Here is a 57,671-nt window from a genome sequence, read left to right as displayed (position 1 = left end):
ATGTCAGCCAGGAGGAGGTGCTGTTCAAGTCGCGCCGCGTCATCACGGCCGACGGCATCACGCCCGGGTTGGGCTTTCAGGTCGCGACGCCGGATGCGATCAACGGCAAGCGCGCCGAGCTAGAAGATTTCGTGCGCCGCCTCGCCGCCGCACGCGCATGGTCGCAGAACAATGTCGAGGGTTATGCTGCGACCTGGGGCAGACTGATGAATATCCCGCCGGCTGTGCCGCTGAACTGGCTGACCCGGGCCAGGATCCGCATCGCGCCGATCGACGACGGCGTGGTTGCCGACGAGCAGAAGACCATCGATCTCTACGACCGCTGGGGCCTGATCCGCCAGAAGATCAATGCCGCCGACATCGTCGACCGCTCGTTTGCCGCGGCGGTGGAGAAGGGCGCGGGGCTGTAAAGCGAATGCGTGATCTCTGGTGCTTGCGCCGCGCATGTTGAGAGAGCGTGCCGTGTGGCACCCCTCTCCCTATCCCTCCCCCGCAAGGGGGGAGGGAACCCGTCCGTCCGTGCCTCCCTCACATCGGTGCAGCTCGCGTAGGATCTTTGCCTTCGTGAGGTGAGCACGTTGGTCGGGCTCCCTCCCCCCTTGCGGGGGAGGGTGGGGAGAGGGTAGCCGCGAGCGCGCCTGTTCGAATGACCGCGCGAAATAACCATCCACTTCGCGATGATGACACCGGAAGGAATTTTCCCGTTCCGTACCGGAGAGAACAGCAGCGTTGCTATTTTCGCCGCGCCCTTGTCACCCCGGCCGCCGCCGCCAAGATCAAACAGACCAACAATCGAGTCCGGGAGATCACCATGGGCCTTCAACAAACTCGTATCGAGTCGCTGCCGTTTGTGACTGCTGAGCTGAACTACCTCGCGCCGACGCCGGGCAAGCCCCGGACCTACGCCTTCGACCCGCCGCCGGGCGAGCCCAAATCCACCGCGCTGCCCGAACCCCACAACGTTCCGATCTTCGACGGGCGCTTGATATCAGACAGCTTCTCGCTCGACCGCGAGGGCTTTGCGCTGGTCAAGCATCCGACCGTCGTGAAGGACTATTACGACGACAACGAAGTCCGCAACGTCTACTACCCGGCCGTCGAAGCTTTCCTCAAGGCGACGCTGAAGGCCGATCGCGTCTTCATCTTCGACCACACCGTGCGCAAGCGCGTCGAGGGTGCCGCCGATATCCGCGGCGGCGGTCCGCGCCAGCCCGCGACGCGCGTCCATGTCGACCAGACCGCTGTCTCCGGCCATAACCGTGTGTTCGAGCATCTGCCTGACGAGGCCGAGCAGCTCGTCAAGGGCCGTGTCCAGGTGATCAATCTGTGGCGCCCGATCCGCGGTCCGCTGCGCGATTCGCCGCTGGCGATGGCCGACGGCACCACGATCGCGCCGGAGGACCTGATCGCTTCGGATCTGATCTATCCGAACCGCAGCGGCGAGACCTATTCGGTGAAGTACAATCCGAACCATCGCTGGTTCTACATTCCCGAGATGACGCCGGACGAGGCGATCCTGCTGAAATGCTACGACTCGGCGACCGACGGCCGGACGCGGTTTGGCCCGCATACGGCGTTCGTCGACCCGACCACGCCGGCCGACGCTGCGCCGCGCGAGAGCATCGAGCTGCGGACCCTGGTGTTCCATAAGCAGTAGTTGCCGAAGCTAACCGCGAAATCGGTGGACTCCCTCTCCCGCTTGCGGGGGAGGCATAGGCGGCCTTCGGCCGCCGTTCCTGAGAACACGCCGATGCGAAGCATCGGCTACGGGTGGGGGCTCTCTCCACGAGTCGTATCGTGGAGAGAGCCCCCACCCGGACCGCATCTGACGATGCGATCCGGCCTCCCCCGCAAGCGGGAGAGGCAAGGCGAATCCGCGGATAGGCTGAGCCCATCGGCGCTGCCGCGAAAGTTGGCACCATCAGCCTAATAATGTTACGCCCGTCCCCGCGATGCTTGGGGAATAGGCGATTCATGGACGGCGTGGTGACGAAGGGAGAGGCGGGGATCGGGTTCCGCGCCCTGGTTCTTGCACTTCTGGCATTGGCCTCTGGCCACATGCTGTCGACGTTGCTGCGGACGATCCCGGCGATCAGCCTCGATCTGATGGCACGCGACTTCGGCACCTCGCCGCAGGCGCTGGCGAGCCTCACCTCGATCTATCATTTCTCCTTTGCCGCCTCGCAGATCCCGGTCGGCGCCGCGATGGACCGCTTTGGCGTGCGGCCGGTGTCGCTGAGCCTGCTCGCCGGTACCGTGGTCGGGACGTTGGTCTCGGCGATCGCGACGGGGCCCGCGAGCTTCGTGCTCGGACAATTGATGCTCGGCGTCGCCACCTCGGGCATGCTGATGTGCCCGATGACGCTCGCCGCCAAGCAGATGTCGGCGGCGAAGTTCGGCCTGTGGTCGGGCCTGATCCTCTCGATCGGCAATATCGGCATGCTGTTGTCGGCGAGCCCGCTGGCCTTCGTGGTCGATCAGTTCGGCTGGCGCGCCGGCTTCTGGGTCTCGGCCGGCTTCGGTATTGCGGTGCTGATCGCGGTGTTCGCGCTGGTACCGCGGCAGCCGGCGGCGCATGCGGATGATTCCTCGCCGCTGCATCAGATGGCCGAGGTGCTGCGGCTCGGCCTGTCGCGCGGCCTGCGCGGGCTGATCGCGCTGTCGCTGGTGTCGCTCGGCGCGTCGCTGACCTTGCGCGGCTTGTGGGGCGGGCCGTGGCTGATGGATGTGAAGGGGTTGAGCCGCATCGAGGCCGGCAATTTGCTCGGCCTGTTCACGCTGGCGATGATCATTGGCCCGGCCTGTATCGGCGCCTTCGATCGCAAGTTCGGGCACCGTCGCACCATGGTGGCGGCAACCCATGCTATCGCCGCACTGCTGCTGGTAGCGATGGCGGCCGGCGCGCCGCATTTCCCGATCTCGAACCTGTTCGGCGTTGCCGTGATGCCGACGCAATATGACCTGGTGCTGCTGGTCCTGATCGGGCTCGCGACATCTGCGCAGCCGCTGATCTACGGCATGACGCGGCAACTGGTCGACGCGCAGAATACCGGCAAGGCGCTGTCGTCGGTCAATCTCGCGTTCTTCCTCGGCGCGGCGCTGCTGCAATCGAGCACCGCCGGCGTCGCGGCGCTGTTCGGGCTGCCCGCGGTGCTGCTGTTCATCGCCGCCGCGCTGGCGATCGGGATCGTGCTGTTTTGGCTCTATACCTCGACGGCGGCGGCGATAAGATAGCGGCCTGTTCCACCGCTCCCGGAAGTCACGTGTCCACGCCCGCCAAGATCGATCCGATCACCCGCTCCGTCGTCCAGCACCGCCTGTCGTCGATCGTCAAGGAGATGGGCGAAGCCATGCTTCGCACCTCCTATTCCCAGATCCTCAATTCCAGCCGCGATTTCTCGCTGGCGATCTGTGATACCGGCGGGCGGCTGATCGCGCAGGCCGATCACATCCCGGTGCATGTCGGCGCCCTGCCCTGGGCGACGCTCGCGGTAGAGGAACGCTTCAAGGATGTCGCGCCCGGCGACGTCATCCTGCTCAACGATCCCTATCAGGGCGGCAGTCACCTGCCTGACCTGACCGCGTTCGTGCCGGTGTTCGACGGCGGCAAGCGATTGCTCTGGACCATCGTGCGCGCGCACCAGAGCGACATCGGCGGCGCCACCCACGGCGCCTACAATCCCGGCGCTACCGAGATCTACCAGGAAGGCATCCGCATTCCGCCGATCAAGCTCTACGAGGCCGGCAAGCCGCGCGAGGATCTGCTCGACCTGCTGGCCTTGAACATCCGCAACCCCCGTGAATTCCGCGGCGACCTCGCGGCGATGCTGGGCGCCGCGCATCTCGGCGAGCGACGGGTTGCAAAACTGTTCAGCGAGTTCGGCGCGGAGACGGTGGAAGCCGCGATCGAAGCGATCCTTGACGCGACCGAGCAGCAGACCCGCGCGGTGGTGTCCTCCTGGAAGGACGGCGTGTTCTATGGCGAGGCTTTGCTGGACGACGACGGCCATGGCCGCACCGACATCAAGATCGCCGCCAAGGTGACCAAGAAGGGCAGTGACATCGAGGTCGACCTCACTGGCTCCGATCCGCAGTCGACCAGCTTCGTCAACTCGTCGCATGCCAATATGCAGGCTGCGGTCGCGATGGCGTTTGCCTATCTGATCGACGCCGATATCCCCAAGAACACCGGCGCGCTGCGACCGCTCAAGGTGGTGGCGAAGCAGGGCACCATCGTGTGGGCCGATCCCGGCCGCCCCGTCACCTTGTGCACCAGCCATCCCTCCAACGAGATCGTCGAAGCGATCATCAAGGCGATGTCGGCGTCGTGCCCGGATCGCGTGATGGGCGGCTGGGGCAGGCGCTTCCGCATCGCGATCCAGGGCGAGGATCCGCGCAACGGGCGCAATTTCATCTGGCACATGTTCCAGGCGCGGCCGGGTGGCGGTGCCTCGATCGGTGGCGACGGCTATTCCTCGATCGGCGAATGGCACACAGTCGGCGGTCTCAAATTCGGCAGCATCGAGGTCGCCGAGGTGCGCTTCCCCCTGCATTTCCGCCAGCACGAGTTCCGGCCGGATTCCGGCGGCGACGGCCAGCATCGCGGCGGCCTCGGCGTGGCGCTCGACATGGTACTGGAGACGCAGAAGCCCGCCAAAGGCAACACCGCCGGCGACGGCGCGCGCCATGGCCCCTGCGGCATGCTCGGCGGCAGCGACGGCGAGCCGCATCATTACCGGTTGCTCTCGGAAGGCCGCGAGCCGCGCGTGCTCAAGACAAAAGAGGTCGGCATCGAGCTGCGCCCTGGCGACTGCCTCGAGGTCCGCTCGTCCGGCGGCGGCGGCTGGGGGCCGCCTGAGAAGCGGTCGGCGGAGGCGCGGGCGCGCGACGCTGAGCAGGGTCTGGTTTCGAAGGCGGTGTAGGTAAGCATGTACACGATTGGAGTCGACGTCGGCGGAACCTACACCGACCTGGTTGCAACTGACAAAACCGGGCGCACCGTTTTCGCGAAATCACCGTCCACGCCGGCCGATCAGTCGCTCGGGGTGATGGCGGGACTGGACGAGCTGGCGCGCCGCCTCGGAGTCACGCGCGCGGCGATGCTGGCCGAGACCGATCGGCTGGTGCACGGCACGACGGTTGCGACCAATGCGTTGCTGGAACGCAAGGGCGCCAGGGTCGCGCTGCTGACCACCGAGGGCCATCGCGACGTCGTCGAGATGCGCGAGGGGCTGAAGCCGGATCGCTACGATCTGCGCACGCCGCCGCCCGAGCCGCTGGTGCCGCGCGAGCGCCGCCTCGGCGTGCGCGAGCGGCTGAAGGCGGACGGCAGCGCGGCGATCGCACTCGATGCCACAGCGCTCGGCGAGGTCATCGCCGAGGTGAAACGGTCGGGCGCGAACTCCGTCGCGGTCTGCTTCCTGCACGCCTATCTCAATCCGGCGCATGAGCTCGCCGCGGTCGAGCGGCTGGCGAAGGAGCTGCCCGATGTCAGCGTGTCGCGCTCCAGCGACGTGCTTCCGCAGATCAAGGAATATGAGCGCGTCTCGACCACGATCGTGAACGCCTATGTCGAGCCGACGGTGCGGCGCTACCTCACCAATCTGGAGCGCAGCCTGCATGAGGCCGGCTTCAAGGGATCGCTGTTCGTCGTGCTGTCGCATGGCGGCATGGCGCCGGTGGAGGAGGCCTCGCGGCTCGCCGCGGGCACTGTGCTGTCCGGCCCGGCCGGCGGCATCTCCGGCAGCCGCCGTTGCGCCGAGATGCTCGGGATTCCCGATCTCGTGCCGTTCGACATGGGCGGCACCTCGACCGATATCTCGCTGATCGCAGACGGCGAGGCGTCGTTGTCGGCCGACGGCATGCTCGCGGGCCAGCGCATCGCGCTGCGCAGCCTCGACATCGCCAGCATCGCCGCCGGCGGCGGCTCGATCGCCAGCGTCGACGGGAGCCGCACCTTGCGGGTCGGGCCGGAGAGCGCGGGCTCGGTGCCGGGCCCGGCCTGCTACGGCAATGGCGGCACGGCGGCTGCCGTCACCGACGCCAATGTCGTGCTCGGTTATCTCGATGCCGCCGCCTTCATGGGCGGCGCGCGGCCGCTCGATCGTGCGGCATCGGAAGCCGCCGTCGACCGCATCGCGAAAGCGCTCGAACTGTCGCGGATCGAGGCCGCCGCCGGCATCTACAAGATGATCAATCTGAAGATGGCCGACGGCATCCGCCTGATGACCTTGCGCCGCGGCGTCGACCCGCGCAAATTCGCGCTGCTCAGCTTCGGCGGCGCCGCCGGCATGCACGCGGCCGAAGTCGCGCGCGAGCTCGAGATCAAGCGCATCATCGTGCCGACGGTGGCTTCCGTGCTGTCGGCCTGGGGCATGCTGACCAGCGATCTGCGCTACGAGGTCAGCCGCACCCATTACGGTACGGGCCGGATTTCCGCCGATGAGGTGCGGGCGCTGTTCGCCGCGCTGGAGGAGCAGGCCGCCGGCCGGCTGCGCGACTGGTTCAAGGGTGACATCGCGATCGAGCGCTCGGCCGAGATGCGCTACGGCGAACAGGTGTTCGAGATCGACGTGCCGCTCGGCGACCTCGATCTCGGCGCTGCCGACCTCGTCGCGCAGATCGAGGAGCGCTTCCATCGCCGCCACGAAGAGCTCTACACCTATGCCTCGCCCGGGCAGGAGGTGGTGTTCGTCAATGCCCGCGTCGCCGCGGTCGGTAAGGTTGCGCGCGGCAGCATTGATGCCGGAAAGGCCAGCTCGGCTGCGCCCTGTGCGCCGCGCGGCAAGCGGCAGGCCTGGCTCGGGGCCTGGCGCGAGGTGCCGGTCTATGCGCTCGACGATCTCAAGCCGGGCCATTCGCTGGCCGGACCCGCGATCATTGAGGCCGAAACCACGACGGTGCTGGTCGATGACGGTGATTGCGTCACGGTCAATCCGCTGGGCTGGCTCGACATAACATTGCGCTGAACATTGCGCTGATCGCCGTGCGGGGACTGCGCTCCCTCTCCCGCTTGCGGGGGAGGGTTGGGGTGGGGTCTCTCCACGAGTCAAATTGCGGAGAAAGCCCCCACCCGGATCGCATCTTCGATGCAATCCGACCTCCCCGCAAGCGGGAGAGGTGAAGACAGGTCCGCCTCCGCCATCAACATTTCATTTTTCCGTCCTTGGCTTGGGCGATAAAGTCCGCTCGCTGGGAGGGAGCGCCGGCCTGCGCCGGCGTTGTGGCGATGTTGATGCAAACAAAAAGACAAACTGCGCTTTCGATATTGCTTATCCTTGCAGCTGTTCTCGCGGCGGCGCCGTTGCGCGCGCAGCAGGCGCAGGATGCAGCCGGCAGCGAGATCCGCGTCGGCAATGTTATGCCCTACACCGGGCCGCTCGCCGCGTTCGCGACCATCGGGCGCGCCGAAGCCGCCTATTTCGACATGATCAACGAGCATGGCGGCATCAACGGCCGCAAGGTCAAGTTCGTCTCGGTCGATGACAGCTCCAATCCGAAGACCGCGATGGAGCAGACCCGCGATCTCGTCGAGAAGCAGGACGTGTTGCTGATGTTCGGCTCGTTCGGCACGCCGAGCAACCTCGCGGTCCGAAAATACCTCAACGAGAGGAAGATCCCGCAGCTGTTCGTTGCCTCCGGCGACGAGGAGTGGGCGCATCCGAGGGCCTTCCCCTGGACCATGGGTTGGCAGCCGACCTTCCGCGCCGAAGGGCAGATCTACGCCAACTACATCCAGGCCGCCTATCCCTCCCGCAAGATCGCGGTGCTCTGGCAGAACGACCAGTTCGGCCGCGACCTGTTCAGGGGATTGCAGGAGGGGCTCGGCGACACCGCAGGGATGATCGTCGCCGATCTCGCCTTCGACGCATCGGAGACCGCGATCCAGAACCAGATCGGAATCTTGAAGAACTCTGGCGCCGACATCCTTGTGTTCGACGGCGCCCCGGCGATCGCGGCGCGCGCGATCCGCGTCGCCGCCGACCTCGACTGGCATCCGGTGTTCATCCTCGACAATGCGTCGGCCTCGATCGCGAGCGCATTGCGGCCTGCGGGCCTGCAAAATTCGCTCGGCGTGATCTCGACCTCGTTCCTGAAGGATGCCGGCGATGCCGCCTGGAAGAACGACCCGCAGATCAAGGCGTGGGACGCCTTCATGGACAAGTACTACCCCGACGGCGACAAGGACGACATCTACGCCGTGTTCGGCTATGCCGCCGCCGACACGCTGATGCAGGTGCTGCGCCAGTGCGGCGACGACCTGTCGCGCGACAACATCATGCGGCAGGCGGCCTCGCTGAAGGACTATCAGAGCCCGATCGCGCTGCCCGGGATCGTGATCAACACCGGACCGAAGGATTTCCGCCCGATCAAGCAGATGCGGCTGGTGCAGTTTGACGGCAACGCCTGGCAGCCGATCGGCGACGTGATCGAGAGCGCGTTCACGGCGGTGCGCGAGGACAATTGAGGCGCGGTGGCCACTCCATCACCGTCATCCTGAGGAGGCCGCGCAGCGGCCGTCTCGAAGGGTCGACGGCCCGACTGTGGCCGTGCATCCTTCGAGGCTCGCTCCGCTCGCACCTCAGGATGACGGTGATAGCGTGTACTGTTTCCCATCCATTGCAATGGGTCGTCCCGGCGAAGGCCGGGACCCATTACCCCAGCTGGCGATTGGTTTACTCCGCTGGGGCAAGATCCTTTTTCACACCACGCAGCGGTGGTTATGGGTCCCGGCCTTCGCCGGGACGACGATGGGGTGAGGGCTGGGGCGATAGTCCTTACTTCTTCAGCCCGTAATTTAAGAGCCCGCCCTTGTTCTTCGGCGGATGCGCGCGCAGGCCTTCCTCATTTGGCTCGGTGCCCCAGCCCGGGCGATCCGGGATCACGAGATGGCCGTCGACAAACTCAGGCACGTGGGTGAACAGCTCGTGGTCCCAGGCCAGGCGGTCGATGTCGGTCTCCATGATCCGCAAATTCGGCACCGCGGCGCAGAAATGCGCGTTCATCATGGTGCAGAGGTGGCCGTAGAAATTATGCGGCGCGACGTTGACCTCGAAATGCTCGGCGGCGGCGGCGATCTTCATCGACTGCCAGACGCCGTTCCACGGCGTGTCGATGATCGCGACGTCCATCGCCTGCTCGGTGAAATAGGGCAGGAATTCGCGCAAGCCCAGCAGCGTCTCGCAGGACGAGATCGGGTGCGGGCTCTGGCGGCGGATATAGCCGAGCGCCTGCGGATTGAAGGTGTCGATCTCGACCCAGAACATGTCCATCTTCTCGATGGCGCGCAGGATCTTCAGATAGCCCTCGGTCTTGGCGTTGAAGTTGAGATCGAGCAGCAGATCGACATCCGGCCCGGCGCCGTCGCGGATCGCCTCTAGATGCATGCAGAGATTGCGCAGCACCGTGCGGTCGATATTGATCTCGGGCTGGAACGGCGAGCCGAAGCCGGGACGCCAGCCCTGCGGCTTGCCGTCGGTGTAGACGAAGATGTTGGTCTTCATCGCCGTGAATTTCTTCTCGCGCACCTCGGCGCCGATCGCTTTGACGCCGTCGAGATCAGTGATCGCCGGCTTGTACCAGTCGGGATGGTTGATGCGCCAGGTCGCGCAATGCGACCAGTAGACCCGCACGCGGTCGCGGATCTTGCCGCCGAGCAGATCGTAGCAGGGCACGCCGAGCGCCTTGGCCTTGACGTCGAGCAGCGCGTTCTCGATCGCCCCGAGCGCCAGCGCCACCACGCCGCCGGCGGCGGGACGCGTCGCTGCGAACAGCTCGACATAGATCGGCTCGTGCTCGAACGCGTTCTTGCCGACCACCCGCGCCGACAGCCGCTCGATCGCCGCCGTCACGCCGGGCGCGCCGAAACCCTCGTCATACTCGCTCCAGCCGACCAGGCCGTCGGTGGTCGTCACCTTGACGAAGTGATAATTCCGCCAGCCGGCATCGCAGGCGAGCGTCTCGACGCTTTTGATCGTGGTGGATTTGCTCATGGTTTCCCGCCCGGCTTTTGTTGATGTTGGGCAAGTTCAACAACGGATCGACGAAGGCGTCAATTCGCACCAGGGCAGGGCGACAATGCGCGCAGGTTGGTGCTGCGTCACACAGTCGCTTCGCGCGCTGCCCACTCACCCCGTCATCCTGAGGAGCGCGTAGCGCGTCTCGAAGGATGCACGGCCCCGCTGGTGGCCGTCGACCCTTCGAGACGCGCAAGGGCGCTCCTCAGGGTGACGGGGAGAGTCTGGTGCCAGCCCGGAACAGCGTCGGCCGTTGCCGCTCGAACGTCTTGCGGCCGTTCTTGTAACCCATCAGCACGTCCGGCAATTCGGCGATCGCGTTGGATCCGCTGTCGGTATCGAGCACGACGATGTCGGCGGGATTGCCGACCGCGATGCCGTAGTCGCGCAGGTTCATCAGCCGCGCCGGTAGATCGGTGACGAGATCGAGACAGGTGTCGAATTCACCGATCCCGGCATGTGCGGCATTGGCGTAGAGGTTGGCCATCCGCAGCAGCGATGCGTCGCCGAACGGCGTGAAGGGATTTTGCACGTTGTTGGTCGCGACCGAGCACAGCACGCCATCGGCAATCAGCCGGTGCGCGGCGGTCAACCCGCGCGGCGCATTGTGGGTAGCATCGCGCCCCATCAGATAGAGGTCGGTCGCGGGCAGCACGGTGACCGCAACGCCGGCCCCGGCAAGCCGCGCGCTCGCCGCCTTCAGCCGCTCCGGCGGCAGCGCCGACAGTTTTGTCGCGTGCCCGATCGCGACGCGGCCGTGATAGTTGCGCCGCTCGGTCTGCCGGCAGACTTCCTCCATGTGCCACCAAGAGGGATCGAGGTCGAAATCGAGATGCAGGTCGACATCGAGGTCGAAGTGCTGCGCGAGATCGAAGATGCGCGCGATATGCGCGTTCGGATCGGTGTCGACATAGGGGCAGCCGCCGATCGCCTCGGCGCCGTCGTTGAGCGCGGCGACCAGCAGCTCGTCGGCGCCGGGATCGTTGGTCAGGCCCTCCTGCGGGAAGACACAAAGGGAGAGGTCGAGCGCCCAGGTATAGTCCCGCTTCAGCGCCTTGACCGCCTCGAACCCGCGCAGCCCGATCCGCGGGTCGATCTCGACATGGGTCCGCATCCGTGTGGTGCCCGCGGTGATCGCGCGCTCGATCACCTTGGCGCCGCGCGCATAAACATCCTCGACCGTGAAGTCGCGCTTCATCGCCGACACCGCGCGGATCGCCTCGCCGAGGCTCGCATGGTCGTGGCCGCAGCGGCCGAGCAGGCAGGCTTTGTCGAGATGGATGTGGGTGTCGACGAAGCCCGGCAGCACCAGCCGCCCGCCCAGGTCAACCTCGACGGCCTCGCAGGAAAGGCGCGGCGCGATCGCGGCGATCCTGCCGTCGGCGATGCCGATATCGACCGCCGACGCGGATGAGCGCGTCACGGCATGACGGAGGACCAGGTCGAAGGCAGGTTTCGCAGTCATCGCGGAAGAAACATCGGGGTGGTCCTAGCCTAGCGGAAGGGCAGGGAATCGGCAGCGTCAGATTGTGTGCAGTTTGCACACCGGATTGTCTAAAAAATATGCATACACTTTTGCGGCCGGATTGTAGAGTCCCGATCGTCCCAGGAGGTCCCGCCGTGTCCGTTACCGCTAAAGCCGATGCCCGCCCGCTATCCGATGCCGAGATCGTGGAAGCCTATCTGACCGCGTCGATGATCCCCGATCCCGACGCGGCGGCGGCCTATATGAAGCCGGGCACGGTGATCACCTTCACCGGCGGGCGCGAATTCGACCATCCCCGCGGGCCGACCGGCTTCAACGCCAGGCGCTATCGCTGGGTGAAAAAGCGGATGGATCGCTTCGACGTCTGCCCCGGCACCGGCGAGACCGTCGTCTACAGCGTCGGCACGCTGTACGGCGAATGGATCGATGGCACGCCGTTCGAAGGCAACCGCTATGTCGATCGTTTCGTCGTGAAGGGCGGGCAGATCGTCAAGATGGACGTCTGGAACGACAGCGCCGAGCGGATTTTGCTGCAGCGGGGGATTGAGGCTTAAGATGCGCGCTTCACTCTAAACCCGTCTTCCTGAGGTGGCCGCTTCTTCAGCGGCCCTCGAAGAATCGACGGCCACCGGCCGGGCCGTGCATCCTTCGAGGCTCGCTCCGCTCGCACCTCAGGATGACGGTGATAGATTGATTGTCGCGGTCAGCGCCGCACCGCCTTCGGCAGCTTCACCACCTTTTCGCCGCTCGCCTCGTCTGCGTAGGGTGCCAGAATATCCAGCAGATCCCGCCCGCGCTGAGGGCTGGGTGTGACCAGTGCGCGGGTCGCCACCGAGTCGAGGTGGCTGTGCATCAGCCCCATCACCTTGTCGACATCGCCCTTCGCCAGCGCCGCGATGATCGCGCGGTGCTCGTTGATCGCGCATTCCGATGAATGCGGCCGGCTGTACAGCGACAGCGTCAGGCAGCAGCGATAGGCGACCTCGCTGACATAGCGCACCAGGATCGGGCTGTTCGTCATATGGGCGAGCAGGATGTGGAATTCGGTGGCGAGCCGGATTGACACCGCATCGGTGCCGTCGCGGGCGCGATCCTCGGCATCGACATGGGCATTCAGTTCGGCGATCTGCGGCTTGGTCAGCTTGCCGGCGAGCTGCCGCACCACCAGCCGCTCCAGCTCGATGCGGATGTCGAAGGCATCGCGCGCCTCCTGCCAGCTCGGCGTCGCCACCACCGCGATGCGGTTGCGGCGCAGCTCGACGAGGCCTTCCGCGGCGAGCTGCCCGAGCGCATGCCGCGCGATGGTGCGGCTGACGCCGAAACGTTCGCCGAGCGAATCCTCGGGCAGCTTCGCGCCGGGCTCCAGCGCCTGCTCGATGATCGCGCGCCGCAGCGCACGGCAGATCACGCTGACCTTGTCGGACGATTCAGCCGTCTTGCTGGTGTCGGCGCGCGCCGCCATTGCCGCGAATCCCTCTCGAAACGTGCTTCGAACGCCTCTTTATCATACCGCTAAAACAATCGGGCGCTGCAATTGCATGCAGTTCGGGCTGTGGATTGCCCAAAAGGAATCCGGCGCCGCGCCCGCCGATCCCGCGATCCCATTGATTTTCAAGGGCCGGGCTGCTGGCATCCAGCTTGCATGCACTTTGCTTGTGATGCGCATGCAACCAAACTCCGAATTTGCCGGCGAGCCGATGGCCGCCGAATCCGCGCCGACCGCGATCGAGCTGTCGGAAGCCTCCGTCACCTTCGGCCGCGGCGCCCGCGCCGTGCCGGCCCTGTCGACAACGACGCTGCGGATCGCCGATGGCGAGTTCGTGGCGCTGGTCGGCCCGTCCGGCTGCGGCAAGTCCACCATCCTGCGGCTGGTGTCGGGTCTGGCGCGGCCGACCACCGGCGTCGTCATCGTCGGCGGCCGCGAGGTCGCGGCGCGCGCGATGCGGGTCGGCATGGCGTTCCAGAACCCGACCATGCTGCCGTGGATGACGATCGAAAAGAACATCATGCTGCCGCTGAAGATCGTCGAGCCGTTCCGCTCGCAATTCCGCAAGCTGCGCAAGACCGAGTTCCGCGACAAGGCCAACGCGCTGCTCGAGCAGGTCGGGCTGAAGGGCTTTGGCGGCCGCTATCCCTGGCAGCTCTCGGGCGGCATGCTCCAGCGCGCCAATCTGTGCCGCGCCCTGATCCACGAGCCGCGCATGCTGCTGCTCGACGAGCCGTTCGGCGCGCTCGACCAGTTCACCCGCGAGGAGTTGTGGGGGATCCTTCAGCAGCTGTGGATGACCCACAAGCCGACCGTGCTGCTGGTCACCCACGATTTGCGCGAGGCCGGCTTCCTGGCCAGCCGCGTCTGCGTGATGAGCGCGCGGCCCGGCCGCATCCTCGATGACTCCAGAGTAGATTTCGCCCGCCCGCGCACCGTAGCGATGACCTTCGAGCCTGACTTCGTCGCACTCAACCAGAAACTCCGCGCCTTCATCGTCGATGCGCGCACCGCGGCGCGAGAGGGAGCCTGACCATGTCCGTATCAGACATCAGGCAGAAGGCCTGGTCAGCGGCGCTGATCGTGCTGTTCTTCGTCGCCTGGGAGCTGTTCTGCCTGATGACAGGCATGTCGGATCTCGTGCTGCCGCGGCCGTCGCAGGTCTTCGCCACGCTGTTCGAGAAATTCCCGATCCTCTGGCCGCATATCGTGCAGACGCTGGTGACCACCATGATCGGCTTCGTGCTCGGCGTGGCGCTCGGCGTCGCACTCGGCGCCATCATCGGTGTGTCGAAGACCGCCTACGACACCTGCTATCCGCTGCTGGTCGGCTTCTCCTCGATCCCGAAGGTCGCGGTGGTGCCGATCTTCGTGCTGTGGTTCGGCTCCGGCACCGTGCCGGCGGTGCTGACCTCGCTGTCGATCTGCTTCTTCCCGATCGTTGTCAACATCGCCACCGGCCTTGCCACCACCGAGCCCGAGCTCGAGGACGTGCTGAAGGCGCTCGGCGCCAGCAAGTTCGACATCCTCTGGAACGTCGGGCTGCCGAGGACCATGCCGTTCTTCTTCGCCTCGCTGAAGGTCGCGGTCTCCTACGCCTTTGTCGGCGCGGTGCTGTCGGAGACCGTCGCCTCGAACCGCGGCATCGGCAACGTCATGATGACCGCATCCTCCAACTTCAACGTGCCGCTGGTGTTCGCCGGCCTGTTCGTGCTCGCCGGTCTCGGTGTCGCACTCTACGTCCTGTTCTCGCTGATCGAGGGCCAGGTCACGGGCTGGGCGACGCGCAAGGACAATGTCATCGCGACCTGAGGACTTCGTCAACTGTCAAGCAATGAAGCTTAAGGAGATCTCGATGCTGAGAAGAGTAAGCGCCGCACTGTTGGGATTGGCCCTGGTCGCGGGTCCCGCGTGTGCCGAGGAAACCACCATCAAGTTCACGCTGGGCTGGAAGACGCAGGGCTCGGATGCCGCGTTCTTCTACGCCAAGGACAATGGCTACTTCAAAGACGAGGGCCTCAACGTCGTGATCGACCAGGGCGAGGGCTCCGGCGCGACGGTGACGCGGATCATGTCCGGCGCCTATGACGCAGGGTTCGGCGACGTCAACGCCATCATCCAGAATGCCGCGACCAAGCCGCAGGATGCGCCTGTGATGGTCTACATGATGTGGAACCAACCGCCATTCGCGATCGTCGCCAAGAATTCGAGCGGCATCAAGTCGATCAAGGATTTCGAGGGTCACACCCTGGGCGGCGCGCAGGGCACGCCGACCACCCGGCTGCTGCCAGTGTTCGTGCACAAGAACGGGCTCGACGGCGAGAAGATCAAGATCTCCAACATGGCGCCGAACCTGCAGGAGCCGATGCTGATCAAGGGCGACATCGACGCCGCGCTGGTGTTCAACATCACGAGCTATTTCAACCTGGTGCTGAACCGCCAGGATCCGGATAAGGACTTCAAATGGTTCTCGTTCGGCGATTACGGGCTCGATCTCTACTCCAACGGCGTGATGGTGTCGCGCAAGCTGATCGCGGCGAATCCGAAGGCGGTGGCGGGCCTGGTGCGCGCCATCAACAAGGGCGCGATCGCGGTTGCCAAAGACCAGAACGCCGCCATGAAGGCCGCGCTGAACTATGACAACCTGATCAATGTCGACGTCGAGAAGCGCCGGCTGCAGTATTCCTTCGAGAAGCTGATCGTCTCGCCGGAGATGAAGGAGATCGGCATCGGCGACGTCAAGGACGACCGCATGGCCCGCGCCATCGGTTTCATCGTCGAAGGCTACCAGCTGGCCCGCACGCCGGCGCCTGCTGAAGTGTTTTCGCGCGAGTTCCTGCCGCCGCGCGCGGAGCGGGAGCTGGTGTATACTGCGAACTGACTATTCTCGTCATTGCGCGCGAAGCGAAGCAATCCATGCCTCGCATGGGGATAGATGGATTGCTTCGTCGCTTCGCTCCTCGCAATGACGGCGGAGGACGTTGCGATGGACGTCACGGCAACCCGCCTGTTTTCCAATCCTGATCGCCGTCTCCGCAATGTCGTCGTGCTTCGTCACGACGGCGGCGTCATCACCGATATCTCCGACGCCGCGGAGCCGGAGAGAGGCCCGCGCTCTCTCATCCTTCCCGCTTTCGTCAACGCCCACGACCATGCCCGCCCGAGGGCATCTGCGTTCGGCGCGGTCGGCATGCCCCTGGAGAGCTGGCTCCTACGCACGGTGGTGAGCACGCCGGTCGATCCGTATCTCACCGCAGCCTCGGCGTTTGCTCGTGCAGCGCAGGCCGGCTGCGCGGCGATGATGGTGCACTACACCCGCCCGAGCGGCATCATGCCAATGGTCGAGGAGGCCAAGGCGATTGCACGCGCCGCCCACGATGTCGGCATCCGCATCGCCTTTGCGATCGCGGTGCGCGACCAGAATCCGATCGTCTACGGCGACAGCGAACCGGTGCTCTCAAGTCTCGCCGGCGACGATCGCAGGACGATCGAGCAACTGTTCGTCCGCGCCCCGATGTCGCCGAAAGCCTATATCGAGCTGACCGACGCCATCGCCGCGGCCATCGGCGGGCCGAAGGTCGATGTGCAGCTCGGGCCTGCCGGGGTGCAGTGGTGCTCGAAGCCGCTGCTGGAGGCGGTCGCGGAGAATTCCGCGCAGACCGGCCGCCGGGTTCACATGCATCTGCTCGAGACGATCTATCAGCGCGGCTGGGCGGATACACATTTTCCCGGCGGCATCGTCCGCTATCTCCGCGACATCGGCTTGCTCTCGGAGCGGCTGACGCTCGCCCATTGCATCCACGCCCGGCCCGACGAGATCGAGATGATCGCCGCGTCAGGCGCGCGCATCGTGACCAATTTCTCGTCGAACCTGCACCTGCGCTCGGGGCTGGCGCCGATCGCGGCGGCGCACGCATGCGGTTGCGCGATCGCGGTCGGCGTCGACGGGCTTGCGCTCGATGAAGACGACGACGTGCTGCGCGAGATGCGGCTGGTGCAGATGATGCACGGCGGAACAGGATTCAAGCGCAGCTGGACACCGCAGGAATTCTTCGCGCTCGCGATCCGCAATGGCCGGCGCGCGACCGGTGCGCCGGGAGCGGGCGAGCTTGCCATAGGCGCGCCGGCCGATTTCGTCAGTATCGATCTCGACCGGCTCGAGTGCGATCAGATTCTCGATGCCGATCCGCTCGACCTCTTGTTCGCACGCGGCAATGCGTCGCTGATCTCAGAGCTTGTGGTCGATGGTCGCACCGTCGCAAAGGCCGGCCGGTGCCTCGGTGTTGATCTTCCGGCCATCGAGCAGGAACTGCGCGGCATCCATCGCGCGAGCGCGGCCACATACGCGCATGTCTTGCGCGCATGGCCGCGAATTTCGAGCTCGCTGCAACATTGGTTCGAAGCGCAGCTCACCTGCAATTAGCTGCACAATGGTCGTTTCGCGCGGAGCGTCAGGCGCAGTCAAATTCCGCTAATTCCGTCAAGCGGAAGAAAATTCCACTTGCATCACACAGTCGGCGCGGCTTCAAGTTCACCCCAACAAGAAAACTGAATCAGCCGCTGTCGCCGGCTGGTCATGTTGGTGAGGAAGCCTGATGGGCGCGTTGTCGCATCTGCGGATTGTCGAGATCGGAAGTGCTGCGGCGACGAGCTATTGCGCGCGGCTGTTCGCCGATTTCGGCGCCGATGTGCAGAAGGTCGAGCCGCCCGAGGGCGATCCGCTTCGCCGCACCGCGCCGCTGACGCCGCAAGGGCACAGCGCATGGTTTGCGTTTCTCAATTTCAACAAATCGAGTGTCGTGCTCGATAAGAGCGCCGCGCCGCGCCTGCGCGAGCTGATCGCAAGCTGCGACATCCTGCTTGATGGACGCGGTATCGCCGCGGCGGATTGTCCCGATCTCGATCTCGCCGCGATCCAGCACGACAATCCGGGCCTGATCCATCTCGACCTCGCCTGGTTCGGCGATCGCGGTCCCTACGCCGACTATGCTGCGACCGATTCTACGATCCGCGCGCTGACCGGCCTCGTGAAGCTGGTCGGCCCCGAGCAGGGGCCGCCGATGCACGCGCCGGATTTCCAGACCGGCATCCTGGGCGGGCTGTGGGGCTTCATCGCCGCCGCGTCGTCGGTGCTCGGCCGTATGCAGGATGGGCGTGGTCGCAGCAGCCATCTCAGCCTGTTCGAGGCCAGCATCGCCGTCACCGAATACATCATGTTCGAGGCGTTCCAGCGCGGCGACATCATGCGGCGCATCGGCGTCAACCGGTTCTGGCCGACCTTTCCGGTCGGCATCTACGAGACCAAACAAGGCTGGCTCGGCGTCACCACGGTGACCCCGGCGCAGTGGCGCGCGTTCTGCGAAATGCTCGGGCTGAACGAGTTGCGCGACGATCCGACGCTGGTCATGGGCGTCGACCGGCTGCGCCATGTCGCCGAGATTGAAGCCAAGATTTTGCCGAAGCTGAAACAGCGCACCGCACAGGAATGGTTTGCCGAGGGTCTCAAGCGCAAGATCCCGATCGTGCCGGTGCCGGAGGTATCGGACCTCATCGCCGATGAGGAGAAGCGCGCCCGCGGCGCCATCGTGCCGATCACGGTCGGCGACGAGACCGGCTTTTCCGCCGGCACGATGCAGCGGCTGGTGGCAACGCCGCCGCTGCGCGGTGGCCGCGTGCCTGATATCGGCGAGCAGCAGGCGAGGCCTGAGGCCGCGCCGCGCGTGCCGGTGTCGAAGCCGGCTCCGACCAACCGCTTGCCGCTCGAAGGCATCCGCGTCGTCGACTTCTCGATGGGCTGGGCCGGGCCGATCTGCACCCGCACGCTCGCCGATCTCGGCGCCGACGTCATCAAGATCGAGGCGACGCAGTATCCGGACTGGTGGCGCGGCGTCGATCGCCGCCCGGCCTATGTATTGGAGCAGATGTACGAGAAGTCGGTGCGCTACTGCATCATGAACCGCAACAAGCGCGGCATCACGCTCGACCTGACCCGGGCCAAGGGGCTTGCACTTGCAAAACGCCTGCTCGCCGATGCCGACCTCGTGGTCGACAATTATTCGGTCGAGGTGCTGCCCAAGCTCGGCCTCGGCTACGACGTGCTGAGCAAGCTGAACCCGAAGCTGGTGATGATGTCGATGTCGGCGTTCGGCGCCGGCAGCGTGCATCGTGACTGCCGCGCCTACGGATCGACCCTGGAGCAGGGCTCCGGCCTGCCGAGCGTAGTCGGCGACGCGGGTGGTCCGCCGGTCATGAGCCATACCGCGTTCGGCGATGCTGTCGGCGGCCTCAACGGTGCTGCCGCGGTGCTGACCGCGCTGATTCACGCTGGGCTCACGGGGCAGGGCCAGTTCATCGATCTCGCGCAGATCGAATGCATGATGCCGTTCGCCGCACCCTGGATCGTCGCGCATTCGATCGACGGCAAGCCGCCGGCGAAATACGGCAACCGCCATCCGGATTTCGTGCCGCATGGCTGCTTTCGCTGCGATGGCGACGACAACTGGATCGTCGTCGCGGTGTCCAATGACGCGATGTGGCCAAAGCTGGCACGGCTGCTCGGCCGCGACGATTGGGCATCGGACGAAAGGCTCAAGGCGGTCGCAGGCCGCCGCGCCATCGAGGGCGAGATCGAGGCTGCGATCACGGCTTGGACTTCGGCGCGCGACGCCGATGCGGCGATGGCCGCGCTGCAATCTGCCGGCGTTGCATCCGGCGTGGCACGGCTGCCGATCGAGCTTCTGAAGGATCCGCAGCTGCACGCCCGCGGCTTCATCCAGCAGGTCGACCGCGCCTTCATCGGCAAACATCCGCAGCCGTCGATGCCATTCCGCGAAGGCGACGCGCCGTTCGTGATCCGCTCGGTGCCGCCGACGCTCGGCGAGCACAATCGCGAGATCCTCGGAGGCATGCTCGGGCTTTCCGACGCCGAGCTCGAGGAGCTCACCACTGACGGTATTATCGGCACTGAGATGCTGATGGAGGAGCAGCTGGTGAAAGAGAAGAAGCGGGCGGCGGGCTGATGGGAGCAGGGCCACCGGCACAGCGCAGGGCGGAGGGTGCGCGCGACGGCGCGCGGCCGCTGCTCTCGGTGCGCGGGCTAGGCATCCGTTTCAAGACCACGCAGGGCATCTGGCAGGCGACGCGGCGGATCGACTTCGACATCGCGCCCGGCGAGCGGGTCGGCATCGTCGGCGAGAGTGGCTGCGGCAAGACCATCACCGGCCTCTCGATCCTGCGCCTGTTGCCGGGAAACTTTGCCGGCCTCGATGGCAAGATCCTGTTCGACGGCGTCGATCTCGCCTCCTGCAGTGCGCGGCAGATGCGCGCGATCCGGGGCAAGCGGATCGCGATGATCTTCCAGGAGCCGATGAGCGCGCTCGATCCGGTCTTCACCGTCGGCCACCAGATCGCCGAGACGCTGCGCGTCCACAGCAACATCGGCCAGGAGGAAGCGCGCGCCAAGACGCTGGAGATGCTCCGCCGCGTCGGCATCGCCTCGCCGGAACGTCGGATCGACGACTATCCGCACCAATTGTCCGGCGGCATGCGCCAGCGCGTGATGATCGCGGCGAGCCTGATCTGCGGCCCGCAGCTCCTGATCGCGGACGAGCCGACCACCGCGCTCGACGTCACCGTGCAGGCGCAGATCCTCGAGTTGCTGCGCGACATCAGCGAGACCTCGAAGACCGCGCTGATGCTGATCACCCACGATCTCGGCGTCGTTGCCGAGACCTGCACGCGGATGATTACGATGTATGCCGGCGAGGTGATCGAGGACGCCGCCGTCGACGAGGCGTTGGTGCGGCCGCTGCATCCCTATACGTCGGGACTTTTACGCTCGTTGCCGCATTTGAGCCCGCGCCACGGCCGGCTGCCGTCGATCCCGGGCCGGGTACCGTCGATCGCCGAGATGCCGGCCGGCTGCCGCTTCCGCGCCCGCTGCGCGCATGCTGCAAAGGGCTGCGAGGCCGAGCAGAAACTGCAGGACGCCGGCGGCGGCCGCAGGGTGCGCTGTCATCGCTTCGCCGAGCTCAATCTGCCGGGTGCGCTGCATCCGCCCGACGCGCCGGCTGCTGCGAAGGTTGCGACGCAATGACCGCAGCATCCGTTGAACAGCGCCGCGAGCCCATCGTCTCGGTGCGCGATCTCCAGGTCCGCTTCCAGACTTCGGACCGCCGCGCCACCGTCAAGGCGGTCGACGGCGTCAATTTCGACGTCCGCCGCGGCGAAACGTTTGGCATCATCGGCGAGTCCGGCTCGGGCAAGACCACGATCGGCCGTGCGCTGGTGTTCCTGCTCAATCCCAGCGCCGGCGCCATCCTCCATGACGGCATCGACCCGCTGGCGCTACCGCGCCGGGAATTCCAAAACCATCGCCGCGACTACCAGATCATCTTCCAGGATCCGAACGCCGCGCTGAACCCGCGTATGACAATCCTGGCTTCCGTGCTGGAACCGCTGGAGCTCGCGCGCATCGGCAGCCACACCGAGCGCGAGCGGCAGGCGCGGGAGGCGCTGGAGCGCGTCGGCCTGCCGCAGGAATTCGGCGAGCGCTATCCGCACCAGCTCTCCGGCGGCCAGAAGCAGCGCGTCGTGATCGCTCGCGCGCTGACACTCAAGCCAAAGCTGATCGTGTGCGACGAGGTGGTGGCCGCGCTCGACATGTCGATCCGCGGCGACGTGCTCAATCTGTTTGCCGATCTGCAGCGCGATCTCGGCCTGACCTATGTCTTCATCACTCACGATCTCGCCGTGGTTTCGCATATCAGCGAGCGCGTCGCGGTGATGTATCTCGGCCAGTTCGTCGAGCTCGGCCCGACCGAGGAGGTCGCCGAGCGGCCGCTGCATCCCTACACCATCGCGCTGCTGTCGGCCGAGCCGCGGCCGCTGCCGTCGGCGATGCGGCAGGAGAGCCGGATCGTGCTGCAGGGCGAGGTGCCGAGCCCGATCGATCCGCCCTCAGGCTGCCGCTTCCGCACCCGCTGCCCGCACGCGCAGCCGCTCTGCACCGAGTGTGCGCCGGAATGGCGCGAGCTGAAGCCCGATCACTGGGTGGCCTGCCATTTCGCCGACCGCCCGAATTTTCGCACAACTAGAAACACTGGAGAAGCGCCATGACGATGACGACACGACGTGAGGCCATGGCGCTGATCTCTGCAGCGCTCGCCGGCACGACGCTTGGTGGCGGCGCCTTCGCGCAAGGCGCGCCGAAGAAGGGCGGCACCTTGCGGATCTCGGCGCCGGCCAACCCGTCGAGCCTCGATCCCGCCACCGGCGGCGCCGGCTCCGACCACGCCTTCCTGTTCACGATGTACGACACGCTGGTTGAATGGGAATTCGAGACGCTGAAGCCGAAGCCGGGGCTTGCCGAGAGCTGGAAGTTCACCGATCCCAATACGCTGGTGCTCAACATCCGCTCGGGCGTCACCTTCCATGACGGCACGCCGCTCGATGCGGAAGCCGTCAAGTTCAACCTCGATCGTAACCGGAGCGATGCGAAGTCGAACATCAAGGCCGATCTGCTCTCGGTCGACGCGGTCGAGGTCACCGGCCCGCAGCAGGTCACGCTGAAGCTGAAGACGCCGGATACCGCGCTGCCCGGCATCCTCTCGGACCGCGCCGGCATGATGGTGTCGCCGACGGCGCTGAAGGCGGCCGAGGGCGGCGTCGTGACGCGCAAGCCGGTCGGCGCCGGCGCCTATGCATTCGTGAGCTGGGCCGACGGCGAGAAGATCGTGGTCAAGCGCAACGCGAAATACTGGAAGCCGGAGCGGCCCTATCCCGACGGCATCGAATTCTCGATCATTCCCGAGCTCACCACCGGCGCGCGTTCGGTTTCGGCGGGCCAGAACGATCTGATCTACCAGCTGCCGCCACGGCAGAAGGCGATCATCGAGCGCGCCTCGAGCGTCAAGGTGGTGCACGGCCCGACGCTCTACGTGTTCCAGATCTTCCTGAACTGGGCCAAGCCACCGTTTGACAACGTCAAGGTCCGCCAGGCGCTCAACTTCGCGATCGATCGCGAGTCCTTCGTCAAGGCCGCGCTCGCCGGCCTCGCCGAACCGGCCTACATGAACCTGCCGAAGTCGCACTGGGCCTATGATGCCGAGGTCGCAAAACTCTATCCCTACGATCCCGGCAAGGCGCGCAAGCTGCTCGCCGAAGCCGGCTTCAAGGAAGGCACCCCGATCGAGATCGGCGGCTATTCCGATCAGGATTCGGTGCAGCGCGAGGAGATCCTGATCGAGCAGTTCCGCAAGGCCGGGATGAATGTGCGCTTCGTCAACGCGCCGATCGCGGAAGCTTCCGCCGCATTCTTCGGTCCGGAGAAGAAGGGCTCAGGCCTGCTTGCGGCCTGGACCGGCCGGCCCGATCCGAGCCTGACCTATTCGCTGATGTTCACCAAGGACGCCTATTACAATGGCGGCCGCGCGCCGGTGCCGCCGGAGCTCGAGGCCGCGATCAAGGACTCGCGCGCCTCTGAAGATATCGAGGTCAGGCGCAAGGCCTTCGCCGCCGTGCAACGGCTGGTGATGGAGAATGCCTTCGTCGTGCCGCTGGCGTTCCAGTTCGAACTGGTCGCCATGAACAAGAAGGTGCAGGGCTATCGCCCCAACCTGCTGGGCAAGCCGAAATACGACGACGTCTGGCTGGAAGGCTGAACCCATGGCGCGACGGTCACCGGTCAAGGTCATCGGCAGCCGCCTGCTGCAGGCGCTGCCCGTGATCCTGCTCGCGACCTTCATGGTGTTCGCGCTGCTCAAGCTGGTGCCCGGCGACATTGCCGTGACGCTCGCCGGCGACAACGCCACCGACGCGCGGATCACCGAGATCAGGCAGCTCTACGGCCTCGACCGGCCGTTCCTGGTGCAATATGGCGCGTGGCTCGGCCATGTCGTGCAGGGCGATCTGTCGCAATCGCTTTTGACCGGCGAGAAGGTCGCCGATTCCATCGGACGCGCCTTCCCGAACACGCTGCTGATCGTCGTGATCGCACTGGTGCTGGCGCTGGTCACCGGCATTCCGATGGGCGTGATGGCCGCGATCAAGCCGAACGGCTGGGTCGACAAGCTGATCAGTATGATCGCCTCCCTCGGCGTCGCGGTGCCCGGCTTCTGGCTGGCGATGATCCTGGTCGCAGAGTTCTCGCTGAAGCTGAACTGGCTGCCGGCGACCGGCGCAAAATCCTTCAGCGTCTCGCCGGTTGATGCGATCCGGCACGCGCTGCTGCCGGGGATCGCCATCGCGGCCTACGGGATGGCGGAGGTGGCGCGCCAGCTGCGCGGCGCGCTGCTGGAGGTGCTGTCGTCGCAATATGTCCGCACCTTGCATGCCAAGGGCCTGTCGATGTCCCGCATCCTCTGGCAGCACGGCCTGAAGAATGTCAGCGTCAATCTGCTCACGATCATCAGCCTGCTGGTCAACCGCATGCTGGCGGCGACCGTGGTGATCGAGGCGGTGTTCGCGATTCCCGGTCTCGGCAGCCTGATCGTGCGCGGCGCGATCCAGCGCGATTTCCCGATCGTGCAGGGCGTCGTCTTCACCATGGTGGTGGTCGTGATCGCGGTGAACCTGATCACCGATCTCTTGTGCGCCGCGGTCGATCCGAGGATCGAGCAATGACCGACACCGCGCTCGCATCCCTCAAAGCACCGGCCAGGCCGACCCGGCTGAGGCGATTTGCGCGCTGGCTCGTTGGCGATCTCCGTGCCGCGCTGTCGATCCTGGTGCTCGTCGTGCTGGTTGTCGTCGCGATCGGTGCGCCCTGGATCGCGCCCTATGCGCCGACCGCACAGGACGTCAACAACATGCTGGCGCCGCCGGGGCCGCTGCACCTGCTCGGCACCGACGATCTCGGCCGCGATGTCTTCTCCCGCCTTATCTATGGCGCGCCGGCGACTGTTTACGCCAGCCTTCTTGCGGTCGGCGTCGCGGTCCTGATCGGGCTGCCGGTCGGCCTCATCGCCGGCTATTTCGGCGGCTGGATCGACGACGTCATCAGCCGCATCATCGACACCTTCCTGTCGTTTCCGGCGATCGTGCTGGCGATCGCGGTGACCGGCGCGCTCGGCATCGGGCTCACCAACGGCATGATCGCGATCGGCATCACGATGTTTCCGGCGCTGGCGCGCATCGTTCGCGCCCGCACGCTGATCGTGCGGCAGGAGCTCTATGTCGACGCGTCCAGGGGTTTTGGCGCGCCGACCTGGCACATCCTCTGGCGCCACGTGCTGCCGAATACATTGCAGCCGATCATCGTGCAGGTGACGCTGCTGCTTGCCGCGGCGCTGCTGGCCGAAGCCAGTCTCTCGTTCCTCGGCCTCGGCATCCAGCCGCCGGACCCGAGCTGGGGCGCCATGCTGGCGCGCGCCTATCAGTATATGGAAATTGCCCCGGAGCAGATGTATGCGCCGGGCCTTGCCATTCTCGTCGTCTCCCTGGCGTTCAACGCTCTGGGAGAATCCTTGCGTGTCGTGCTCGATCCGACCATGAAGGATCGTTGACCTCTTACGGAACCGTCCATGTCGTTCAAGAAATTGCTGATTGCCAACCGCGGTGAGATCGCGATCCGGATTGCCCGCGCCGCCGCCGATAGCGGCCTTGCCACGGTCGCGATCTATCCGGCCGACGATGCAGCCTCGCTGCATGTCCGCTCCGCCGACGAGGCGCGCGAGATCCCCGGCCACGGCGCCCGGGCCTATCTCGACATCGAGGCTGTCATCGCGGCGGCGAAGGCCGCGGGTTGCGACGCCCTGCATCCCGGCTACGGCTTCCTCAGCGAGAACACCCAGCTGGCGCGGCGTTGTGCCGAGGAGAAGATCACCTTCGTCGGCCCGTCGCCGGAGGCGCTCGATCTGTTCGGCGACAAGGCCAAGGCGAAGGCACTGGCGAAAAAATGCGGTGTGCCGATCATTGCAGGCACCTCGGGCGCGACGTCGCTTGAGGAGACAAAATCCTTCTTCGCCTCGCTCGGCGCCAATGCCGCCGTGATGATCAAGGCGATCGCCGGCGGCGGCGGGCGCGGCATGCGCGTGGTCGAGGACGCGGCGAAGCTCGATGAGGCCTATGCGCGATGCCAGTCCGAGGCCAAGGCGGCGTTCGGCAGCGATGCCGTCTATGTCGAGCGGCTGATCCGGAAAGCGCGCCATATCGAGGTGCAGATCATCGGCGATCGTCATGGTGCGATCAGCCATCTCTGGGAGCGCGAATGCACGATCCAGCGCCGCAACCAGAAGCTCATCGAGGTGGCGCCGAGCCCGTCGCTGAGCGAGGCCCTGCGCGCGCGCATCATCGAGGCGGCAAAGCAACTCGCGACCGCCGCGCGCTACGACAACCTCGGCACCTTCGAATTCCTGGTCGATGACGAAGCCGGTGAAGGCGAGGGCGCCTTCGCCTTCATCGAGGCCAATCCGCGGCTCCAGGTCGAGCACACTGTCACCGAAGCCGTGCTCGGCATCGACCTCGTGCGGTCGCAGCTCGCGGTCGCGGCCGGGGCCACGCTGGCTTCGCTCGGCCTGGCGCAATCTGCGGTGCCGCTGCCGCGCGGCTATGCGATGCAGCTCCGCGTCAACATGGAGGTGATGGACGAGAAGGGGCTGACCAAGCCGACCGGCGGCACGCTCAGCGTGTTCGACCTGCCGTCCGGTCCCGGCGTTCGCGTCGATACGTTCGGCTATTCCGGCTACCGCACCAGCGCCGCGTTCGACTCGCTGCTTGCCAAGGTCATCGTGCATTCGCCGAGCCAAAAATGGACCGACGTGGTGCACAAGGCATCGCGCACCCTGCGCGAATTCCGGATCGGCGGCGTCGCGACCAACATCCCGCTGCTCGGCGCGATCCTGGCGCATCAGAGCTTTGGCCGGAACAAGATCAGCACCAATTTCATCGATACCCATGTGGCGGCGCTGGTCGGCGCCGCGAAGGAACATGCCGCGCCGCTGCTCGAGGTGAGCGAGGCGGTCGCGACCAAGACTGTGACGGCCGAAGCGGCGCCGGAAGGATCGCTTCCGGTAGCGGCGCCGCTACAGGGCACGATCGTGGCGATCGAGGTCGCGGAGGGCGATCTGGTCCGTCCCGGCCAGCAGATCGCAGTGCTGGAATCGATGAAGATGGAGCATCTCGTCACAGCGCCGCATGGCGGCCGGGTGACGAGGATCGCGGGCGGCATCGGCGTCACGCTGATGCATGGCGAGCCGATCCTGTTCCTGGAGCCTGCCGAGGTCGACGGCCATACCGCGGCGGAAGAGGCCGCGATCGATCTCGATCACATCCGCCCTGATCTGGGTGAGCTGATCGCGCGCAAGGCGATCACGCTGGACGAGAACCGTCCGGCCTCGGTGGAGCGGCGGCGCAAGACCAACCAGCGCACCGCGCGCGAGAACATCGCGCAGCTGGTCGATGAGGGCTCGTTCGTCGAATACGGCTCGCTCGCGATCGCGGCGCAGCGCCGCCGCCGCAAGGTCGAGGACCTGATCAAGAACACGCCGGCCGACGGCCTGATCGCCGGTGTCGCCACCGTCAATGCGGGGCATTTCGGTCCCGAAGGCGCGCGCTGCATGGTGATCTCCTACGACTACACCGTGCTGGCCGGCACCCAAGGCCATATGAACCACAAGAAGATCGACCGCATGCTCGGCCTCGCCGAGCAGTGGCGCATGCCGCTGGTGTTCTATGCCGAGGGCGGCGGCGGCCGTCCCGGCGATACCGACCGGCTCGGCATGACCGGCCTCGACGGCCCATCCTTCGTGCAGTTCGCAAAACTCTCCGGGCTCGTGCCGGTCGTCGGCGTGGTCTCGGGCTATTGCTTCGCCGGCAATGCGGCGATGCTCGGCGTCTGCGACGTCATCATCGCCACCAAGAACGCGTCGATCGGCATGGGCGGTCCGGCGATGATCGAGGGCGGCGGGCTCGGTGTCTACCATCCGGCCGAGGTCGGCCCGGTCTCGTTCCAGTCACCGAACGGCGTGATCGACATCCTGGTCGAGGACGAGGAAGAGGCCACGACGGTGGCGCAGAAATACCTGTCCTACTTCCAGGGCGCCGTGGCCGACTGGAAAGCACCGGACCAGCGGCTGCTGCGCCGCGCGATTCCCGAAAATCGCCTGCGGGTCTACGACATCCGCAACGTGATCGACCTGATCGCCGACGAAGGCTCGGTGCTGGAGATCCGCAAGGATTTCGGCGTCGGCATGATCGCGGCCTTCATCCGCATCGAAGGCAAGCCGTTCGGCCTGATCGCCAACAATCCGAAGCATCTCGGCGGCGCGATCGATGCGCCCGCCGGCGACAAGGCCGCGCGCTTCATGCAGCTGTGCGACGCATTCGACATCCCGATCGTCTCGCTGTGCGACACGCCGGGCTTCATGGTCGGCCCCGAGGCCGAGAAGACCGCGATCGTGCGCCATGTCGCGCGGATGTTCGTCACAGGCGCCAGCATCACGGTGCCGCTGTTCGGCATCGTGCTGCGCAAGGGCTACGGTCTCGGCGCGCAGTCGATGATCGGCGGCGGCTTCCACGCCTCGTTCTTCACGGTGGCCTGGCCGACCGGCGAATTCGGCGGCATGGGGCTCGAAGGCTACGTCCGCCTCGGCTTCCGCAAGGAGATGGAAGCGATCGAGGACCCGGTCGAACGCGAGAAGTATTTCCAGACCAAGGTCGCCGAGCTCTACGCCAACGGCAAAGCCGTCTCGATCGCCTCGGTGCTCGAGATCGACGAGGTGATCGACCCCGCCGACACGCGGCACTGGATCATGGCGGGCCTGCGCTCGGTGCCGAAACGCGAGCCGCGGACGCATCGCAAGAGGCCGTGTATTGATGCATGGTGATGTGAGGTGAGCACGCCGGTCAGGCTCCCTCCCCCCTTGCGGGGGAGGGTTGGGGAGAGGGGTGGCCCCGGGGCGAGATGATTGGTGAGGGCGGCGCCCTCGCAAGTTCGATCATCTGTTGCAGTGACCAATACGGAGGTTGCACGTCGTGTGGCACCCCTCTCCCTAACCCTCTCCCGCAAGGGGAGAGGGAACCCAGCCGCTGGTGCCTCCTTCACGTGCCTGCGGCGTATGGGTCCCGGCTTTCGCCGGGACGACGGCAGTGAGTGGGGCGCGCGCCTCGCGTCACTGAGACAGTTCAGCCCAACCGCAACTCCACATACCCCTGCGCCGCCACCGCATCGCACCGCGCGCGATAGGCCGGGGCGCTGCCGCTGTAGCGGGCGACGATGCGGGTTTGCTTGCCCTCGACATTGCGGTTGATGCCGGTCATCCAGGAATCGACCTCGTTCGACAGCAGGCCGACGCCGAGCGCCTTGACATGATCGGTCCAGCCGGCGGTGCCCTCGGGCGTGGCGTCGAGGAAGGTCAGGCCTTTCTCGGTCGCGAAGCGAAGCAGGCCGGTGACCCAGTCGACGCTGTATTCGATGCTGCGCGGGATGTTGCCGAGCGCGGTGTGCGGGCCCATCAGCATCATCATGTTGGGAAAGCCGTCGACCATCAGCCCGAGATAGGTTTCCGGCCCGTGCGTCCATTTCTCCTTCAGCCGCGCGCCACCGGCACCGCGGATATCGATCTTGTCAAAACTGCCGGTGATGGCATCGAAGCCGGTGGCGTAGATGATGATGTCGAAGGCGTAGTCCTTCTCGGTCGTCCGGATGCCCTCGGGCGTGATCCGCTCGATCGGCGTTTGCTTGAGATCGACCAGCTCGACATTGTCGCGGTTGTAGACCTCGTAATAGAAGGTCTCGAGCGGCAGCCGCCGCGTGCCGAAACCATGGTTGGTCGGGATCAGCTTCTCGGCCACCGCCTGGTTCTTCACCCGCGCGCGGATTTTGCGCGCGACGAAATCCGAGATCGTCGCATTGGCCGCGCGGTCGATCAGGATATCCCTAAAATTGCCCTGCCAGATGCCGAAGCCGCGCTCGCCATAGAGCTTCTCGTAGAACGCCTCGCGCTCTTGCTCGCTCACCTCGAACGCGCCGCGCGGATCCGGCGTATGCACGAAGCAGGCGAAGGTCTCCTTGCAGCGCGCGAAGATCTCGCCATAGCCGGCCTTGATCTTGCCTTGCGTCTCGGCGTCGATCTTGCCGTTGTGCAGCGGCGCTGCCCAGTTGGCGGTGCGCTGGAACACGGTGAGGTGGCCGACCTCGCTCGCGATGGTCTGGATGGTCTGGATGCCGGTCGCGCCGGTGCCGATCACGGCGACGCGCTTGCCGGTGAAATCCACTTTCTGCTTCGGCCAGCGCGCGGTGTGAAACGATTGCCCCTTGAAATCGTCGCGGCCCTCGACGCGCGGCAGGGTCGGCGTCGACAGCGGGCCGATCGCGGTGATCAGGAAGCGGCAGCTATGCTGCGCGCCGCTTTCCAGCGTGATCCGCCAGCTCCGCGTCTCGTCCTGGTAGATCGCCGACGTGACGCGGCTCTCGAACTGGATGTCGCGGCGCAGATCGAATTTGTCGGCGACGTAATTGCAGTAGCGCAAGGTTTCGGGCTGGCCGGCGAAATGCTCCGACCATTCCCATTCCTCCAGCAGCTCCTTCGAAAACGAGTAGCCATAGGAATAGCTTTCGGAATCGAAGCGCGCGCCGGGATAGCGGTTCCAGTACCAGGTCCCGCCGACGCCGGTGCCGGCCTCGAATACGCGCGCGGTGAGGCCGAGCTCGCGTAGCCGGTAGAGCTGGTACATGCCGGACAGGCCGGCGCCGATGATGATGACGTCGTAGTCCAGCGCACCCGTCTCGGGGCTGTTGTCCTGACGCGATGCGGCCACCTGTCGTCGCTCCCTGATCGGTTGATTGCGGCAAGGCTAGCCGGTCTCGCCACGGTCGACAAACATCGAGAAGCGGGGCAGCCATCGCGATTTGCCGGGTTGGCCGGCCTGCGCGCATTCCGCGAGGCGGACTGTCCGCTCCGCGGCTTTACTCGGCCGCGGGATACCCGTTATCGTCGGCCCGACAACACGATCGCCCGCCAAGCGGCGACGGAACCTGTGGGAGTGAGCGATGGGAGAGGCGCTGCGCAGGCCGACATCAATAGATGTCAGTAATCCCCGGCTTTATCAGGACGACACCTGGCGGCCGCTGTTCGCGCAGCTCCGCCGCGACGATCCCGTGCATTATTGCGAGGCGTCGGCCTACGGCCCGTACTGGTCGGTGACGCGCTACGACGACATCTTCGCCGTCGAGCTGGATCACCAGAACTATTCCTCCGCCTCCGAGCTCGGCGGTATCCAGGTCGCTGACCAGCCGAAGGGGCTGGAGCGGCCGAGCTTCATCCGCATGGACCCGCCTGGCCACACTGCGCAGCGTCGCACGGTGGCGCCGATCGTGGCGCCGTCGAACCTTGCCAATTTCGATCCCTTGATCCGTAAGCGCACCGCCACCGTGCTCGACGCCCTGCCGCGCAACGAGACCTTCGATTGGGCCGAACGGGTCTCGGTCGATCTGACTAACATGATGCTGGCGACGCTGTTCGATTTTCCCTCCGAGGAGCGCGCCAAGCTGACCTGGTGGTCGGATGTGGCGATCGCCAACGTCGAGTCCCCTGACGCGGTGGTGCATTCGGAGGCGGAACGCACCGCCGAGCTGATCAAGATGGGAGAAGCTTTCCGAAAGTTGTGGGAGGCCCGGGTCGATGCGCCGCCGACCTTCGACCTGATCTCGATGCTGGCGCATTCGGAGGCGACGCGGAATCTCGATGCGCGCGAGTTCATCGGCACGATCGGGCTCTTGATCGTCGGCGGTAACGACACCACGCGCAATTCGATGTCGGCCGGGCTGATGGCGCTGTGCGAGAACCCCGCGCAGTTCGAGCTGGTCCGCGCGAGGCCGGAGCTGATCCCGAACCTGGTGTCCGAAACCATCCGCTATCACACGCCGGTGCTGCACATGCGCCGCACCGCGCGCAACGACGTCGAGCTCGCCGGCCGCCAGATCAAGAAGGGCGACAAGGTCGTGATGTGGTACATCTCCGGCAACCGCGACGAGGACAAGATCGAGCGCGCCGACGAATTCGTCATCGACCGCGCCAAGCCGCGCCAGCATCTTGCCTTCGGCGCCGGCGTCCACCGCTGCGTCGGCGATCGCCTCGCCGAGCAGCAACTGCGCATCCTCTGGGAGGAGGTCCTGGTGCGTGATCTGCGTTTTGAGCTGATGGGCCCGCCGCAAAGGCTCTATTCCAATTTCATCCGCGGTATACGAAGCTTGCCGGTGAGAATCGTCAATTGAATTTAAGGATGTCATTCCGGGGCGGTCCGCAGGACCGAACCCGGAATCTCGAGATTCCGCGTTCGATGCTACGCATCGCCCCGGAATGACGGGATCATCAAGACCAAGGAATAAGAATGAAGAACGATCCCGTTGACGTCCTGATCATCGGCGCCGGCGCCTCCGGGGCCGCGGTGGCCTGGAGCCTTGCCGACACCAAGATGCACATCCTCTGCCTCGATCAGGGCGGCTGGATGAATCCCGCCGAATATCCGAGCACCGGGCGCGACTGGGAGGCGAAGTTCTACGGCGAGTGGGCGACCAGCCCGAACGTTCGCAGGCGGCCCGAGGACTACCCGATCAATGACGACAACTCGCCGATCAATGTCGTCAATTTCAACGCCGTCGGCGGCTCGACCGTGATGTACACCGCGCACTGGCCGCGGCTGCATCCCTCCGATTTCAAGGTGAAGACGCTCGACGGCGTCGCCGACGACTGGCCGATCGATTACGACGCGCTCACGCCGTTCTTCGAGGAGAACGATCGCATGATGGGCGTCTCTGGCCTGTCGGGTGATCCGCTGTCGCCGCTCAGCCATCCGCCAATGCCGCCGCAGCCGCTCGGGCTATCCGGCCCGCTGCTCGGCAAGGCCCTGAACAAGCTCGGCTGGCACTGGTGGCCGTCGGATACCACGGTCGCGACGATGGATTACGAGGGCAGGGCGCGCTGCATCAATCTCGGCCACTGCACGCCGGCCTGCGCACAGGGCGCCAAGGCATCGACCGACATCACCTACTGGCCGCACGCGATCCGCGCCGGGGTCGAGCTGAAAACCCACTGCCGGGTGCGCGAGATCCTGACCAACGAGCAGGGCATGGCCTCCGGCGTCGTGTACTACGACAAGGACGGTGTCGAGCAATTCCAACCGGCCGAGGTTGTGATCATCGCCTGCAACGGCGTCGGCACGCCGCGGCTGCTACTCAACTCGGTATCCGGAAAATTCCCGAATGGCCTCGCCAACTCATCCGGCCTGGTCGGCAAGAACCTGATGTTCCACCCCTATGCGCAGATCTACGGCTTCGTGAAGGAGCCGACCGACAGCAACCGCGCGCCGCCGACCTGCCTGTGGAGCAAGGAGTTCTACGACACGGACCTGTCGCGCGGTTTCGTCCGCGGCTATGGCATCCAGTTCGGCCGCGGCGCCGGGCCGGTGTTCGAGGCGGTCGCGAGCGAGCAGAAGGGCATCCTGCCCTGGGGCAAGGATCATCACCGCGTGTTCCGCAGGCTTAATGGGCATCGCCTTGCGGTCTCCGCGATCTGCGAAGATCTGCCGGAGGAGCACAACCGCGTCACGCTCGATCCGGTGCTGAAGGACAGCCACGGCATTCCCGCACCGAAGATCGACTACACGATCTCAGCGAACAGCCGGAAGATGATGGACCATGCGTTGGCGCGCGGCCGGGAGGTTCTCGATGCGGCCGGCGCTACCGACATCTGCATCAACGATCCGATTCCCTGGGGCGGCTGGCATCTGCTCGGCACCGCGCGGATGGGCACCGATCCGGCGCGCTCCGTGGTCAACGAATGGGGCCGCTCGCACGACGTGAAGAATCTCTTCATCGTCGACGGCAGCATCTTCGTCACCTCGGGCGGCGTGAACCCGACCTCCACCATCCAGGCCCTCGCGCTCTACATCGCCGACCAGATGAAGCACCGCCTCGCCAATCTGTTCGATTGAGATTGCTATGTCCGACGTAAAAGAATTGACCGCAGCCCAGCGCGCCGATCTCCGCACCGTCGCCGCGATGATCGTTCCCGAAAGTGACGAGTACAAGGTGCCCGGTGCGGACGATGCCGCGATCCAGGCCGACATGCTGGCAACGCTCGGCCGCGACACCGCGCTGGTCGCGCAGGCGCTGGATCATCTGGCAAAGCTTGCGGGCAAGCCGCTCGCCGAGCTCGACGAAGCCAGGTGCGAAGCGGTGGCGCAGGAGTTTCGCGCACGCGGCGGCGTTGCCGCGGCCACGCTCGTCCGCGTGGTGCTGCAATGCTACTACCGTGACGACCGCGTGCTGCGCTCGCTCGGGCTCGAGCTGCGCGCGCCGTTCCCGAAGGGCCACGTGCTGCCGGACGGCGACTGGTCGCTGCTCGATCCGGTCAGGGAGCGCGGCGGGGTGCTGCGGCGGGCGCCTTAGGGTTGTGTCTCTAATGGTTCTCTCAGTCATTCCGGGGCGCGACGCAGTCGCGAACCCGGAATCCAGAGGTCGTGGATCGAGATTCCGGGTTCTCGCTTCGCGAGCCCCGGAATGACACTGAGTGAATCAGGCGTCAGAGACCCCATACTAGCAGGACAGGCCTGCGAGGGGCGTAACCACTTGCGGCAGCGGGAGCCGGTCACCATTTGAGGAGACCAAAGGACTCTCGCCATGCTGGATTTTACCTCAGATGCCGCCGGTGACACGACGTTACCGCGAACGGCTGATGCTGCCCAAGTGGATGCCCAAGTGGATGCCCAAGTGGATACCCAAGCCGCAGCTCAAGTCGATGACCGGGCCTTGCTGGATGCCTATTCCAACGCCGTGATCGACGTCACCGACCGCGTCGGCCCGGCCGTGGTCCGGGTCGAGACCGGGCCGAAGGTCCGTAACGCGCGCGACCGCGGCGGGCTCGGCTCGGGCATCGTGATCTCGCCCGACGGCTTCGTGCTGACCAACAGCCACGTGGTCGGACCGTCGAAAGAGATCCGCCTGCGCGACACTGAGGGCTTCGTCACCGACGCGCACGTGCTCGGCGTCGATCCCGACACCGATCTCGCGCTGCTGCGCGCCGATGGCGCGCGCGATCTGCCCTACGCGTCGCTCGGTAACTCGAAGACGCTGCGGCGCGGTCAGCTGGTGGTCGCGATCGGCAATCCGCTCGGCTTCGAATCGACGGTCACCGCCGGCGTGGTGTCGGCGCTTGGCCGCTCGATCCGTTCGGTCAGCGGGCGCACCATCGAGGACGTGATCCAGACCGATGCCGCGCTCAATCCCGGCAATTCGGGCGGGCCGCTGGTGTCGTCGAAGGGCGAAGTGATCGGGATCAACACCGCGATCATCAACGGCGCGCAGGGCATCTGCTTTGCGGTCGCCAGCAACACCGCGCAGTTCGTGCTGTCGGAGATCATCCGTCACGGCTATGTCCGCCGCGCCTATATCGGCGTCGCCGGCCAGACCGCGCCGGTGCCGCGGCGGCACGCGGTGCTCGCCGGCGTCGAGAACAAGATGGGCGCGCTGTTGATGCAGATTGAGCCGGACAGCCCGGCGGCGCGCGCGGCATTGCTGCCCGGCGACGTGGTGATCCGGCTCGACGGCATCGAGATCAACGGTGTCGACGACCTGATCCGCGCGCTCGATCACAGCCGGATCAACCGGACGCTGTCGATGGACGTCCTCCGCCTCGGCCGCCTGCGCGCGATCGAGATCCACCCGATCGGAAGGAAGCCGGCTAAGCAGTGACGGGCGTGCCTCTCCGCGCATGAGATGCACCCTCTCCCCCTGTGGGAGAGGGTGGCTTCGCTGCGGAAGCAGCGAAGGCGGGTGAGGGGTCTCTCTCCGCGAGCTCATCTGCGGATAGAGTCCCCTCATCCGTCGCGGACTGCGTCCGCGCCACCTTCTCCCACAAGGGGAGAAGGGAAGGGCGACCTCGCGGAATTATGGCGCAAACGCCACAAGGTTCATTCGAGAATGAGCCAAGCCACGGCTGCGACTAAGGTTACAATGGACACCACCGCTACGCTGACAAAGGCTATCTCGATGCCATTGAATTGGCGCTGATCTGCGCGCATCGTCGCCCTCCTGTCTAGATAGGAGGGCGGGGACCGGGAGACATAAGCCAATCGGTCAAATGAGCGGTGGCTTCACTATGCCGCGCCTTTCTCAGGAGTGCTTCCCGCTCTCGATTGGGTGGAAGCTTTCTGGCCCGCTGGCGTAGCTCTTTGGCTTCTAGGGAAAGACGTTCTGCAAGGGGGATAATCTGCTTAACTCGGCGGCGTCGCTGCATGGCTCCTCTCTCCAAAGCTGACCCGTTTCGAAAACGGATTCAAAAAGCACGAAGAGCCAGAAAAGTTCCCTGAACTTTCTCCCAAACCGGTGGTGGGTCAGTTTGATTGTGGCGTCCAGAAACACTGGAACATCCACAGCTTCCAACGCATATTCACAAATGAGTGCGGAAGAATATCTGGAAATGGCCGAACACTACCGACGCGCGAAGGAAGCGGCGGTGGACGACTTTACCCGTTACTATTTGGAACGGATGGAGCGTAGCTACCGCGTGCTTGCTGACAGCAGCGCCGTGGACGCGGAAGTCCGCGGGACCGACGGCTTGCGTTCGGGGAGCTTCTTTTTCGGGGGCGCCGGCAGCAGACCTTCCCTGATCGCTTGCTTGCGAGCGAGCTTGCGAGCCCGGCGAATAGCCTCGGACTTTTCGCGCGCTTTTCTCTCCGAAGGCTTCTCATAGGCACGACGCTGCTTCATTTCGCGAAAAACGCCTTCACGCTGCATTTTTTTCTTCAGAACACGAAGTGCCTGATCGACATTGTTATCACGGACTACGACCTGCATTAAAACTCCTCGCTGACTGCAAATTGGGACGATCCTGGGCGCAGCCAATTGCGCAGGAGTTCGTTGCGAATGGAAGAATGAGAGCGACCGCGCATTTCCTCGCCGGCCTCGACCGAGCAATTTTGCTCGTCACGGCGATGCGGTTCAGTGGGAACAACGTGACCACTCCCGCGAGACAAGTCAAACTATAAAGACCTGAAGTCCTATTGGAACTGCCCCGAACGGCGCTGCAACGGCGAGCTGAATCAAATTGTCCGGCTTCCTTGCAATATGGCTGTTATCGTTTATATTGCCCTTATTCGATTAGCCGCTGTGCCTTGTTGAACGCGCCCGCGGGCTCCTTTTCCAAAGACATCGACGAAGTTGAAAATCGCTGCGCGATTGTCGCGCGGAACGCGTTTGCGCGCTTTGGAGAAGAAAATGACGACAGGTACGGTTAAGTGGTTCAACGGCCAAAAGGGCTTCGGTTTCATCCAGCCGGCCGACGGCAGCAACGATGTGTTCGTTCACATCAGTGCGGTCGAGCGTGCCGGCCTTTCGGGTCTCGCCGAGGGTCAGAAGGTCAATTACGAGCTCAAGACTGACAAGATGCGGGGCAAGGTCAGCGCCGAAAATCTCTCGCTGGCTTGATCTCGTCGCGCCGTTTCACGGATGTACTGAAGCGGCAATGCTGCCCGCTCGATCCCCGGATTGAGCGGGTTTGCTATTTTTGAACGGGTGAAGGATGAGCGCCAGGAAATCGGCAGTACCGTCACCTGCAGCGATCGCACGCGCCGATCGTCAGCGCCTCGCCGCCGAAGAAGGTGTGCGGGCAATCGCGGATGTCGAACGGCAGGCGATCGAGGTGCGCAAGAACATGGCGCGCCTGCGTGAGCTACGCGAGGCCAGGGAAGCTGCGGACGCGACCCTTGCAGCAGCCTCGCCGGCATCACCAGCCAGGAAGCGCACGAGAAATTCGCTGCGATAGACGCCCTCGACCAGTGTCGATGGATTTGCCGGGGACAGAGTTACAAGCCGGGAGAGTGCTGACCGTGCCCAGAGCAAAATCGGACGGCGGTGGTACGATCACGTTCACCCTCGCGCTGGGCGCAGCGCGACAAATGTGCCAGCTTACGACGACGTTCCAAACCGTCAAGCATGCGTTCAACTATCTGCACAAATATCGGACGGAGTTCGAGAGGATCGCGCGAGCGCGCCTGGCTTTAGGAGAGCTCGAAGACGGAATCGTCGTGCTCACGATGCTTTAGGTCGATGCTTCGATAATGCCGGGCTATTCCGCAGGGGCTTTGCCGCAGCTTCCCGGGCCAGACGCTCAGCTTTCAGACGCTCGCGATTCTCGTGAAAGGATTGCTCCGCCTTCGCGTAGTCGGTCATCGGTTTGGCATTGCTGATAGCCTTGAAAGCTTTGTCGGCTTCCCGCCGATGGCGGGTATTCGCTTCGTTCCTGGTCATTGTGACCTCCTGACTGGGCTTGTTTTTCCGCCGCGCCGCGCCGCGCGAGCGCGGGAAGGCTTCGAGATTGCGTCGCCAGGCCAGCTTGAGAACGCTGACAAGCAGTGCCGACAGGACAGGAATCGCGAGCGCAATGTCGACAAGAGGAGGAGCTCGACAGGCGCGCCCCGGTTCGGCTTCACCTTGTCAGTTCCTTGCGAACTGCAGCGGCAGAGGGCGTTCGCAGAAGTTCGGAATAATAGAATATATCGCTGATTTGCCCGACGGGTCAAGTTGTTTGTCTGAACGCAGGCGGCCGTCCTTCGCCTTTGCATGGGGTTGTTTTCGATATTTTGGAGGCGCTCGCTGCGCGCCACCTTGTCCCACATCCGCCTTCGCCAAGGCTACGGCGGACATGAGGGGAGAAGGGTCCGCGGCAGCGCTACCGCAGCGCTGCCAGCAGTTCGTCGGGCTGCTCGACCATCATCATGTGGCCGGCGCCTGGCAGCACGACGGTCCGCGCATTCGGCGTCGCCGCGGCGAGCGCCTTGCCGGCCTTGGCGGGGGTCATCATGTCTCGTTCGCCGAGGATGAAGGTCGCCGGCACCTTGACCGCGGCAGCAGCCGTGAGCGCGTTCTGATAGGCGTTGCAGGCGTTGAGGTCGGTGTAGAGCACGCCGGGCTTGGCCTCCTGCAGCACCCGCTGCGCGCCCTGGTGCATCCACAGGCCTGGCGCAAGGCTGCCGCCGAGCTCGGCCTTGAAGCCGAGACCCCAGATCGAGACCATGTCGATCGCGGCCACGTCATTGGCTTCAGCAGCCTTCAGCAGATCGGGCCCGACCGTCATGGTCGCGGCGGTGCCGATCAGCGCGAGGCCTGACACCTTGTCGGGATGGCGCGCCGAGGTCTCGATCGCGATCAGCGATCCCATCGAGTGGCCGATCAGCCGCGCCTTCGCCGCGCCGGCGGCCGTAATCAGCGCCGCGATCCAGTCGGCCATCTCGGCAATGGTCTTCAGCGGCTTGCCGGCGGAGCGGCCATGGCCGGGCAGGTCGGGCGCCAGCACTGAGAAGCCGTGATGGGCGAACCAGCGGCTGTGCAGCGCCCAGGTCGAAGAGTCGAAGCCGGCGCCGTGGATCATCACCACCGCCGGCAGCGACGCATCGAACGGCTTGCCGCCGGTGGCGATGAAGGTGTCTGACCCGTTCACTGAAAGCTGCATGGCGCTTAAGTCCTTTGCGAGGCGCGGAGCGCCTGGCCGAGATCGTCGATGATATCGTCAGCGGTTTCGATGCCGACCGACAGCCGCACCAGCTCCTCGCCGATGCCGGCGGCCTTGAGCTGTTCGGCATCCATCTGTTGATGCGTGGTGCTAGCGGGATGGATCACCAACGTCTTGGCGTCGCCGACATTGGCGAGATGGCTGATCAGCTTCAACTGTTCGATGAACTTCTTGCCGGCGGCGCGGCCGCCCTTGATGCCGAAGCTGATGATCGAGCCGGCGCCGCGCGGCAAGAGCTTCTTCGCCAGCGCGTAGTCGGGATGCGTCTCCAGCGAGGGATGCAGCACCCAGTCGACCGCCTTGTTGGCGGCGAGGGCGTCCAGCACCGCATGAGTGTTGCTGACATGGCGGTCCATGCGGACGCCGAGCGTCTCGATGCCCTGCAGCAGCTGGAACGCGTTGGTCGGCGACAGGCAGGCGCCGAAGTCGCGCAGGCCCTCGGTGCGGGCGCGCATGATGAAGGCGGCCTTGCCGAACTGCTCGTCGAAGACGATGCCGTGATAGCCGGCATAGGGCTCGGTCAGCTGCGGGAACTTGCCGGAGGCGCGCCAGTCGAACCGGCCGCCGTCGACGATGACGCCGCCGATCGCGATGCCATGGCCGCCCATCCACTTGGTCGCCGAGTTCATCGTGATGTCGGCGCCGAGCTCGATCGGCTGGCTGAGGTAAGGCGTCGCGAACGTATTGTCGATCAGGAGCGGGATCTTCGCATCATGCGCGATCTGCGCCACCGCGGGGATATCGAGCACTTCGAGGCCGGGGTTGCCGATGGTCTCGCCGATCACGAGCCGCGTGTTCGGCTTGATCGCGGCGCGGAATTCATCCAGCGCGCGGGGTTTTACGAAGGTCGTGGTGATGCCGAAGCGCGGCAGCGTGTGCGCCAGCAAATTGATGGTGCCGCCATAGAGCGAGGCGGAGGCGACGATATGGTCGCCGGCATTGAGCAGGGTTGCTATCGCAAGATGCATCGCGGCCATGCCGCTCGCGGTGCAGATCGCGCCGACGCCGCATTCGAGCGCGGCGATGCGTTCTTCCAGCACAGCGGTCGTCGGATTGGAGATGCGGGTGTAGATGTGGCCGGCGCGTTCGAGGTTGAACAGCGCCGCGGCATGGTCGGCGTCCTGGAACACGTAGGACGTGGTCTGGTAGATCGGAACCGCACGGGCGCCGGTGGCGGGATCGGGGCGCTGGCCGGCATGCAGGCTCAGGGTTTCGAAGGCAGGCGGCTTGGGTGCGGGCATGCGAAACTCGTCAGGTCAGTCGATGAGAGTGGTTGGTTCGCGAATTTATACGTGAACTGCGGTGCGAACACGGCCGACATTGCCGAACACGCGCAGATAGCGCTCGACCTCTGAGGGGATACCGGTCGCCTTCTCCGGATTGTCGGAGAGTTTCACGGCCGGGCGTCCGTCGACCGACGTCACCTTGCAGACGATCGAGATCGGATCGAGCTCGGCCGAGCCGTCGGGTGCGCAGCCGATGAAATCATTGGTGAGGTTGGTGCCCCAGCCGAAGCTGACGCGGACGCGTCCCTTGAAGTGATGGAACGTCTCCTCGATCGAGCCGACATCCATCGCGTCGGAGAACACCAAAAGCTTCTCCTTGGGATCGCGGCCCTTCTGCTTCCACCATTTGATGATCTCTTCGCCGGCGGTGATCGGCGGTGCGCTGTCGGGCCGGAAGCCGGTCCAGTCGGCGACCCATTCCGGCGCGTCGCGCAGGAACGGCTTGGTGCCGAAGGCGTCGGGCAGCGCGATCAGGAGGTTGCCGCCATAGGCATGACGCCACTGATCGAGGATCTGATAGGGCGCCCAGCGCAATTCCTCGTCGGAATTGGCGAGCGCCGCAGCCACCATCGGCAGCTCATGCGCGTTGGTGCCGATCGCCTCGAGGTCGTTGTCCATCGCGAGCAGCACGTTCGACGTTCCGGTGAACGACGAGCCGAGGCCTTCCTTCACCGCCTCGACGCACCAGCGCTGCCACAGGAAGCCGTGGCGACGGCGCGTGCCGAAATCGGACAGCCGCAGGCCGTCCAGCTTGCGCAGCCGCTCGACCTTGGTCCACAGCTTGGCCTTGGCGCGGGCATAGAGCACGTCGAGCGCGAAGCGGCCGTAGGTCTTGGTCGCCGCGCGCGAGCGCAGCTCGTTGAGGATCGCGAGCGCCGGGATCTCCCACATCGTGGTGTGGGTCCACGGCCCGTGGAAATGCAGCTCATACTGGCCGTCGACCTTGTGCAGCTCGTATTCGGGCAGGCGGAAGGTCGAGAGCCAGTTGATGAAATCGGGCGAGAACATCTGGGTCTTGCCGTAGAACGTGTTACCGGCGAGCCAGATCAGTTCCTTCTTGGAAAAGCGGATGGTGCGGGCGTGGTCGAGCTGGGCGCGCAGCTCGCCCTCGTCGATAATCTCGGCAAGCCGGATATGGGTCGAGCGGTTGATCACCGAAAAGGTGGTGCGGGTGTCCGGATAGCTTTCCCGGATCATCTGCTGCATCAACAGCTTGTAGAAATCGGTGTCCAGCAGGCTGCGCACGATCGGGTCGAGCCGCCAGCCGTGGTTGTAGGTCCGGGTCGCGATATCTGTCACGGTCATGCCGGAACCTTAGCCTGCCGGGCGCGGTCCGCCCAGTGGGTATCGGGCGGAACATGGCAGGTCAGCGCGCTATGGTCTGCCGAATACGGCCGACCGTGGCGGCGACATCGGTCCAGGCCGGCCTGGCGGGGGCAAACTGGCGCCGCAGGAAGCCGACGAGCTCAGCAACCTGGCTGTCGCTCATGCTGTCCTTGAAGGCCGGCATGTAGCCGAGATCGGTTGCGGCCGGCTTGGTGATGCCGTGCAGGATCACCTGGATCAGGTTGTCCGGCGCGTCGCTATGGAGGTTGCTGTTGAGCGCCAGCGACGGCCGGCTGCCGAACAGCGGCGGGCCGCCGACCTCGTGGCAGACCGCGCAGGCGCCTTGATAGATCCGGGCACCGGCCGAGGCGGCCGTGGTCACTACGGTGCTAGCCTCAAGTTTCGCAGCAATGGCATCGTGGACCGATCGGTCGGTGGTCGCGTTGAACGAGGCGAGGTAGACGGCCATCGCGCGGATGTCCTGGTCGGGCAGCGCGGCGAGTTCCTGCACGACCGGCGCCATCGGGCCTGCGGCGACGCCGTGCAGGCGGGATTCGCCGGTGCGCAAGTAAGCATAGAGCTCGTCCTCGCTCCACGGGATCGGCGCCTTCGACAGCGAGGTCAGCGCCGGCGCCTCCCAGCCCTCGGCGAAGCCGCCGGCGAGATAGGCCGCTTGCCGTTCGGCGCCGAGCGCGTTGCGCGGCGAGTGGCAGGCGCTGCAATGGCCGAGGCCTTCGATCAGATAGGCGCCGCGATTCCATGCCTCCGATTGCGATGGATCACGTTGGAACGTGTTCGGCTGATGGAACAGCGCATTCCATCCAGCGAGCAGCGGCCGCAGGTTGAATGGAAAGGCGAGCGTGTTTGCCGGCCTCTCGGCGTGCACCGGTGCTTGCGCCATCAGATAGGCATAGAGCGCCTGCAGGTCGGCATCATCAGTCTTGGCGAAATGCGTGTACGGAAACGCGGGATAGAGATGGCGGCCGTCGCGGTGAATGCCCTCGCGCATCGCGCGCTCGAACGCGGGATAGGACCAGGCGCCGATGCCGGTGTCGACATCGGGCGTGATGTTGGTCGTGTAGATCGTGCCGAACGGCGTCTCCAGCGGCCGGCCGCCGGCGTTTACCGCGCCATGTTCCGTGGTGTGGCAGACGGCGCAGGCGCCGAGCGCCGCAAGCTCCTTGCCGCGCGCGATCGTCGCCGCGGAATAGACCGAGGCATCGGGCCGGGCGATCGGCGCGATCGCGCGCCAGGGCAGCACGGCCGCGCCGATCCCGATCACGGCGGCGCAGAGCGCGGCAATGCCGGCGAGCACGCCGCCGCGTTTTGCAAATGGGTTCTGCCATCTGTCGAGCGGAGCTGTCGGCGTAGGCGGCGAAAGCGGGGCGGGCGCTGTGGGTTGCTCGCCGTGCAATCCCTTCAGGATGCGCTCCGGCGTGAATGGCAATTCGCGAAAGCGCACGCCGGTCGCGTCATAGATCGCATTGGCGATCGCAGCCGCGCTCGGTACCGAAGCGGATTCGCCGACGCCAAGCGGCGGCTGGTCCTGCCGCGGCAGCATCAGCACATCGATCTTGGGCAGCTCAGGGAATTTGATGATGGGGTAGGCGCCCCATTCCCGCGCCGCCACCGCGCCGCGCTCGAAGGAGACCTCCTCCATCAGCGCACGGCTGGTCGACTGGATGACGTTGCCTTCGATCTGGTGCCGCACGCCCTCCGGATTGATCATCAATCCTGAGTCCTGGCCGGCGACGACGCGCGTGACGCTGACATCGCCGGTCGCCTTGTTGACGGCGACGTCGGCGATCCACGCCGACCATGCCGCGCCGTAGCCCGGAAACTTGCTGTGCACATAGAGCGCATACGCAAAGCCGCGGCCGCGCACGATGTCACCGTCCGCTTCAGGCTCCTGCCGTACCGGCCGTGGCGTCCAGCCGGCGCGCTCGGCGACGGCATTGACGAGGTCGACCGCGCGCTTGTCCTTCAAATAGCGCAGCCTGAACGCGATCGGATCGACTTGGGCCTCGGCGGCAAGCTCGTCGATGTAGGATTCATGCGCAAACGTGTTAGGCAGCGCCGAGACGCCGCGAAACCAGGACGCGCGCACGATCGGCGGCATGTCGTTGGCGACGACGCGCATGTTCTCGTAGTCGTAGGGCGGGATCGCGGTGCGATCGCCCATCTCGAACACGGCCGCTTCAGGCGCGATCCGCCCGGTGAGCAGCAGCGCCAGCGTCGGCGCGCCGTTCGAGGGATAGCGCGTGGAGAAGTCATAGCCGGCGACGCTGCCGTCGGCGTTGAGCCCGCCATTGACGTCCATCAGTTGCGCGGTGCCCTTCGGCTCCCACGCGTGTTCCTGCTCGCGGGTGAGCTGCACCCGCACCGGGCGGCCGACCGCGCGCGACAGCAGCAGTGCGTCTGCGGAGACGTCGTCGGCACAGTTGCGACCGTAGCAGCCGGCGGCCTCGATCCGGATCACGTCGATCTCAGATTCCGGCCGCTGGATCAAAAGCGCCAGATCGCCGCGCAGGATGTGCGGGTTCTGCGTGCCGGACCAGACGCGAATTCCATCGTCCCCATAGCTGGCAACCGCGCAGGACGGGCCGATCGAGCCGTGCATCTGGTAGGGCCAGACATATGTCCGCTGCATCGGCTTGGCCGCCGCCTTGATCGCAGCATCGACGTCGCCCTTGTCGATCAATTGCCGCGGCGTCGAGGGATTGGCGCGCAGCGCCTGCTCGATGTCGGAAAGATCGGTCAGCGCCGGTCCCGGTTTCCAGCTCACCTTGAGCTGCGCGGCGGCCTTGATCGCGTTCTCCTCGCGCTCGGCGACGACGCCGACGAAATCGCCGATCCGCACCACTGCGACCAGGCCGGGAATGTCCCGCACCGACGCTTCATCGACCGCGATCAGGCTGGTGCCGACGAACGGCCCGGCATCGACGCCGGCGTATGGCGGGCGGACGACACGGCCGTGCAGCATGCCGGGCACGCGCACATCATGGACGTAGACGAGCTCGCCGGTGGCCTTCGCCGGCAGGTCGACGCGCGGCACGGATTTGCCAACGACGGAATAGGCGCTCACCGCCTTGACGGCAACGTCGTCGGCGAGCTCGAGCCGGATGGTCTCGTCCGCGATCAGCTCGCCATAGCTGACGCTGCGGTTGTCGTGACCGCGGATCAGGCCGTCCTCGATCGTGAGCTCATCGGCCGGCAACTCGAGCCGTTCGGCCGCACGGGAGAGCAGGAAATGCCTCGCCTGCGCGGCGGCTTTGCGCAGGGGAACGGCGGTGATCTGGATGGTCTCGCTCGCGATCGTCGCGCCCTGGTTCGGCACTACGGCGGTATCGCCGAGGATCACGACAACGCGGGCAAAGGAGACGTTGAGCTCTTCGGCGACGATCTGCCCGAGCGCTGTACGGATGCCGGTGCCGAGATCGACATGGCCGTTATAGGCGTTGACCGAACCGTCAGCCGTGATGGTGATGAAGGTCTCGAACGCGCCTTCGGCACCCAGCACTGCCGGACGAACGACCGACAGCGAGCCGCGCATGCGTTGCTCGGGAGAGCGTGCTTCCGGCATCAGTCGCGTGCCTCGAGCGTGTGGCCGGCGGCGCGCATTGCCGCGCGGATGATTTCGATATGTGCGCCACAGCGGCAGAGATTGTAGCGCAGCGCTTCCAGCACCTCATGTTCGGACGGATTGGGATTGCGCGTCAGCAGCGCCTTGGTGGTGATGATCATTCCGTTCAGGCAATAACCGCACTGTGCGGCCTGCTCGCGGATGAAGGCATCCTGCACGGGATCGGGGTGCTCGCGCGTGCCGAGGCCTTCGAGCGTGACGATGCTGCGCCCCGCGCAGCCTTCGATCGGAATCACGCAGGCGCGCGCGGCGACGCCGTCTATCAGCACCGCGCAGGCGCCGCACTCGCCGAGCCCGCAGCCATATTTCGGTCCGTTCAATGCCAGGTCGTTGCGCAGCACGTAAAGCAATGCGGTGTCGGGAGCGGCGTCGACATCATGATTCCTGCCGTTGACGGTCAGGCGCATTGCCCCGGTTCTCCCTTGATGTTTGCGCTGCAATGTCAGCGTCCGATCGCGGGCGAGGATAACGTTTGTATACAAACGTGCAAGCGGCGGCATGCCGCGCTGCAGCGAGTGCACGCTTTATGAACAGGGTGCGCAAGCGTAGGGCAGAGTTTGATCGCAAAGGCCGCTTGACAGGCTTGAGACCTGCGCGCAGGATCATTCGTATACGAATGATATAGGCAGGGAGGCGGAAGCGCAGTATGATCGACCGCCACCACAAGTCCAGGCTTGGTCACGATGGCTGACACAATGACCGTCGCCGCCGGCGACAAGATCCGCTGCGATGCCTGTCCGGTGATGTGCTACATCAAGCCGGGCGCGGCCGGCGCCTGCGATCGCTACGCCAATCACGACGGCACGCTGGTGCGTGTCGATCCGCATGTCGTGCTGGAGCGCACGGTCTCGCATGGCGGCAAGCTGGTTCCGTTCCAGGTGAGCGGCGACTGGGACGGCAAGATCGTCCGGCAGCCCGACCTCTTCGTCACCGCGATCGGCGCCGGGACCACCTATCCGGATTACAAGCCGGCACCCTTCATCGTATCGTCGGAAGTCGACGGCGTCGACATGGTCACCGTGGTGACCGAGGGCATTTTCTCCTATTGCGGCGTCAAGGTGAAGATCGACACCGACCGCTATCTCGGTCCGGAGACCGCGACCGTGCGCGCCGACGGCGAGGCGGTCGGCCATGTCACGACCAGCGAATATGGCTCGCAGATGCTCTCGCTCGGCGGCGTGCATCATCTGACCGGCGGCTCCAAGAAGGAGGGCCGCGTCACCTGCGACACGCTGATGGATCTCTCCAACTGCAAGGCGGTGGAGCTTGTGATCGACGGCGGCGCCACCGTCGTGGTGCAGGCCGGCAAGCCGCCGATCGTTAACGGTGTGGCGGAAGAGCGCATGCGGGTCGGCTGCGGTTCTGCGACCATCGGCATGTTCGCCAAGCAGTGGCACGGCAAGGTCGACGAGGTCGTGGTGGTCGACGACCACATCACCGGCGTGCTCAGCGAGCACCAGGCCGGCAAGCTGCTCGACATCGCCGACACCGGCATCAAGATGAAGGGGCGCCGTTCGACGCCGGGCCGCTATTTCCAGGTCGCTGATCCCGGCACGGGATGGGGCGGCACCAACATCTCCGATCCGCTGTCGATCCTCGGGCCCTTCAATGCCAAGGAGGCGCGGCCCGGGCTCACGATGCTGATGGTGTCGACGACGGGCGAGCATGCGTCCTATTACGTGCTCGACGAGGCCTTGAAGCCGGTCGAGACCGAAATGCCGGCGGATCTCCGCTTCTCGGTCGAGCGCATCCAGGAGAACTGCGAACCGGCGCTGTGCACCGTGCTGTTCATGGGCGGCGCGGGCGGATCGCTGCGCGCCGGGGTCACCGACAATCCGGTGCGGCTGACGCGTTCGGTCAAGGACGCGCTCACAAGGGTCACCAGCGGCGGTGCGCCGGTCTATGTCTGGCCCGGCGGCGGCATCACCTTCATGGTCGATGTGACGCAGATGCCGGCCGGCGCGTTCGGCTATGTGCCGACGCCGGCGCTGGTGGCGCCGATCGAGTTCACGATGCGGCTGTCGGATTACGCAGCGCTCGGCGGCCACATGGATTATGTTCGGCCGTTGTCATCGCTGCGGGACAGCGCCGAGATCAAGCCGATGCCGTTTCTCCCGGGGCGGCGCGCATGAAAAGGCTCCCGCAAATCGCGCTTCTTCCTGACGGCAAGCGGCTGCATTTGCAGGACGGCCCCATTGATCTGATCATCGAGGCGAAGGGCAGGGATGCCGACGTCAGCGCTGCCTACCGGGCCGCGGCGGATCGCTTCACCGGATTGCTTGACGAGCTCTGCATGGAGCTTGCCGAACTCCGTAGTGCGGCGCGTCCCGATCATTGCGCGCTGATGGGCGTGGTCGCGCGGCGCATGCATGCGGCGGTCGCGCCATTTGCCGCCGATTGCTTCATTACGCCGATGGCGGCGGTCGCGGGCTCGGTCGCCGAGGAAATCCTCCACGCAATGCTGCAGGCTGCGGCGCTCGAGCGCGCTTATGTCAACAATGGTGGCGATATCGCCCTGCATCTCGGCGTTGGCGAACAATTCACGGTCGGCCTGATGGACCGGCCCGACCGTCACGGCGTGATGCATACCATCTCGGTCGATGCCGAGATGCCGGTCCGTGGCATCGCGACCAGCGGCCGCCACGGCCGCAGCTTCTCGCTCGGCATCGCCGATGCCGTCACGGTCCTTGCACGGACGGCGTCGCAGGCGGATGCCGCGGCGACCGTGATCGCCAATGCGGTCGATTTGCCGGGCCATCCCGCGATCCTGCGCGTTCCTGCGAGCGAATTGCAGCCCGACAGCGACCTCGGCGTACGGCTGGTGACGCGCGATGTCGGGGCCTTGGGAGAACACGAGATCGAGCAGGCCCTGGAAGCGGGGGTGGCGCAGGCACGCATGCTCCTGACGTCGGGATTGATCGAGGGCGCGGCATTGCGTCTACTGGGCGAAACGCGAATTGTCGGTGCAACTGGGCTTGCGGCGCCGGCGTCGCACGCGTTTCAGGGACCAACGATAAACAACATGCTGCAGGCATGACCGGGAGCGAGGCAAGATGAGCGCCGTCATTCGCAAGATCGTCACCGTGGTCGAGGAGACCCATCTGGAGATGGGCAAGACCATCGCACCGCCGACCCGGCGCGCCGCCGCGATCGCTGTGATCGAGAACCCCTTTGCCGGCCGCTATGTCGAGGATCTATCGCCGCTGATCGCGATCGGCGAGGAGCTTGGCGAATTGCTCTCGAAGCGGGCCGTCGCCGCGCTCGGCATCGATGGCGCCAAGGCCCACAGTTACGGCAAGGCCGCCGCTGTCGGCGAGAATGGCGAGCTCGAGCATGCGGCCGCGATCCTGCATCCGAAGATGGGCGCGCCGGTGCGCAAGGTGCTCTCGAAGGGCGCGGCGCTGATCCCGTCCTCGAAAAAGCGCTCCGGTCCCGGCACCACGTTGGACATTCCGCTTGGGCACAAGGACGCAGCTTTCGTGCGCAGTCATTTCGACGGCATGGAGGTGCAGATCAACGACGCGCCGCGGGCCAACGAGATCATGGTCGCGGTTGCGGTGACCGACAGCGGCCGGCCGTTGCCGCGCGTCGGCGGGCTGACGGTTGACGAGGTCAAAGGCGAAGACGGATTGCGATAATCTCTTTCAAGAAAAACTGGAGGACGGGATGCGTGGTTATTTCGTAGGGGCGGGATTGGCGATCGCGGTCGCGACCATGGCAACGGGCGCCGTGACGACGGCGGCGTCGGCGCAGAGTGAAATCAAGATCGGCGAGATCAACTCTTACTCGTTGCTGCCGGCATTCACCGAGCCCTATCGCAAGGGCTGGCAGCTCGCGGTGGAGGAGATCAATGCGGCCGGCGGCATCAACGGCAAGAAGCTGGTCGTCATTTCCAAGGATGACGGCGGCAAGCCGGCCGATGCACAGACCGCGGCCAACGAGCTGGTGTCGAGCGAAAACGTCGCGATGCTCACCGGCACCTTCCTCTCTAATATCGGCCTCGCTGTCTCTGACTTCGCCAACCAGAAGAAGGTGTTCTTCCTCGCCGCGGAGCCGCTGACCGACGCGATCACGTGGTCGAAGGGTAATCGGTATACTTTCCGCCTGCGGCCGTCGAACTACATGCAGGCGGCAATGCTTGTGGAGGAAGCCGCAAAACTTCCCGCAAAACGCTGGGCGACGATTGCGCCGAACTATGAATACGGCCAGTCGGCGGTCTCAGTATTCAAGAAGCTGATGTCGGAAAAGCGGCCCGATATCCAGTGGGTCGACGAGCAGTGGCCGCCGCAGGGCAAGATCGACGCCGGCCCGGTGGTGCAGGCGACTGCCGCGGCGAACCCGGAGGCGATCCTCAACGTCACCTTCGGCGCCGACCTCGTCAAGCTCGTGCGCGAGGGCAACACCCGCGGCCTGTTCAAGGGCCGTACGGTGGTGAGCTTTCTGACCGGTGAGCCGGAATATCTCGATCCGCTCAAGGACGAGACACCGGAAGGCTGGATCGTCACCGGCTATCCCTGGTACTCGATCAAGACGCCCGAGCATGACGCATTCCTGAAGGCCTATCAGGCCAAGTACAACGACTATCCGCGGCTCGGCTCGATCGTCGGCTACCAGACCATCAAGGCGGCCGCGGCGATCCTCGCCAAGGCCGGCTCGAGCGATCCCGAGAAGCTGATCGCGGCGGCCGAGGGCATCTCGATGCCGTCGCCGTTCGGCGAGATCACCTTCCGCAAGATCGATCACCAGTCGACGCTCGGGGCCTTCACCGGCAAGACCGCGCTGAAGGACGGCAAGGGCATCATGGTCGACACCGCCTATCGCAAGGGTTCGGACTATCTGCCCAGCGATGCCGAGATCGAGAAGATGCGGCCGAAGGATTGAGGCCTCTCTGCCTGCGTAGGGTGGGTTAGCCGAAGGCGTAACCCACCGCCTTGCTTACGCGAACCGACGGCGGGTTACGCTTGCGCTAACCCGCCCTACGAAGTGACGCTTTTGATCTCCAACGCGGACCGCCCATGGCTTTCTACGTCGTCCAGTTCCTGACCGGTCTTGCCAGCGCGGCGTCGCTGTTCCTGGTCGCTTCGGGTCTGTCGATCATCTTCGGCGTGACGCGGATCGTGAACTTCGCGCATGGCGCGTTCTACATGCTCGGCGCCTATGTCGCCTTCACCCTGACCGAGCGCTTCGCCGGCGCGTTCGGCTTCTGGGGCGGCATTGTCGTCGCGGCGCTGGCGCTGGCTGCGATCGGCGTGCTGGTCGAGATGGTGCTGCTGCGCCGGATCTATCATTCTCCTGAGCTGTTCCAGCTGCTCGCGACCTTCGGCCTCACGCTGATGGTCGAGGACCTCGTGGTGCTGATCTGGGGGCCGGACGACCTGGTTGGCCGCCGCGCGCCGGGCTTCAAGGGCGCGATCGATTTCTTCGGCCAGAATATTCCAAGCTACGACCTGTTCCTGATCGTGCTCGGTCCGGTCGTGCTCGGCGTGCTCTGGCTGTTGTTCCAGCGCACCCGCTGGGGCGTGCTGGTGCGCGCCGCGACGCAGGACCGCGACATGGTCGCGGCACTCGGCGTCAATCAGAAATGGCTGTTCACCAGCGTGTTCGCGCTCGGCGTCTTCCTTGCTGCGCTCGGCGGCGCACTGCAGATCCCGCGCGATGCGGTCAACCACGCGATGGATCTGCGCGTCATCGTCGAGGTCTTCGTCGTGGTCGTGATCGGCGGCCTCGGCAGCATCATCGGCGCCTTTGTCGCCGCGGTGCTGGTGTCGGAGCTCAACGCGTTCGGCATCCTGATCTTCCCGAAGATCTCCATCATCCTGGTGTTCCTGGTGATGGCGGTGGTGCTGATCGTCCGGCCGTGGGGCCTGTTCGGCAAGCCGGAGGCGCCGGCGCGGCGCACGCCGGGCCTCGCGGTCAATCCGTGGCGGCCGCTGACGACGAACGAGCGGCTTGCCGCGATCGCCGTGCTCATCGTCGCCGCCGCGCTGCCGTTCGTCGCCGGCAATTACCTGCTCACCGTCGGCTCCGAGATCGCGATCTTCGTGATCTTCGCGGTCAGCCTACACTTCCTGATGTCGGTCGGCGGGCTCGCCTCGTTCGGCCACGCCGCTTATTTCGGCCTCGGCGCCTATGGCGTGGCGCTGCTCGCCAAGATGGCGGGCTTGCCGATGATCGCGTGCCTGCTGCTCGGGCCGCTGCTGGGCCTGATGGGTGCTGCGGTGTTCGGCTTCTTCGCGGTGCAGCTTTCCGGCGTCTATTTCGCGATGCTGACCTTGGCGTTTGCCCAGATCGTGTGGTCGATCGCATTCCAGTGGGTGTCGGTCACCGGCGGCGACAACGGTATTCTCGGGGTCTGGCCGGAGAAATGGGCGGCGAGCCCGTCGCATTTCTACTGGCTGTCGCTCGGCATCGCCGCGCTCGCGGTGGTGATCCTGCGCATCATCGTGTTCTCGCCGTTCGGCTTTGCACTGCGCGCCACGCGCGATTCTCCGCTGCGCAGCGAAGCGATCGGCATCAACGGCAAGCGTATCCAGTGGACCGCCTTCGTGATCGCAGGCACGGTCGCAGGCCTTGCCGGCGCGCTGTTCGCCTACCTCAAAGGCAGCGTATTCCCGGACAACATGGGCATCTCGCTGTCGGTCGATGCGCTGGTCATGGTGCTGCTCGGCGGCGTCGAGACGGTGTCGGGCGCGGTGGTCGGTGCCATCGTCTACAAGGCGCTCAACATCTGGCTGGTCAGCCAGACCGATCTCTCCAAGCTGGTGCTTGGCGGTTTCGTCGTGCTGATCGTGGTCGCATTCCCGAAGGGCATCGTCGGCACGCTGGAAGCTTTCATGCATCGGCGGCGCAAATCCTCGTCATCGGCGTCGTCGCCCTTGCTGACCTCCCGCATCGAGAGCGCCGAATGAGCATGGTTCCCACATTGCTGTCGGTCGAGGGGCTGACCAAATCCTACGGCGGCGTGCACGCTGTGCGCGGCGTCTCGTTTGAACTGCGCGCCGGCGAAATCCTGGCGCTGATCGGGCCGAACGGCGCCGGCAAGAGCACCTGCTTCGACATGCTCAACGGCCAGAACATCCCCGATAGCGGCCGCATTCGCGTGCTGGGCGCGGAGACCACCGGCAAGAAGCCGCGCGTGATCTGGCGCATGGGCGTCGGCCGCACCTTCCAGATCGCGGCGACATTCCCGACCATGACGGTGCGCGAGAACGTGCAGGTCGCGCTGGTGTCGCACGGCGGGCAATTGTTCAATCTGTGGGCTTCGACCGGGCGCCACGCGCGCGACGAGGCCGGGCGGCTGCTCGACCTGGTCGGGATGGGTGCTTATGCGGAGCGGCCCTGCGGCGAGCTCGCCTATGGCGACGTCAAGCGGCTGGAGCTCGCGATCGCGCTCGCCAACCAGCCGAAGCTGCTGCTGATGGACGAGCCGACCGCCGGCATGGCGCCGCGCGAGCGCGTCGAGCTGATGCGTCTCACCGCGCGGATCGCGCGCGAGCAGTCGATCGGTGTTCTCTTCACCGAGCACGACATGGACGTGGTGTTCGAGCATGCCGACCGTATCCTGGTGCTGAATCGCGGCACGTTGATTGCCGAAGGATCGCCCGAGGAGGTCCGCGGCAATGCCCAGGTGCGGGCGATCTATCTCGGTGAAGGCCTGCTCTACGACGCCCGGCATCGCGAGGGAGCATCGGCATGAAGCTCACGGTGAAGGACCTCAACAGCTTCTACGGCCCGGCGCATATCCTGTTCGACATCGCGCTCGAGGTCGGCGAGGGTGAGGTGGTGGCGCTGCTCGGCCGCAACGGCGCCGGCAAGTCGACCACGTTCCGCTCCATCGTCGGCCTGGTCGAGAATCGCTCCGGTCGCGTGATGTTCGAGGGCAGGGATGTCTCCGATCTGCCGACGCATGCGATCGTGCGCGGCGGCCTCGGCTACGTGCCGGAGGAGCGGCGCATATTCACGGATCTCACGGTCGAGGAGAATCTCGAGGTCGGCCGTCAGCCGAAGCGCGCGGGCGCGCCGCAATGGGACCGCGAAAAACTGTTCAAGCTGTTTCCCAATCTCGGCGAGATGCGCGGCCGGCCCGGCGGACGCATGAGCGGCGGCGAGCAGCAGATGCTGACGATCGCGCGCACGCTGATGGGCAATCCGTCGCTGGTGCTGCTCGATGAACCCTCGGAGGGGCTGTCGCCCAAGATCGTCGAGCAGATGGTTGATGCGATCCTGGCGATGAAGAAAGAGGGCGTCAGCATCGTCGTGTCGGAGCAGAATTTGCATTTCGCCCGGCTGATCTCCGATCGCGCCTACATCATCGAGCGCGGCCGGATCTGTTTTGGCGGCACCATGGCGGAACTCGATGCGCGTCCGGATATCCGCGATGCGCATCTGTCGCTGTAACGGCGAGGTAGAATGATGGCGAGGAGTGCTGCACAGAAGCGAACCGTCAAGGCGGTCAAGCCCGGCTACGTGCTGGATGAACAGATCGGCTTCATCCTGCGCCAGGTGTCGCAGCGCCATGCCGTGATCTTCGCCCGCGAGATCGGCATCAATTTGACGCCGACGCAATGGGCGGCGCTGTCGAAGCTGTCGGAGGTCGGCGCCTGCTCGCAGAACCAATTGGGGCGGCTGACCTCGATGGACGTCGCGACCATCAAGGGCGTGATCGATCGGCTGACCGCGCGCGGCCTGACCGAGACCGCGCCCGATCCCAATGACGGCCGCCGGCTGCTGGTGAGTCTCACGCGCGCAGGCCAGCAGATGGCCGACAAGGCCGCACCGAATGCGCTGGTCATTTCCAGGGAAACGCTGGCGCCACTCGACGCCAAGGAGCGCGAGACGCTGATCGCATTGCTGGGGAAATTGCGTTGACACAAATCTAACACCGTCACCCTGAGGTGCTTGCCTCTTCGGCGAGCCTCGAAGGGCGGCGGCCCGGCTTTCGCCGCGCGGACGTAGGCGGGCCGTGCATCCTTCGAGGCTCGCAAGAGCTCGCACCTCAGGATGACGGGTCGTACAATTGCCCCTTACTTCGCCACGATCTCCGGCACCCTGCCTGCCGGCGGGGTGTTGCGGCTGCGCTGGGTGCGGACGATGCCGTCGATGATGGTCATGCCGATGCCCGGAAGATCGCCGAGCTGAACGCTCTCCAGGATGTTCTTGCCCGGCGAATGCTGCGCCTTGTCCATCAGCACGAAATCGGCGGAGCGGCCGACCTCGATCAGGCCGCAGTCGAGCTCGCGCATCCGCGCGGTGTTGCCGGTCGCAAGGCAGAACGCCAGCTCGGCGGGCAGTTCACCGAGCGAGGACAGCAGCGAGACCATCCGCAGGATGCCGAGCGGCTGCACGCCGGAGCCGGCCGGCGCGTCGGTGCCCAGGATGACGCGGTGCAGGTCGCCCATCTCGCGCGCGGTGCGCAGCGTGAACAGCGCCGAGCGCTCATTGCCGTTGTGCACGAGCTCGAGCCCGCGCTTGCAGCCCTCGCAGATGCAGCGGATCTGATCGTCGGGCAGCGCCGTGTGGCCGCCATTGATGTGGCCGACCACGTCGGTGTCGGCCTCCAGCACCACGTCCTTGTCGATCAGACCTGAGCCCGGGATCGACGGGCCGCCGGTGTGGATCGTGCTCTGGATGCCGTATTTGCGCGCCCAGCCGACCATCTTGCGCGCGGTGGGCCCGTCCTTGACGCCGCCGAGCCCGACCTCGCCGAGCAGCTTGACGCCGGCGGCGGCCATTTCCTTGAAGTCGTCCTCGACCATCTCGCATTCGATTACCGGCGCGCCGGCATGCACCTTCACGCCGCCGGGCCGCAGCGTCCAGAACGCGCGCTGGGCGAAGATCGCCATCGCCTTCACGCCGACCACGTCGCGCGGCCGCCCCGGCATGTGCACTTCGCCGGCCGAGATCATGGTAGTGACGCCGCCATGCAGATAGCTGTCGATCCAGTTGATCTGGTTCTGCCGCGGCGTCCAGTCGCCGGCGACGGGATGGACGTGGCTGTCGATCAGGCCGGGCGCGACCGTCGTTCCCATGGCATCGACGATCGTGGTGGCGCCTTCGGTATCGACATCCTTGAGGCGGCCGATCGCAGTGATCTTGCCGTTCTCGGCGACGATGGTATCGGCGTCCAGGATCGGCTTTTCCAAAGCTCCCGACAGCAAGAGCCCGATATTGCGGATCACCAGCTTGCTGGGGCCGCTGGCCTGGGGCGCGTCGTGAGCCATGGGTGGTTTCCTTCTGCTTTCTTCCGGAATTGCCCGGGAATTTGAGCCCGGCTTGACTTTTCGATCAAGCCGGATTATTCGTTTGTATACGAATGATCGTATACAAACGATCCGGCCGGTCAACAGGATTCAAGTCCCCCGCCGCAGCGCAAATCAGGGATTGGTGCGATGAGCAATTTCAACCAGGAAAGCGTCCTCAGAGTTCATCATTGGACCGACACGCTGTTCTCCTTCAAAACCACGCGCAATCCGTCGTTCCGCTTCCGCAACGGCGAGTTCACCATGATCGGGCTCAAGGTGGGGGAGAAGCCGCTGCTGCGTGCCTATAGCGTCGCCAGCGCCAACTACGAGGACACGCTCGAGTTCTTCTCGATCAAGGTGCCGGACGGCCCGCTGACCTCGCGCCTTCAGCACCTGAAGGAAGGCGACGAGATCATCGTCAGCCGCAAGGCCACCGGCACGCTGGTCATCGACAACCTCGAGGACGGCCGCAACCTCTATCTGATCGGCACCGGAACCGGCCTCGCGCCGTTCCTCAGCGTGATCAAGGATCCCGAGACCTATGACCGGTTCGAGAAGGTCGTGCTGCTGCATGGCTGCCGCCGCGTCAAGGAGCTCGCCTATGGCGAGATGATCACCGAGACACTGCCGCAGGACGAATTGATCGGCGATCTGGTGCGCGACCAGCTGATCTACTATCCGACCGTGACGCGCGATCCGTTCCGCAACCGCGGCCGCATCACCGACCTCATCACCTCGGGCAAGCTGTTCGCCGATATCGGCCTGCCGGCACTCGATGCCGCGCATGACCGCGTCATGATCTGCGGTTCGCCGGCGCTGGTCGCCGACACCCGCACGCTGCTGAACGGCCGCGGCTTCGTCGAAGGCAATCACGGCGAGCCCGCGCAGTTCGTGGTGGAGAAGGCGTTCGCCGAGCGTTAAATCTTCGCACTGACCTCTAGCCCCGTCATTGCGAAGGGTTCGCGCAAGATTGCACAGCAATTTTGCGCCGAAGCGAGGAAGCAATCCATCTTCCGGTACAGCCGGGAGTAATGGGTTGCTTCGCGTCGCTCTCAATGATGCGGCTAAGGCCTGACGGCCGGCGTCTCCACCGGCATGCCGCGCGCCCGCGTCATCAGGTAAAGCTCGAGCTCGACCAGTTCGGGCGAGCCGTAATCATAGGCCTGCGCGCGGATGCCGGTGATGCAGGCGCGCAGCCGGCGCTGCAACGACCCCAGCGCCTGCCATTCCAGCCGATAGAGCGGATAGCCGGTCGGTTGACCCTGCGTGATCGGGCTTCCCGCGAGCTTCTTGTCCCAATTATCGTCGTGGCAGTTGGCACAGGCCAGATTGAGCTGGCCCTGCCGCTGCACGAACAATGCGTGGCCCTTTTCGACGAATGGTGCGAGGTCCGGATCGTCGCCGGCTGCGATCGGCACGCCGCGCGATTGCTGCGCGACATAGGCGGTCAGTGCCAGCAGCTCGCGGCTTTCATAGGCGAAGGGCGAGGCCTGCTGGTGATTGCTGCGGCAAAGGTTGATCCGCCCTTCGAGATCGACCGGCTTTCCCAGCGTCTTCTCGAAAGCAGGATAATGCGCCGCGACGCCCTTCATGCTTACGCGCGCATCACTGTGGCAGTCGGCACAGGCCTTGTCCGCGCTGCCGGCCTTGCGCTTCCACAACGCCTCGCCATCGAGCACG

Annotated in this window: 47 protein-coding genes (2 of these 47 cut by a window edge); 34 read left to right on the top strand and 13 right to left on the bottom strand. The window is 65.4% G+C overall.

Annotated features, from left to right (window positions below; all coding sequences use genetic code 11):
* From QDT69_RS30860 to QDT69_RS30835, 6 genes are all read left to right on the top strand, one after another.
* Positions 1 to 410, top strand: the final stretch of a protein-coding gene (locus QDT69_RS30860) for an ABC transporter substrate-binding protein (protein ID WP_279710239.1). Its footprint begins 532 nt before the window's first position; 410 of the gene's 942 nt are visible here — the last part of the coding sequence; its start codon lies beyond the left edge, outside the window; its stop codon occupies positions 408 to 410.
* Between the two features lie 401 nt (positions 411 to 811).
* Positions 812 to 1,657: a CmcJ/NvfI family oxidoreductase gene (locus QDT69_RS30855; protein ID WP_279710238.1), complete on the top strand. Its 846-nt coding sequence runs from the start codon at positions 812 to 814 to the stop codon at positions 1,655 to 1,657.
* Between the two features lie 317 nt (positions 1,658 to 1,974).
* Positions 1,975 to 3,234, top strand: coding sequence for an MFS transporter (locus QDT69_RS30850; protein ID WP_279710237.1), 1,260 nt, complete (start codon positions 1,975 to 1,977; stop codon positions 3,232 to 3,234).
* A gap of 29 nt (positions 3,235 to 3,263) precedes the next feature.
* Positions 3,264 to 4,922, top strand: coding sequence for a hydantoinase B/oxoprolinase family protein (locus QDT69_RS30845; protein ID WP_279710236.1), 1,659 nt, complete (start codon positions 3,264 to 3,266; stop codon positions 4,920 to 4,922).
* A gap of 6 nt (positions 4,923 to 4,928) precedes the next feature.
* Positions 4,929 to 6,968, top strand: coding sequence for a hydantoinase/oxoprolinase family protein (locus tag QDT69_RS30840; RefSeq protein WP_279710235.1), 2,040 nt, complete (start codon positions 4,929 to 4,931; stop codon positions 6,966 to 6,968).
* A gap of 266 nt (positions 6,969 to 7,234) precedes the next feature.
* Positions 7,235 to 8,467, top strand: a complete 1,233-nt coding sequence (locus QDT69_RS30835; protein ID WP_279710234.1) for an ABC transporter substrate-binding protein — start codon at positions 7,235 to 7,237, stop codon at positions 8,465 to 8,467.
* Positions 8,468 to 8,777: 310 nt separating this feature from the next.
* Here QDT69_RS30835 and QDT69_RS30830 read toward each other — a convergent pair whose 3' ends face one another.
* Together QDT69_RS30830 and QDT69_RS30825 are read right to left on the bottom strand one after the other, a co-directional pair.
* Positions 8,778 to 9,992: a mandelate racemase/muconate lactonizing enzyme family protein gene (locus tag QDT69_RS30830; protein ID WP_279710233.1), complete on the bottom strand. Its 1,215-nt coding sequence runs from the start codon at positions 9,990 to 9,992 to the stop codon at positions 8,778 to 8,780.
* Positions 9,993 to 10,221: 229 nt separating this feature from the next.
* Positions 10,222 to 11,481, bottom strand: coding sequence for an amidohydrolase family protein (locus tag QDT69_RS30825; protein WP_279710232.1), 1,260 nt, complete (start codon positions 11,479 to 11,481; stop codon positions 10,222 to 10,224).
* A 155-nt stretch (positions 11,482 to 11,636) separates the two neighbouring features.
* Between QDT69_RS30825 and QDT69_RS30820 the strand changes: the two genes are divergently transcribed.
* Positions 11,637 to 12,056 carry a nuclear transport factor 2 family protein gene (locus QDT69_RS30820; protein ID WP_279710231.1) on the top strand — a complete coding sequence of 140 codons (420 nt, stop codon included), beginning with the start codon at positions 11,637 to 11,639 and terminating at the stop codon, positions 12,054 to 12,056.
* A 149-nt stretch (positions 12,057 to 12,205) separates the two neighbouring features.
* Here QDT69_RS30820 and QDT69_RS30815 read toward each other — a convergent pair whose 3' ends face one another.
* Positions 12,206 to 12,964, bottom strand: a complete 759-nt coding sequence (locus QDT69_RS30815) for a GntR family transcriptional regulator (protein WP_279710230.1) — start codon at positions 12,962 to 12,964, stop codon at positions 12,206 to 12,208.
* Positions 12,965 to 13,166: 202 nt separating this feature from the next.
* Between QDT69_RS30815 and QDT69_RS30810 the strand changes: the two genes are divergently transcribed.
* From QDT69_RS30810 to QDT69_RS30760, 11 genes are all read left to right on the top strand, one after another.
* Complete coding sequence (locus tag QDT69_RS30810; protein WP_279710229.1) at positions 13,167 to 14,021, top strand: ABC transporter ATP-binding protein; 855 nt, start codon at positions 13,167 to 13,169, stop codon at positions 14,019 to 14,021.
* A 2-nt stretch (positions 14,022 to 14,023) separates the two neighbouring features.
* Positions 14,024 to 14,800, top strand: a complete 777-nt coding sequence (locus QDT69_RS30805) for an ABC transporter permease (protein WP_279710228.1) — start codon at positions 14,024 to 14,026, stop codon at positions 14,798 to 14,800.
* A 43-nt stretch (positions 14,801 to 14,843) separates the two neighbouring features.
* Positions 14,844 to 15,869 (top strand): ABC transporter substrate-binding protein, encoded by a 1,026-nt coding sequence (locus tag QDT69_RS30800; RefSeq protein ID WP_279710227.1) that lies wholly within the window; start codon positions 14,844 to 14,846, stop codon positions 15,867 to 15,869.
* Positions 15,870 to 15,974: 105 nt separating this feature from the next.
* Positions 15,975 to 17,411: an amidohydrolase family protein gene (locus QDT69_RS30795; RefSeq protein ID WP_279710226.1), complete on the top strand. Its 1,437-nt coding sequence runs from the start codon at positions 15,975 to 15,977 to the stop codon at positions 17,409 to 17,411.
* A 172-nt stretch (positions 17,412 to 17,583) separates the two neighbouring features.
* Positions 17,584 to 20,007 (top strand): CoA transferase, encoded by a 2,424-nt coding sequence (locus QDT69_RS30790; RefSeq protein ID WP_279710225.1) that lies wholly within the window; start codon positions 17,584 to 17,586, stop codon positions 20,005 to 20,007.
* A complete protein-coding gene (locus tag QDT69_RS30785) occupies positions 20,007 to 21,083 on the top strand; it encodes an ABC transporter ATP-binding protein (protein ID WP_279710224.1) in 1,077 nt (358 codons plus the stop codon). The genes QDT69_RS30790 and QDT69_RS30785 overlap by 1 nt, the downstream gene beginning before the upstream one ends.
* Entirely contained in the window at positions 21,080 to 22,105 is a 1,026-nt protein-coding gene (locus QDT69_RS30780; RefSeq protein WP_279710223.1) for an ABC transporter ATP-binding protein, read from the top strand. The genes QDT69_RS30785 and QDT69_RS30780 overlap by 4 nt, the downstream gene beginning before the upstream one ends.
* Positions 22,102 to 23,649 carry an ABC transporter substrate-binding protein gene (locus QDT69_RS30775; RefSeq protein ID WP_279710222.1) on the top strand — a complete coding sequence of 516 codons (1,548 nt, stop codon included), beginning with the start codon at positions 22,102 to 22,104 and terminating at the stop codon, positions 23,647 to 23,649. Before QDT69_RS30780 ends, QDT69_RS30775 begins: the two co-directional genes overlap by 4 nt.
* Positions 23,650 to 23,653: 4 nt before the next feature.
* The gene (locus QDT69_RS30770) at positions 23,654 to 24,610 is read left to right on the top strand and encodes an ABC transporter permease (protein WP_279710221.1); all 957 of its coding nucleotides are present in this window, start codon (positions 23,654 to 23,656) and stop codon (positions 24,608 to 24,610) included.
* Positions 24,607 to 25,491 (top strand): ABC transporter permease, encoded by an 885-nt coding sequence (locus tag QDT69_RS30765; RefSeq protein ID WP_279710220.1) that lies wholly within the window; start codon positions 24,607 to 24,609, stop codon positions 25,489 to 25,491. Before QDT69_RS30770 ends, QDT69_RS30765 begins: the two co-directional genes overlap by 4 nt.
* An 18-nt stretch (positions 25,492 to 25,509) precedes the next feature.
* Positions 25,510 to 28,812 (top strand): carboxyl transferase domain-containing protein, encoded by a 3,303-nt coding sequence (locus tag QDT69_RS30760; protein WP_279710219.1) that lies wholly within the window; start codon positions 25,510 to 25,512, stop codon positions 28,810 to 28,812.
* A 298-nt stretch (positions 28,813 to 29,110) separates the two neighbouring features.
* Here the strand turns inward: QDT69_RS30760 and QDT69_RS30755 are convergent, their stop codons facing one another.
* Positions 29,111 to 30,745: an NAD(P)/FAD-dependent oxidoreductase gene (locus QDT69_RS30755; RefSeq protein WP_279710218.1), complete on the bottom strand. Its 1,635-nt coding sequence runs from the start codon at positions 30,743 to 30,745 to the stop codon at positions 29,111 to 29,113.
* Positions 30,746 to 30,977: 232 nt separating this feature from the next.
* On the opposite strand from QDT69_RS30755, the gene QDT69_RS30750 reads away from it, so the two are divergent.
* The 4 genes from QDT69_RS30750 to QDT69_RS30735 all read left to right on the top strand — a co-directional run bounded on the left by QDT69_RS30750 (position 30,978) and on the right by QDT69_RS30735 (position 35,678).
* Entirely contained in the window at positions 30,978 to 32,201 is a 1,224-nt protein-coding gene (locus QDT69_RS30750; protein WP_279710217.1) for a cytochrome P450, read from the top strand.
* 116 nt (positions 32,202 to 32,317) lie between these two features.
* Positions 32,318 to 33,919: a GMC family oxidoreductase gene (locus tag QDT69_RS30745; protein ID WP_279710216.1), complete on the top strand. Its 1,602-nt coding sequence runs from the start codon at positions 32,318 to 32,320 to the stop codon at positions 33,917 to 33,919.
* 7 nt (positions 33,920 to 33,926) lie between these two features.
* Positions 33,927 to 34,376 (top strand): hypothetical protein, encoded by a 450-nt coding sequence (locus QDT69_RS30740; RefSeq protein ID WP_279710215.1) that lies wholly within the window; start codon positions 33,927 to 33,929, stop codon positions 34,374 to 34,376.
* A 231-nt stretch (positions 34,377 to 34,607) separates the two neighbouring features.
* Positions 34,608 to 35,678, top strand: coding sequence for a trypsin-like peptidase domain-containing protein (locus tag QDT69_RS30735; protein ID WP_279710214.1), 1,071 nt, complete (start codon positions 34,608 to 34,610; stop codon positions 35,676 to 35,678).
* Positions 35,679 to 36,485: 807 nt separating this feature from the next.
* On the opposite strand, the gene rpsU is transcribed toward QDT69_RS30735, so the two are convergent.
* Positions 36,486 to 36,782, bottom strand: coding sequence for a 30S ribosomal protein S21 (gene rpsU / locus QDT69_RS30725; RefSeq protein WP_279710212.1), 297 nt, complete (start codon positions 36,780 to 36,782; stop codon positions 36,486 to 36,488).
* Between the two features lie 420 nt (positions 36,783 to 37,202).
* On the opposite strand from rpsU, the gene QDT69_RS30720 reads away from it, so the two are divergent.
* The 3 genes from QDT69_RS30720 to QDT69_RS30710 all read left to right on the top strand — a co-directional run bounded on the left by QDT69_RS30720 (position 37,203) and on the right by QDT69_RS30710 (position 38,029).
* Positions 37,203 to 37,412, top strand: a complete 210-nt coding sequence (locus QDT69_RS30720; RefSeq protein WP_279710211.1) for a cold-shock protein — start codon at positions 37,203 to 37,205, stop codon at positions 37,410 to 37,412.
* Between the two features lie 94 nt (positions 37,413 to 37,506).
* The gene (locus QDT69_RS30715) at positions 37,507 to 37,749 is read left to right on the top strand and encodes a transcriptional regulator (protein ID WP_279710210.1); all 243 of its coding nucleotides are present in this window, start codon (positions 37,507 to 37,509) and stop codon (positions 37,747 to 37,749) included.
* A 55-nt stretch (positions 37,750 to 37,804) separates the two neighbouring features.
* Positions 37,805 to 38,029 carry a hypothetical protein gene (locus tag QDT69_RS30710; protein ID WP_279710209.1) on the top strand — a complete coding sequence of 75 codons (225 nt, stop codon included), beginning with the start codon at positions 37,805 to 37,807 and terminating at the stop codon, positions 38,027 to 38,029.
* Here the strand turns inward: QDT69_RS30710 and QDT69_RS30705 are convergent.
* The 6 genes from QDT69_RS30705 to QDT69_RS30680 all read right to left on the bottom strand — a co-directional run bounded on the left by QDT69_RS30705 (position 38,016) and on the right by QDT69_RS30680 (position 46,157).
* Positions 38,016 to 38,234, bottom strand: a complete 219-nt coding sequence (locus tag QDT69_RS30705) for a hypothetical protein (protein WP_279710208.1) — start codon at positions 38,232 to 38,234, stop codon at positions 38,016 to 38,018. The two genes, QDT69_RS30710 and QDT69_RS30705, sit on opposite strands and share 14 nt — an antisense overlap.
* Positions 38,235 to 38,655: 421 nt before the next feature.
* Positions 38,656 to 39,435, bottom strand: a complete 780-nt coding sequence (locus tag QDT69_RS30700) for an alpha/beta hydrolase (protein ID WP_279710207.1) — start codon at positions 39,433 to 39,435, stop codon at positions 38,656 to 38,658.
* Between the two features lie 5 nt (positions 39,436 to 39,440).
* The gene (locus QDT69_RS30695; protein WP_279710206.1) at positions 39,441 to 40,736 is read right to left on the bottom strand and encodes an O-acetylhomoserine aminocarboxypropyltransferase; all 1,296 of its coding nucleotides are present in this window, start codon (positions 40,734 to 40,736) and stop codon (positions 39,441 to 39,443) included.
* Positions 40,737 to 40,781: 45 nt separating this feature from the next.
* Positions 40,782 to 42,086 (bottom strand): nicotinate phosphoribosyltransferase, encoded by a 1,305-nt coding sequence (pncB, locus tag QDT69_RS30690; RefSeq protein ID WP_279710205.1) that lies wholly within the window; start codon positions 42,084 to 42,086, stop codon positions 40,782 to 40,784.
* A 61-nt stretch (positions 42,087 to 42,147) separates the two neighbouring features.
* Complete coding sequence (locus tag QDT69_RS30685) at positions 42,148 to 45,660, bottom strand: molybdopterin cofactor-binding domain-containing protein (protein WP_279710277.1); 3,513 nt, start codon at positions 45,658 to 45,660, stop codon at positions 42,148 to 42,150.
* 29 nt (positions 45,661 to 45,689) lie between these two features.
* Positions 45,690 to 46,157 (bottom strand): 2Fe-2S iron-sulfur cluster-binding protein, encoded by a 468-nt coding sequence (locus QDT69_RS30680; RefSeq protein ID WP_279710204.1) that lies wholly within the window; start codon positions 46,155 to 46,157, stop codon positions 45,690 to 45,692.
* 276 nt (positions 46,158 to 46,433) lie between these two features.
* Here QDT69_RS30680 and QDT69_RS30675 point away from each other — a divergent pair, with 276 nt between their 5' ends.
* From QDT69_RS30675 to QDT69_RS30640, 8 genes are all read left to right on the top strand, one after another.
* Entirely contained in the window at positions 46,434 to 47,882 is a 1,449-nt protein-coding gene (locus tag QDT69_RS30675; RefSeq protein ID WP_279710203.1) for a 6-hydroxynicotinate reductase, read from the top strand.
* On the top strand, positions 47,879 to 48,787 hold the full coding sequence (locus QDT69_RS30670; protein WP_279710202.1) for a UPF0280 family protein: 909 nt from the start codon (positions 47,879 to 47,881) through the stop codon (positions 48,785 to 48,787). The genes QDT69_RS30675 and QDT69_RS30670 overlap by 4 nt, the downstream gene beginning before the upstream one ends.
* A 16-nt stretch (positions 48,788 to 48,803) precedes the next feature.
* A complete protein-coding gene (locus tag QDT69_RS30665; RefSeq protein WP_029078203.1) occupies positions 48,804 to 49,388 on the top strand; it encodes an amino acid synthesis family protein in 585 nt (194 codons plus the stop codon).
* A 76-nt stretch (positions 49,389 to 49,464) separates the two neighbouring features.
* A complete protein-coding gene (locus QDT69_RS30660; RefSeq protein ID WP_279710276.1) occupies positions 49,465 to 50,631 on the top strand; it encodes an ABC transporter substrate-binding protein in 1,167 nt (388 codons plus the stop codon).
* Between the two features lie 134 nt (positions 50,632 to 50,765).
* Positions 50,766 to 52,658, top strand: a complete 1,893-nt coding sequence (locus QDT69_RS30655; protein WP_279710201.1) for an ABC transporter permease — start codon at positions 50,766 to 50,768, stop codon at positions 52,656 to 52,658.
* On the top strand, positions 52,655 to 53,446 hold the full coding sequence (locus QDT69_RS30650; protein WP_279710200.1) for an ABC transporter ATP-binding protein: 792 nt from the start codon (positions 52,655 to 52,657) through the stop codon (positions 53,444 to 53,446). Before QDT69_RS30655 ends, QDT69_RS30650 begins: the two co-directional genes overlap by 4 nt.
* Positions 53,443 to 54,147 carry an ABC transporter ATP-binding protein gene (locus tag QDT69_RS30645; protein ID WP_038383941.1) on the top strand — a complete coding sequence of 235 codons (705 nt, stop codon included), beginning with the start codon at positions 53,443 to 53,445 and terminating at the stop codon, positions 54,145 to 54,147. Before QDT69_RS30650 ends, QDT69_RS30645 begins: the two co-directional genes overlap by 4 nt.
* A gap of 15 nt (positions 54,148 to 54,162) precedes the next feature.
* Positions 54,163 to 54,618 carry a MarR family winged helix-turn-helix transcriptional regulator gene (locus tag QDT69_RS30640; RefSeq protein WP_279710199.1) on the top strand — a complete coding sequence of 152 codons (456 nt, stop codon included), beginning with the start codon at positions 54,163 to 54,165 and terminating at the stop codon, positions 54,616 to 54,618.
* Between the two features lie 155 nt (positions 54,619 to 54,773).
* On the opposite strand, the gene QDT69_RS30635 is transcribed toward QDT69_RS30640, so the two are convergent.
* Complete coding sequence (locus tag QDT69_RS30635; RefSeq protein ID WP_279710198.1) at positions 54,774 to 55,970, bottom strand: amidohydrolase family protein; 1,197 nt, start codon at positions 55,968 to 55,970, stop codon at positions 54,774 to 54,776.
* 168 nt (positions 55,971 to 56,138) lie between these two features.
* Between QDT69_RS30635 and QDT69_RS30630 the strand changes: the two genes are divergently transcribed.
* Positions 56,139 to 56,912 (top strand): ferredoxin--NADP reductase, encoded by a 774-nt coding sequence (locus QDT69_RS30630; protein WP_279710197.1) that lies wholly within the window; start codon positions 56,139 to 56,141, stop codon positions 56,910 to 56,912.
* Positions 56,913 to 57,055: 143 nt separating this feature from the next.
* Here the strand turns inward: QDT69_RS30630 and soxA are convergent, their stop codons facing one another.
* On the bottom strand, positions 57,056 to 57,671 hold the 3' portion of the coding sequence (soxA, locus tag QDT69_RS30625; protein WP_279710195.1) for a sulfur oxidation c-type cytochrome SoxA. 158 nt of this gene lie beyond the right edge of the window; only the last 616 of its 774 coding nucleotides appear in the window; its start codon lies off the right edge, out of view — the gene reads right to left on this strand; the stop codon is at positions 57,056 to 57,058.

This window comes from Bradyrhizobium sp. CER78 (assembly GCF_029846235.1).
GTDB lineage: Bacteria > Pseudomonadota > Alphaproteobacteria > Rhizobiales > Xanthobacteraceae > Bradyrhizobium.
Note: the sequence above shows the minus strand (reverse complement) of the source record. Positions and strands in the feature narration are given on the sequence as shown.

Coding starts and splice junctions, on each gene's coding strand:
- QDT69_RS30810 (WP_279710229.1), top strand. CDS start 13,167: ATGCAACCAAACTCCGAATTTGCCGGCGAGCCGATGGCCGCCGAATCC.
- QDT69_RS30700 (WP_279710207.1), bottom strand. CDS start 39,435: ATGCAGCTTTCAGTGAACGGGTCAGACACCTTCATCGCCACCGGCGGC.
- QDT69_RS30660 (WP_279710276.1), top strand. CDS start 49,465: ATGGCAACGGGCGCCGTGACGACGGCGGCGTCGGCGCAGAGTGAAATC.
- QDT69_RS30770 (WP_279710221.1), top strand. CDS start 23,654: ATGGCGCGACGGTCACCGGTCAAGGTCATCGGCAGCCGCCTGCTGCAG.
- QDT69_RS30635 (WP_279710198.1), bottom strand. CDS start 55,970: ATGGCTCACGACGCGCCCCAGGCCAGCGGCCCCAGCAAGCTGGTGATC.
- QDT69_RS30780 (WP_279710223.1), top strand. CDS start 21,080: ATGACCGCAGCATCCGTTGAACAGCGCCGCGAGCCCATCGTCTCGGTG.
- QDT69_RS30850 (WP_279710237.1), top strand. CDS start 1,975: ATGGACGGCGTGGTGACGAAGGGAGAGGCGGGGATCGGGTTCCGCGCC.
- QDT69_RS30805 (WP_279710228.1), top strand. CDS start 14,024: ATGTCCGTATCAGACATCAGGCAGAAGGCCTGGTCAGCGGCGCTGATC.
- QDT69_RS30785 (WP_279710224.1), top strand. CDS start 20,007: ATGGGAGCAGGGCCACCGGCACAGCGCAGGGCGGAGGGTGCGCGCGAC.
- QDT69_RS30670 (WP_279710202.1), top strand. CDS start 47,879: ATGAAAAGGCTCCCGCAAATCGCGCTTCTTCCTGACGGCAAGCGGCTG.
- QDT69_RS30655 (WP_279710201.1), top strand. CDS start 50,766: ATGGCTTTCTACGTCGTCCAGTTCCTGACCGGTCTTGCCAGCGCGGCG.
- QDT69_RS30675 (WP_279710203.1), top strand. CDS start 46,434: ATGGCTGACACAATGACCGTCGCCGCCGGCGACAAGATCCGCTGCGAT.
- QDT69_RS30825 (WP_279710232.1), bottom strand. CDS start 11,481: ATGACTGCGAAACCTGCCTTCGACCTGGTCCTCCGTCATGCCGTGACG.
- QDT69_RS30715 (WP_279710210.1), top strand. CDS start 37,507: ATGAGCGCCAGGAAATCGGCAGTACCGTCACCTGCAGCGATCGCACGC.
- pncB (WP_279710205.1), bottom strand. CDS start 42,086: ATGACCGTGACAGATATCGCGACCCGGACCTACAACCACGGCTGGCGG.
- QDT69_RS30720 (WP_279710211.1), top strand. CDS start 37,203: ATGACGACAGGTACGGTTAAGTGGTTCAACGGCCAAAAGGGCTTCGGT.
- QDT69_RS30840 (WP_279710235.1), top strand. CDS start 4,929: ATGTACACGATTGGAGTCGACGTCGGCGGAACCTACACCGACCTGGTT.
- QDT69_RS30775 (WP_279710222.1), top strand. CDS start 22,102: ATGACGATGACGACACGACGTGAGGCCATGGCGCTGATCTCTGCAGCG.
- QDT69_RS30645 (WP_038383941.1), top strand. CDS start 53,443: ATGAAGCTCACGGTGAAGGACCTCAACAGCTTCTACGGCCCGGCGCAT.
- QDT69_RS30830 (WP_279710233.1), bottom strand. CDS start 9,992: ATGAGCAAATCCACCACGATCAAAAGCGTCGAGACGCTCGCCTGCGAT.
- QDT69_RS30745 (WP_279710216.1), top strand. CDS start 32,318: ATGAAGAACGATCCCGTTGACGTCCTGATCATCGGCGCCGGCGCCTCC.
- QDT69_RS30705 (WP_279710208.1), bottom strand. CDS start 38,234: ATGACCAGGAACGAAGCGAATACCCGCCATCGGCGGGAAGCCGACAAA.
- QDT69_RS30750 (WP_279710217.1), top strand. CDS start 30,978: ATGGGAGAGGCGCTGCGCAGGCCGACATCAATAGATGTCAGTAATCCC.
- QDT69_RS30640 (WP_279710199.1), top strand. CDS start 54,163: ATGGCGAGGAGTGCTGCACAGAAGCGAACCGTCAAGGCGGTCAAGCCC.
- QDT69_RS30790 (WP_279710225.1), top strand. CDS start 17,584: ATGGGCGCGTTGTCGCATCTGCGGATTGTCGAGATCGGAAGTGCTGCG.
- QDT69_RS30760 (WP_279710219.1), top strand. CDS start 25,510: ATGTCGTTCAAGAAATTGCTGATTGCCAACCGCGGTGAGATCGCGATC.
- QDT69_RS30665 (WP_029078203.1), top strand. CDS start 48,804: ATGAGCGCCGTCATTCGCAAGATCGTCACCGTGGTCGAGGAGACCCAT.
- QDT69_RS30680 (WP_279710204.1), bottom strand. CDS start 46,157: ATGCGCCTGACCGTCAACGGCAGGAATCATGATGTCGACGCCGCTCCC.
- QDT69_RS30800 (WP_279710227.1), top strand. CDS start 14,844: ATGCTGAGAAGAGTAAGCGCCGCACTGTTGGGATTGGCCCTGGTCGCG.
- QDT69_RS30815 (WP_279710230.1), bottom strand. CDS start 12,964: ATGGCGGCGCGCGCCGACACCAGCAAGACGGCTGAATCGTCCGACAAG.
- QDT69_RS30630 (WP_279710197.1), top strand. CDS start 56,139: ATGAGCAATTTCAACCAGGAAAGCGTCCTCAGAGTTCATCATTGGACC.
- QDT69_RS30795 (WP_279710226.1), top strand. CDS start 15,975: ATGGACGTCACGGCAACCCGCCTGTTTTCCAATCCTGATCGCCGTCTC.
- QDT69_RS30735 (WP_279710214.1), top strand. CDS start 34,608: ATGCTGGATTTTACCTCAGATGCCGCCGGTGACACGACGTTACCGCGA.
- QDT69_RS30650 (WP_279710200.1), top strand. CDS start 52,655: ATGAGCATGGTTCCCACATTGCTGTCGGTCGAGGGGCTGACCAAATCC.
- QDT69_RS30695 (WP_279710206.1), bottom strand. CDS start 40,736: ATGCCCGCACCCAAGCCGCCTGCCTTCGAAACCCTGAGCCTGCATGCC.
- QDT69_RS30740 (WP_279710215.1), top strand. CDS start 33,927: ATGTCCGACGTAAAAGAATTGACCGCAGCCCAGCGCGCCGATCTCCGC.
- QDT69_RS30685 (WP_279710277.1), bottom strand. CDS start 45,660: ATGCGCGGCTCGCTGTCGGTCGTTCGTCCGGCAGTGCTGGGTGCCGAA.
- QDT69_RS30835 (WP_279710234.1), top strand. CDS start 7,235: ATGCAAACAAAAAGACAAACTGCGCTTTCGATATTGCTTATCCTTGCA.
- rpsU (WP_279710212.1), bottom strand. CDS start 36,782: ATGCAGGTCGTAGTCCGTGATAACAATGTCGATCAGGCACTTCGTGTT.
- QDT69_RS30765 (WP_279710220.1), top strand. CDS start 24,607: ATGACCGACACCGCGCTCGCATCCCTCAAAGCACCGGCCAGGCCGACC.
- QDT69_RS30855 (WP_279710238.1), top strand. CDS start 812: ATGGGCCTTCAACAAACTCGTATCGAGTCGCTGCCGTTTGTGACTGCT.